The 44,982-nt window shown below is 71.6% G+C and carries 47 protein-coding genes; 23 read left to right on the top strand and 24 right to left on the bottom strand.

Features of this window, described 5'->3' with window-relative positions:
- Together ACWDS7_RS12890 and ACWDS7_RS12885 are read right to left on the bottom strand one after the other, a co-directional pair.
- Positions 1 to 1,288, bottom strand: a 1,288-nt coding sequence (locus ACWDS7_RS12890; protein WP_451929417.1) for an MFS transporter, incomplete at its 3' end; no start/stop codon positions are given.
- Positions 1,285 to 1,890 carry a helix-turn-helix domain-containing protein gene (locus ACWDS7_RS12885; protein WP_451929416.1) on the bottom strand — a complete coding sequence of 202 codons (606 nt, stop codon included), beginning with the start codon at positions 1,888 to 1,890 and terminating at the stop codon, positions 1,285 to 1,287. The genes ACWDS7_RS12890 and ACWDS7_RS12885, both read right to left, overlap by 4 nt.
- A gap of 399 nt (positions 1,891 to 2,289) precedes the next feature.
- On the opposite strand from ACWDS7_RS12885, the gene ACWDS7_RS12880 reads away from it, so the two are divergent.
- The gene (locus ACWDS7_RS12880) at positions 2,290 to 2,709 is read left to right on the top strand and encodes a hypothetical protein (protein ID WP_451929415.1); all 420 of its coding nucleotides are present in this window, start codon (positions 2,290 to 2,292) and stop codon (positions 2,707 to 2,709) included.
- Positions 2,710 to 2,799: 90 nt separating this feature from the next.
- On the opposite strand, the gene ACWDS7_RS12875 is transcribed toward ACWDS7_RS12880, so the two are convergent.
- Complete coding sequence (locus ACWDS7_RS12875) at positions 2,800 to 3,030, bottom strand: hypothetical protein (RefSeq protein ID WP_451929414.1); 231 nt, start codon at positions 3,028 to 3,030, stop codon at positions 2,800 to 2,802.
- A 169-nt stretch (positions 3,031 to 3,199) separates the two neighbouring features.
- Here ACWDS7_RS12875 and ACWDS7_RS12870 point away from each other — a divergent pair, with 169 nt between their 5' ends.
- On the top strand, positions 3,200 to 3,769 hold the full coding sequence (locus tag ACWDS7_RS12870) for a TetR/AcrR family transcriptional regulator (RefSeq protein WP_306874196.1): 570 nt from the start codon (positions 3,200 to 3,202) through the stop codon (positions 3,767 to 3,769).
- 35 nt (positions 3,770 to 3,804) lie between these two features.
- The gene (locus ACWDS7_RS12865; RefSeq protein WP_451929413.1) at positions 3,805 to 4,383 is read left to right on the top strand and encodes a DUF4865 family protein; all 579 of its coding nucleotides are present in this window, start codon (positions 3,805 to 3,807) and stop codon (positions 4,381 to 4,383) included.
- 18 nt (positions 4,384 to 4,401) lie between these two features.
- Here ACWDS7_RS12865 and ACWDS7_RS12860 read toward each other — a convergent pair whose 3' ends face one another.
- Positions 4,402 to 5,052, bottom strand: a complete 651-nt coding sequence (locus ACWDS7_RS12860; protein ID WP_451929412.1) for a LysE family translocator — start codon at positions 5,050 to 5,052, stop codon at positions 4,402 to 4,404.
- A gap of 346 nt (positions 5,053 to 5,398) precedes the next feature.
- Here ACWDS7_RS12860 and ACWDS7_RS12855 point away from each other — a divergent pair, with 346 nt between their 5' ends.
- Entirely contained in the window at positions 5,399 to 5,863 is a 465-nt protein-coding gene (locus tag ACWDS7_RS12855; protein ID WP_306874205.1) for an Lrp/AsnC family transcriptional regulator, read from the top strand.
- Positions 5,864 to 5,929: 66 nt separating this feature from the next.
- On the opposite strand, the gene erm is transcribed toward ACWDS7_RS12855, so the two are convergent.
- The 4 genes from erm to ACWDS7_RS12835 all read right to left on the bottom strand — a co-directional run bounded on the left by erm (position 5,930) and on the right by ACWDS7_RS12835 (position 9,743).
- Positions 5,930 to 6,769 (bottom strand): ErmE/ErmH/ErmO/ErmR family 23S rRNA (adenine(2058)-N(6))-methyltransferase, encoded by an 840-nt coding sequence (gene erm, locus ACWDS7_RS12850; protein ID WP_451929411.1) that lies wholly within the window; start codon positions 6,767 to 6,769, stop codon positions 5,930 to 5,932.
- 350 nt (positions 6,770 to 7,119) lie between these two features.
- Entirely contained in the window at positions 7,120 to 8,214 is a 1,095-nt protein-coding gene (locus ACWDS7_RS12845; protein ID WP_451929410.1) for a winged helix DNA-binding domain-containing protein, read from the bottom strand.
- Positions 8,215 to 8,347: 133 nt separating this feature from the next.
- The gene (locus ACWDS7_RS12840) at positions 8,348 to 9,145 is read right to left on the bottom strand and encodes a GNAT family N-acetyltransferase (protein ID WP_451929409.1); all 798 of its coding nucleotides are present in this window, start codon (positions 9,143 to 9,145) and stop codon (positions 8,348 to 8,350) included.
- Between the two features lie 52 nt (positions 9,146 to 9,197).
- The gene (locus ACWDS7_RS12835; protein ID WP_451929408.1) at positions 9,198 to 9,743 is read right to left on the bottom strand and encodes an MOSC domain-containing protein; all 546 of its coding nucleotides are present in this window, start codon (positions 9,741 to 9,743) and stop codon (positions 9,198 to 9,200) included.
- Between the two features lie 118 nt (positions 9,744 to 9,861).
- Here ACWDS7_RS12835 and ACWDS7_RS12830 point away from each other — a divergent pair, with 118 nt between their 5' ends.
- Entirely contained in the window at positions 9,862 to 10,623 is a 762-nt protein-coding gene (locus ACWDS7_RS12830; RefSeq protein WP_451929407.1) for a TetR/AcrR family transcriptional regulator, read from the top strand.
- Here the strand turns inward: ACWDS7_RS12830 and ACWDS7_RS12825 are convergent.
- A complete protein-coding gene (locus ACWDS7_RS12825) occupies positions 10,601 to 11,137 on the bottom strand; it encodes a GNAT family N-acetyltransferase (protein ID WP_451929406.1) in 537 nt (178 codons plus the stop codon). The genes ACWDS7_RS12830 and ACWDS7_RS12825 overlap by 23 nt on opposite strands.
- A 493-nt stretch (positions 11,138 to 11,630) precedes the next feature.
- Here ACWDS7_RS12825 and ACWDS7_RS12820 point away from each other — a divergent pair, with 493 nt between their 5' ends.
- Both ACWDS7_RS12820 and ACWDS7_RS12815 read left to right on the top strand, forming a co-directional pair.
- Positions 11,631 to 12,281, top strand: a complete 651-nt coding sequence (locus ACWDS7_RS12820) for a lysophospholipid acyltransferase family protein (protein ID WP_306874225.1) — start codon at positions 11,631 to 11,633, stop codon at positions 12,279 to 12,281.
- 71 nt (positions 12,282 to 12,352) lie between these two features.
- Positions 12,353 to 13,984 (top strand): penicillin-binding transpeptidase domain-containing protein, encoded by a 1,632-nt coding sequence (locus ACWDS7_RS12815; protein ID WP_451929405.1) that lies wholly within the window; start codon positions 12,353 to 12,355, stop codon positions 13,982 to 13,984.
- A gap of 46 nt (positions 13,985 to 14,030) precedes the next feature.
- Here ACWDS7_RS12815 and ACWDS7_RS12810 read toward each other — a convergent pair whose 3' ends face one another.
- Positions 14,031 to 14,312: a DUF3040 domain-containing protein gene (locus tag ACWDS7_RS12810; RefSeq protein ID WP_306874230.1), complete on the bottom strand. Its 282-nt coding sequence runs from the start codon at positions 14,310 to 14,312 to the stop codon at positions 14,031 to 14,033.
- Between the two features lie 207 nt (positions 14,313 to 14,519).
- Positions 14,520 to 15,917: a sensor histidine kinase gene (locus ACWDS7_RS12805; RefSeq protein ID WP_451929404.1), complete on the bottom strand. Its 1,398-nt coding sequence runs from the start codon at positions 15,915 to 15,917 to the stop codon at positions 14,520 to 14,522.
- A gap of 426 nt (positions 15,918 to 16,343) precedes the next feature.
- Between ACWDS7_RS12805 and ACWDS7_RS12800 the strand changes: the two genes are divergently transcribed.
- Positions 16,344 to 19,559, top strand: coding sequence for a S41 family peptidase (locus ACWDS7_RS12800; RefSeq protein WP_451929403.1), 3,216 nt, complete (start codon positions 16,344 to 16,346; stop codon positions 19,557 to 19,559).
- Here ACWDS7_RS12800 and ACWDS7_RS12795 read toward each other — a convergent pair.
- Entirely contained in the window at positions 19,531 to 20,484 is a 954-nt protein-coding gene (locus tag ACWDS7_RS12795) for a helix-turn-helix transcriptional regulator (RefSeq protein WP_451929402.1), read from the bottom strand. The two genes, ACWDS7_RS12800 and ACWDS7_RS12795, sit on opposite strands and share 29 nt — an antisense overlap.
- An 80-nt stretch (positions 20,485 to 20,564) precedes the next feature.
- Between ACWDS7_RS12795 and ACWDS7_RS12790 the strand changes: the two genes are divergently transcribed.
- Entirely contained in the window at positions 20,565 to 21,311 is a 747-nt protein-coding gene (locus tag ACWDS7_RS12790; protein WP_451929401.1) for an alpha/beta fold hydrolase, read from the top strand.
- A gap of 7 nt (positions 21,312 to 21,318) precedes the next feature.
- Entirely contained in the window at positions 21,319 to 21,585 is a 267-nt protein-coding gene (locus tag ACWDS7_RS12785) for an AbfB domain-containing protein (RefSeq protein ID WP_451929400.1), read from the top strand.
- Between the two features lie 556 nt (positions 21,586 to 22,141).
- Here ACWDS7_RS12785 and ACWDS7_RS12780 read toward each other — a convergent pair.
- Positions 22,142 to 23,599, bottom strand: a complete 1,458-nt coding sequence (locus ACWDS7_RS12780; protein WP_451929399.1) for an FAD-dependent monooxygenase — start codon at positions 23,597 to 23,599, stop codon at positions 22,142 to 22,144.
- A 64-nt stretch (positions 23,600 to 23,663) separates the two neighbouring features.
- Here ACWDS7_RS12780 and ACWDS7_RS12775 point away from each other — a divergent pair, with 64 nt between their 5' ends.
- Positions 23,664 to 24,335, top strand: coding sequence for a TetR/AcrR family transcriptional regulator (locus ACWDS7_RS12775; protein WP_451929398.1), 672 nt, complete (start codon positions 23,664 to 23,666; stop codon positions 24,333 to 24,335).
- On the opposite strand, the gene ACWDS7_RS12770 is transcribed toward ACWDS7_RS12775, so the two are convergent.
- Complete coding sequence (locus ACWDS7_RS12770) at positions 24,313 to 24,573, bottom strand: hypothetical protein (protein WP_451929397.1); 261 nt, start codon at positions 24,571 to 24,573, stop codon at positions 24,313 to 24,315. The genes ACWDS7_RS12775 and ACWDS7_RS12770 overlap by 23 nt on opposite strands.
- A 143-nt stretch (positions 24,574 to 24,716) precedes the next feature.
- Complete coding sequence (locus ACWDS7_RS12765; RefSeq protein WP_451929396.1) at positions 24,717 to 25,778, bottom strand: hypothetical protein; 1,062 nt, start codon at positions 25,776 to 25,778, stop codon at positions 24,717 to 24,719.
- Here ACWDS7_RS12765 and ACWDS7_RS12760 point away from each other — a divergent pair.
- Positions 25,755 to 26,252: a hypothetical protein gene (locus ACWDS7_RS12760; RefSeq protein ID WP_451929395.1), complete on the top strand. Its 498-nt coding sequence runs from the start codon at positions 25,755 to 25,757 to the stop codon at positions 26,250 to 26,252. The two genes, ACWDS7_RS12765 and ACWDS7_RS12760, sit on opposite strands and share 24 nt — an antisense overlap.
- A 341-nt stretch (positions 26,253 to 26,593) precedes the next feature.
- Here ACWDS7_RS12760 and ACWDS7_RS12755 read toward each other — a convergent pair whose 3' ends face one another.
- On the bottom strand, positions 26,594 to 27,046 hold the full coding sequence (locus tag ACWDS7_RS12755; RefSeq protein WP_451929394.1) for a MarR family winged helix-turn-helix transcriptional regulator: 453 nt from the start codon (positions 27,044 to 27,046) through the stop codon (positions 26,594 to 26,596).
- Between the two features lie 63 nt (positions 27,047 to 27,109).
- On the opposite strand from ACWDS7_RS12755, the gene ACWDS7_RS12750 reads away from it, so the two are divergent.
- Positions 27,110 to 28,231, top strand: coding sequence for an FAD-dependent monooxygenase (locus ACWDS7_RS12750; RefSeq protein WP_451929393.1), 1,122 nt, complete (start codon positions 27,110 to 27,112; stop codon positions 28,229 to 28,231).
- A 555-nt stretch (positions 28,232 to 28,786) separates the two neighbouring features.
- On the opposite strand, the gene ACWDS7_RS12745 is transcribed toward ACWDS7_RS12750, so the two are convergent.
- Together ACWDS7_RS12745 and ACWDS7_RS12740 are read right to left on the bottom strand one after the other, a co-directional pair.
- Positions 28,787 to 29,146 carry a transposase gene (locus ACWDS7_RS12745; protein WP_451929392.1) on the bottom strand — a complete coding sequence of 120 codons (360 nt, stop codon included), beginning with the start codon at positions 29,144 to 29,146 and terminating at the stop codon, positions 28,787 to 28,789.
- Between the two features lie 214 nt (positions 29,147 to 29,360).
- Positions 29,361 to 30,257: a LysR family transcriptional regulator gene (locus ACWDS7_RS12740; RefSeq protein WP_451929391.1), complete on the bottom strand. Its 897-nt coding sequence runs from the start codon at positions 30,255 to 30,257 to the stop codon at positions 29,361 to 29,363.
- Positions 30,258 to 30,293: 36 nt separating this feature from the next.
- Between ACWDS7_RS12740 and ACWDS7_RS12735 the strand changes: the two genes are divergently transcribed.
- The 3 genes from ACWDS7_RS12735 to ACWDS7_RS12725 all read left to right on the top strand — a co-directional run bounded on the left by ACWDS7_RS12735 (position 30,294) and on the right by ACWDS7_RS12725 (position 31,845).
- Positions 30,294 to 31,031: an SDR family oxidoreductase gene (locus ACWDS7_RS12735; RefSeq protein ID WP_451929390.1), complete on the top strand. Its 738-nt coding sequence runs from the start codon at positions 30,294 to 30,296 to the stop codon at positions 31,029 to 31,031.
- A gap of 73 nt (positions 31,032 to 31,104) precedes the next feature.
- Positions 31,105 to 31,368 carry an alcohol dehydrogenase catalytic domain-containing protein gene (locus tag ACWDS7_RS12730; protein WP_451929389.1) on the top strand — a complete coding sequence of 88 codons (264 nt, stop codon included), beginning with the start codon at positions 31,105 to 31,107 and terminating at the stop codon, positions 31,366 to 31,368.
- 213 nt (positions 31,369 to 31,581) lie between these two features.
- Positions 31,582 to 31,845: a hypothetical protein gene (locus tag ACWDS7_RS12725; protein ID WP_451929388.1), complete on the top strand. Its 264-nt coding sequence runs from the start codon at positions 31,582 to 31,584 to the stop codon at positions 31,843 to 31,845.
- Between the two features lie 409 nt (positions 31,846 to 32,254).
- Here the strand turns inward: ACWDS7_RS12725 and ACWDS7_RS12720 are convergent, their stop codons facing one another.
- From ACWDS7_RS12720 to ACWDS7_RS12705, 4 genes are read right to left on the bottom strand one after another with little or no spacing between them, the layout of a single operon-like run.
- Positions 32,255 to 33,511: an FAD-dependent monooxygenase gene (locus tag ACWDS7_RS12720; RefSeq protein WP_451929387.1), complete on the bottom strand. Its 1,257-nt coding sequence runs from the start codon at positions 33,509 to 33,511 to the stop codon at positions 32,255 to 32,257.
- Between the two features lie 16 nt (positions 33,512 to 33,527).
- Positions 33,528 to 34,175, bottom strand: coding sequence for a maleylpyruvate isomerase family mycothiol-dependent enzyme (locus ACWDS7_RS12715; protein ID WP_451929386.1), 648 nt, complete (start codon positions 34,173 to 34,175; stop codon positions 33,528 to 33,530).
- Positions 34,175 to 35,008: a fumarylacetoacetate hydrolase family protein gene (locus ACWDS7_RS12710; protein ID WP_451929385.1), complete on the bottom strand. Its 834-nt coding sequence runs from the start codon at positions 35,006 to 35,008 to the stop codon at positions 34,175 to 34,177. Before ACWDS7_RS12710 ends, ACWDS7_RS12715 begins: the two co-directional genes overlap by 1 nt.
- Positions 35,005 to 36,159, bottom strand: coding sequence for a cupin domain-containing protein (locus tag ACWDS7_RS12705; protein WP_451929384.1), 1,155 nt, complete (start codon positions 36,157 to 36,159; stop codon positions 35,005 to 35,007). Before ACWDS7_RS12705 ends, ACWDS7_RS12710 begins: the two co-directional genes overlap by 4 nt.
- A 79-nt stretch (positions 36,160 to 36,238) precedes the next feature.
- Here ACWDS7_RS12705 and ACWDS7_RS12700 point away from each other — a divergent pair, with 79 nt between their 5' ends.
- Complete coding sequence (locus ACWDS7_RS12700) at positions 36,239 to 37,003, top strand: IclR family transcriptional regulator (protein WP_451929383.1); 765 nt, start codon at positions 36,239 to 36,241, stop codon at positions 37,001 to 37,003.
- A gap of 9 nt (positions 37,004 to 37,012) precedes the next feature.
- Here the strand turns inward: ACWDS7_RS12700 and ACWDS7_RS12695 are convergent, their stop codons facing one another.
- Entirely contained in the window at positions 37,013 to 37,774 is a 762-nt protein-coding gene (locus ACWDS7_RS12695; RefSeq protein ID WP_451929382.1) for an IclR family transcriptional regulator, read from the bottom strand.
- Between the two features lie 68 nt (positions 37,775 to 37,842).
- Here ACWDS7_RS12695 and ACWDS7_RS12690 point away from each other — a divergent pair, with 68 nt between their 5' ends.
- Genes ACWDS7_RS12690 through dmpG form a run of 3 tightly spaced genes read left to right on the top strand, consistent with a single transcriptional unit; the run spans position 37,843 to position 40,633 of the window.
- On the top strand, positions 37,843 to 38,667 hold the full coding sequence (locus ACWDS7_RS12690) for a 2-keto-4-pentenoate hydratase (RefSeq protein WP_451929381.1): 825 nt from the start codon (positions 37,843 to 37,845) through the stop codon (positions 38,665 to 38,667).
- Positions 38,664 to 39,608 (top strand): acetaldehyde dehydrogenase (acetylating), encoded by a 945-nt coding sequence (locus ACWDS7_RS12685; RefSeq protein ID WP_451929380.1) that lies wholly within the window; start codon positions 38,664 to 38,666, stop codon positions 39,606 to 39,608. The genes ACWDS7_RS12690 and ACWDS7_RS12685 overlap by 4 nt, the downstream gene beginning before the upstream one ends.
- On the top strand, positions 39,608 to 40,633 hold the full coding sequence (gene dmpG / locus ACWDS7_RS12680; RefSeq protein ID WP_451929379.1) for a 4-hydroxy-2-oxovalerate aldolase: 1,026 nt from the start codon (positions 39,608 to 39,610) through the stop codon (positions 40,631 to 40,633). The genes ACWDS7_RS12685 and dmpG overlap by 1 nt, the downstream gene beginning before the upstream one ends.
- 15 nt (positions 40,634 to 40,648) lie before the next feature.
- On the opposite strand, the gene ACWDS7_RS12675 is transcribed toward dmpG, so the two are convergent.
- A complete protein-coding gene (locus ACWDS7_RS12675) occupies positions 40,649 to 41,299 on the bottom strand; it encodes a TetR/AcrR family transcriptional regulator (RefSeq protein WP_451929378.1) in 651 nt (216 codons plus the stop codon).
- 186 nt (positions 41,300 to 41,485) lie between these two features.
- On the opposite strand from ACWDS7_RS12675, the gene ACWDS7_RS12670 reads away from it, so the two are divergent.
- Genes ACWDS7_RS12670 through ACWDS7_RS12660 form a run of 3 tightly spaced genes read left to right on the top strand, consistent with a single transcriptional unit; the run spans position 41,486 to position 44,840 of the window.
- The gene (locus ACWDS7_RS12670; protein ID WP_451929377.1) at positions 41,486 to 43,030 is read left to right on the top strand and encodes a bifunctional 3-(3-hydroxy-phenyl)propionate/3-hydroxycinnamic acid hydroxylase; all 1,545 of its coding nucleotides are present in this window, start codon (positions 41,486 to 41,488) and stop codon (positions 43,028 to 43,030) included.
- 32 nt (positions 43,031 to 43,062) lie between these two features.
- A complete protein-coding gene (locus ACWDS7_RS12665; RefSeq protein ID WP_451929376.1) occupies positions 43,063 to 43,995 on the top strand; it encodes a VOC family protein in 933 nt (310 codons plus the stop codon).
- Positions 43,995 to 44,840 (top strand): alpha/beta fold hydrolase, encoded by an 846-nt coding sequence (locus tag ACWDS7_RS12660; protein ID WP_451929375.1) that lies wholly within the window; start codon positions 43,995 to 43,997, stop codon positions 44,838 to 44,840. The genes ACWDS7_RS12665 and ACWDS7_RS12660 overlap by 1 nt, the downstream gene beginning before the upstream one ends.
- The last annotated feature ends 142 nt before the right edge of the window (positions 44,841 to 44,982 follow it).

The following is a 44,982-nucleotide window of genomic DNA, read 5'->3' as shown; positions in this document are numbered from 1 at the left end:
GGGGCCCCTCCCCCGGCGCCGGGGGCGCGGCGGCCTGCCGGGGCGAGGCCGGCAGGTCGCGGTGGCGGCGGATCGGCGAGAACCACAGGATCAGCCCGGCCAGCGGGACCCCCGCCGTCATCACCCACATCGCCGGGCGGTCCCCCAGGACGGTGCCGAGCGTGCCGCCGAGCAGCGCGCCGAGCGGGATGGTCCCGTAGTTGAGGAACGCGGTGCTCGCGGTGAGCCGGCCGAGCAGTCCGGGCGGGCAGTAGCTCTGCTGGAAGCTCGCCTTGATGACGTTGCCGGCCACCACGCCGGCGGAGACGCAGAAGCCGCCGACGACGTACAGCAGCAGACCGGCCCCGTCGAAGGTGAGCGGGATGAGCAGGGCGAAGACGGCCAACCCCTGCTCGAACAGCAGCGTCGCACGGGCGGTGCCGATCCTCACGGCGGCCCGGCGGGCGGCGAAGGCCCCGGCGACGCCGCCGGCGCCGGCGGCCGCGATCAACCCGCCGACGGTCCCGGGGGCCAGGCCGACGTCCCGGACCAGGAAGACCACCTGGATCGACTGGTAGCCCATCAGGGCGAGGTTGGAGGTGGCCCCGAAGAGCGTCAGCGTCCGGAACCAGGGATCCCCGGCGACCAGGCGCAGCCCCTCGCCGATCTCCCTGGCCAGCGCTCTGGGCCGCCGTTCCGTCCTGGCCGGGCGCGGCTCGCGGTGCCGGATGCCGGCCAGGCAGAGCAGGGACACCAGGAACGTCGCGGCGTTGGCGGTCAGCCCGTTCACCGCCCCGGCCAGCTGCGCGACCAGGCCGCCCGCCCCGAGCCCGGCGATCTGCGCGGCCGAGGCGCTCCCGTGCAGCTTGGCATTGCCTTCGGACTGGTCGCCGGGCTCCAGGATGGAGGGGAGATAGGCGCTGTAGGCGGTCTGGAAGAACACCGCCGCCGTGCCCGCCAGCAGGGCGACGGCCACAAGCAGCCCGATGCTCAGGACGCCGGACCACGCCGCGACCGGGACGCAGGCGAACAGCAGGAAGGAGACGGCCGCGGCGGTCAGCATGATCGGTCTGCGGCGCAGCCGGTCCACCCAGACCCCGGCCGGCAGGGCGACGAGGAGCCAGGGCAGCCAGGCGGCGGCGGTCAGCATGCCGACCTCGAAGGTGCCGGCGTGCAGGACGGAGACGGCGACCAGCGGCATCGCCACCCCCGTCACGGAGGCGCCGAACTTGCCCGCGACCTCGCCGCACCACAGCAGCCGGAAGTCGCGGTGGCGGCGCAGCAGGCCGCCACGCGTGTCCTGGCTCACGCGCCGCCACGCTCCCTGCGGGGAAAGGACTGGAGCTGCACGATGACGGGGAGCGCGTCCGGATCGGGCTCGGCGTCCGGGTCCGGGAGGCACCGCTCGACGACGGCGGTCAGCTCCTCGTTCAGCGCGGCGAGCTGAGCCGGCGTCATCCGCAGTTCACTCCAGGCGGAGACGGTCCGGGCGTCGCGCCACCGGTCGTCCCAGTCCTCGGTGAGGGAGTCGACGACCCGGCTGAAGTGCTGGCTCACCAGTTCGTGCAGGTAGACAGAGAGCGCGCCCCGGGTGTCGGGGTCGTCGCGGAACTCGGCGGTGTTGAGCACCGTCCGGTCCCTCGCCACCCGCCACCAGCGCTCGCGCCTGGTGCCGCGTCCGGCCTCCTCCTCGATGAAGCCGTGCTCGGCGAGGTGGCGCAGGTGCCAGCTGACGGTCCCGGTCTTCTCCCCCAGCCGCTCGGACAGGACCGCGGAGGTCGCGGGACCGTCGAGCCTCAGCAGCTCCAGTAGCTGCATGCGCAGTGGGTGCGCCAGCCCGCGCAGGCTGCGGGCGTCGATTGTCCGGACGGGCCGGGAGGCTCCGGCCGCGGGGCCAGGGTCGTCGATCATGCCCGCCACCATAACTTGCAGAGGGTCCTCTGCATAGTGGTGTTGGCAGAGTGTCCTCTGCAAGTTGGGGTCCGGTCCGCGCCTCCGGCGAGGTCGGGCGGGAGCGGCGGGGCCCGGCGCACGGGTACGGCCGGCCGGGCGGCGGCCAGGGGTGGATCAGCCAGGAACGGGCCAGCCGGACAGGCGGGCGGGCGTGCTCTCCCGCAGACCCCGTCCTGAAGGCCCCTCCCTCCGAGGCCCTCCGAGACTCCTCCCCACCGGCACCACAGCCGCCCCTTCTCCCGGGCCCGGAAGGCCATGGAAGGCCCCGCGAGGTTCAAGAAACGATCAATAAGCGGATGACCTGTGAGAACTGGGGAAAGAGCATGCTTTCTGCCCCGTCGACCACTGCGAGGACTCATGCGGATCCTGACCCGTCCCCATCAGTTCCCGGTCCGGCTCGCCGCCGGCGCCTTCATCCTGAACTCGGGGCTGACCCTGGCGGACTCCTACAAGGACAGCGCGGCCCACATCCACGGGATGGCGGCGACGGCCTACCCCTTCCTGAAGGGCATGGACCCCGAGCAGTTCACCCGGTGGCTCGCCAAGGGGCAGATCGCCGTCGGCACGGCGCTGCTGGTCCCGCTGGTGCCGTCGCTGCTGGCGGGCGCCGCGCTCACCGCCTTCGCCGGCGGCCTGGTCGGCCTCTACCTGCGGACGCCGGGCCTGCGGCAGGAGGGCAGCCTGCGTCCCACCCAAGAAGGGCTCAGCGTCGCCAAGGACGTCTGGCTCCTGGGGATCGGCACCGGCCTGGTCGTCGAGGAGCTCACCCGCGACTGAGCCGGCCCCGCGACCGAGCCGGCCGGGCGCATCCGGCCCACCCCCGCACGGCCCGGCCCTTCACGCACGAGGGTCCCACCGGCCGCGGGCTCACCTCGCCAGCAGCGTGTACAGCCCGAGGCCGACCCCCGCGACGACGATCAGGAAGCACACCCCGGCGAGGAGAAGGGGGAGCGGCCGCCGGTCGCCAGGCCCGCCTCTTCCGAGGCCGGCCGACAGCTCCGCGAGGCCGAGCGCGTAGATCGCGACCAGGCCCACGCCACCGCCGACCCCGGTCACCATGACCTTCCAGACCGCGGCCAGTTCGACGTACCTGTTCATGACATCGGCCCTCCACCAGCACTCCCAAGGGTCTCCCTGATCACCTCCGGCGCCGGGTAACCCCTGCGCGCCGTAAAAGTTTCCGGCGCTCCCGCCTCTCCGGCGGCGCGGGGACCCGGTCGCCGCCGGGGCGCTTGAGACTGTACCTACTAGTATGTACAGTCATGGCATGAGCACTCCGGAACGTCTGATCGAGAGCACCCGAGAACTGCTCTGGGAACGGGGCTACGTCGGCACCAGCCCCAAGGCGATCCAGCAGCGGGCGGGTGCCGGCCAAGGCAGCATGTACCACCACTTCTCCGGCAAGCCCGACCTCGCGCTGGCGGCCGTACGGCGCACCGCCGAGGAGATGCGCGCCACGGCCGAGGCACAGCTGTCCGGCCCCGGGACCGCGGTCGAGCGGATCTCGGCCTATCTGCGGCGGGAGCGGGACGTGCTGCGCGGCTGCCCGATCGGGCGACTGACGCAGGATCCCGAGGTCGTCGCCAGCCCGAGCCTGCGGCAGCCGCTGGAGGAGACCTTCGCGTGGCTGCGCGGCCGGCTGGCGGGGATCCTCGCCGAGGACCGGCCCCGGGACGGACTCGCCGCCGGCCTCGATCCGGACGACACCGCGGCCACGATCGTCGCCGTGCTGCAGGGCGGCTACGTCCTGGCCAGGGCCGCCGGCTCGGCCGAGCCGTTCGACCGGGCCGTCAACGGTGTGCTCGGCCTGCTCACCGCCCGCACCACGGCCGCCTGACGGCCCCGCAGGAGAGGTCCTCTCCCATGTACGCCATGCAGTACGAGATCACGCTGCCCGCCGACTACGACATGGACGTCATCCGCCGCCGGGTGGCGACGAGAGGCTCGGCCCTCGACGCCTTCCCCGGGCTCGGGCTCAAGGCGTTCGTCATCCGCGAACGCGGCAGCGGCGGCTCGTCGGTCAACCAGTACGCCCCGTTCTACCTGTGGGCCGGGATCGGCGGGATGAACCGCTTCCTGTGGGGCGGCGCCGGATTCGGGGGGATCGTCGACGACTTCGGCCGCCCCGAAGTCCGGCACTGGACGGGTGTCGCCCTGGAACGGGGTCCCGCGCACAGGGCCGTCCCCCGCGCGGCCACCCGCCGCACCGAGCCGATCCCGGCCGGCGCCGACCCGGCCCCGGCGGTGGAGCGGGCGCTGGGCGAGCTCCGGCGGCAGGCCCGCGCCGAGGGCGTGCACACCGGCGCCCTGGCGGTCGACCCCCGGAGCTGGGAGCTGGTCCACTTCACCCTCTGGGAGCACGCCGCCCCGGAGACGGCCGACACCCGCTACGAGGTGCTCCACCTGTCGGCCCCGCACCTCGCCGACATCGGGACGGGCCGGCAGTGGTAGGCCGCCGCCGGCCGCACGTCAGCCGGACTCGGCCGCCAGGCGGACGCCGAAGCCGATGAACACCACTCCGGTCAGCTGCTCCATGCGACGGCGGACGGCCGGCCGGGTGAGGCCGCGCCGCATGAGGCTCGCGGCGAGGACCACGGACGCGAACCACACCATGCCCAGCAGGTTGTGCAGGGTGACCAGGAGCAGGGTCGCGGGCAGCACGGGGACGTCCGCGGGGATGAACTGCGGCAGCAGGGTCATGTAGATGACCCCCACCTTGGGGTTGAGCAGGTTGGTCACGAACCCGGTCCGCATGAGCGCCAGAGCCCGGGCGGGAGCACCGGGGAGCCCGTCCGCGAGGCCGTCCGGGCCGGCGGATCCGTCCGGGCCGGTGGGACGGCGGGCGTTCCAGAGCGCGCGCACCCCGAGCCAGACCAGGTAGGCGACGCCGGCGATCCGCACGGCGGTGTAGGCGATGTCGGAGGCGGCCAGCAGCGCGGTCAGGCCGAGCGCGGTGGCCACCCCCCAGGTGTAGCAGCCGAGGGTGACCCCCAGCCCGGCGAGGAAGGCGGCTCTGCGGCCCGAGGAGATCGTGGTGCGGAGCACGATCACGGTGTCCGGCCCGGGAGAGACGGTGAGGATCAACGCGACGAGCATGAAGGCGAGAGCGGAGGCGATCACCCCAGAAGTGTAGATTCCCGCCGAAAGACGGTATCCGCCGCCTGTGCCGCCGCGCAGCTACGCCTCCGTACAGCTGTGCCACCGTGCAGCGGCAGCCGTTCGGTCAGCGCGGTGACCCGGTCGCGGGGCCGAGAACGGCCACCGCGACGTGGTCGACGTCGTCGGCGGCGGCTGTCACCGCCAGCGCCGGCTCAACCCTCGCGGATCACCAGGACCAGCGTGGCCGTCAGCTCCAGCTTCGTGCTCCTTCAAACGGACGGCTCAGCAAGGGACAAAGTAGCCATGTAGCCGTCAAATCTTGCTATCAGGCGCACGTTTGACTGGGACGAGTGCCATTATCCCGGCCATGGACGAACTTGATACGGAGATCATCCGACTTCTGCAGACAGATGCGCGGCAGTCGAACCGGGAACTGGCCCGTAAGCTCGGGGTCGCCCCCTCCACCTGCCTGGAACGGGTCCGCACGCTCACCCGGCGCGGCGTGATCCGGGGCTACCACGCCGACATCGACCACGCCGCGCTCAACCGCGGCGTGCAGGCCATGGTCTCGGTCCAGGTGCGCCCGCTGAGCCGGGCCGTCATCGAGACCTTCAAGGACTCGGTCGGCGCCCTGCCCGAGGTGCTGAGCGTCTTCGTCCTGGCCGGCGGCGACGACTTCCTGCTGCACGTCGCCGTGCAGGACCTGGACCACCTGCACGCCTTCCTGCTGGACCAGCTCAGCCAGCGCCGTGAGATCTCCGGCTTCCGCACCTCGGTGATCTTTCAGCGGGTCCACAACACCGTGCTCACCCGCCTGCCCGATCCGGCGTGAGCCGTGTCCGGGGCCGGCCCTCGCGGACCGGCCCCGGACACTGCCGCACCGTCGGTGCGGCCACCGTCACCCCACGGGGTGGAGGTGGCCGAACAGGGTCAGCCACTGCTCGGGGTGGACGAACGCCACCACCGTGTCGGGCCGCACTCCCGCGGCCTCGAACGCGGCGTCCACCCGGCGGGCCGGATGGCGCAGCCTCAGCGAGGCGTGCAGCGAGCCGCCCACCCCGGCGAAGCCGTACTCGACGAACGCCCGGTAGGCGGCCGACGCCTCCCCGGGCAGCAGGGCCTCGGGCCGCCGCTCGACGCCCAGGATCGCCGAGTCGACCTGCGGCACCGGGCGGAAGCTCTCCCTGCCGATGCGTCCCAGCAGCCGCCAGGAGTACTCCGGCCAGGTCAGCACGGTCAGCAGGCTCCACCGGCCGAAGTCTCCGGTGCGCTTGCGCGCGTACTCCAACTGGGTGACGAGCGTCGCCGAGGTCAGCGCGGGCGCGGCCAGGCACCAGGACACGATCTTGGAAGTGATCGCGTAGGGGATGTTCCCGACGACCGCGAACGGCTCCCGGGGGGCGCGGGCCCTCAGGAAGTCTCCTCTGACCACCTTGACCGCGTCCTCGCCGCGGACGCTTCCGGCGAGCCTGCCCGCCAGCCGCGGGTCGATCTCATAGGCGACGATCTTCTTACAGGTCGCGGTCAGCGCGCGGGTGAGGACGCCCTCTCCCGCACCCGGCTCCAGGACCAGCCCGTGCGGCCCGGCGGCCTGGACCACCCGGTGCACGGCGTGCGGATCGATCAGGAAGTTCTGCGAGAGGACACGCCTGGCCCGGTCACGGTCGGTACGGCCACCGACGTTCCTGACCTGCTTCTGGGTGTGTGAATGGTCTCCGTGCGCGAAGGATTTCGCCACAGCTGTTGCCCTTTCGGGTCCGAGGTGAACAGGTCTCGGAGGCCCTGGGCGCACGCATCGGGGACACGCGGAGAAAAGAGAAAGGGGAAGGAGCGCGTCCTAGCGGGCCAGAGCCTGGCCACAGCGGGGACGCGTCACGAGGCCACCCATGAAGGGGGCGAAGCACATGCACATGGCACAGACGATACGGATCGTCTCACCGTCCGCGCAACGTGTTTTCGCGGCCCGGCCACCGGCCGGGCCGCGTTCCCGCGGTGGGACCCCCCCGCCCCGCGCCGGGCGCGCGGGCGGCTTTCAGGAGGCACGCCCGGCGGCGGAGGCCTGACCACGGCCCCGGCGGCCCGGCGCCGTCAGCCGAACCGGACGTCCCGGACCGCCGCGGACCCGGCGACGAAGTCCAGCATGCGCATCCCCTCCCGCTCCAGCGCGGCCCGCTCCTCCGCCGTCACCGGCTGGAACAGCTCCACCTCCAGCACCGCCTCGCCCCGCTTGCGGGCCACCTTCCACCTGCCCCGCACGAACCCGTCCACCAGCACGGTCGCCTTGATGATGCCGTTGACCGTGAAGACCTTCGCGCGATGCTCGTCGGCCATGATCCGGGTCCGGGTCCGCTCGCTGAACGACAGCAGCATGTTGTCGAACTCCGACAGGTAGCGCACCGGTGCGGGGGTGTCGGGACCGGGCCTGGACGCCTCGGGCAGGTCCACCAGCTCCGCGCCCTCCTCGGTCACGAAGGTCCGCAGCTCCATGCCCTTGACGACCTCGGCCAGCCGGGTCATGCCCGACCACTGCTGGATGTCCATCACCGCCGCGGGGCCGTAGGCGGCCAGATAGCGGCGGATCATCTCCTCAAGGGAGGCCCGCCCGTCCAGGGGGCGGCCCAGCCACGCCTCCGCGCTGGTGTGGGCGGGCTGCCCGCCCACGCCCCAGATGCCCCGGGGCGGCACCTGCACCAGCGCCACCGTGTTGCGCACGGCGTTGGCCAGGTCGGCCGGCGCGCGCTCCGGCCACCGCTCCCGCAACCGCTCCCCGAGCTCGCCGAAGGTGAGCGGCCCCTCCTCCACCAGGGCCCGGCCGGCGGCGGCGAGCTCGTCCAGGTCGAGCCCGGCCAGCCCCTTGCCGCGCGAGCCCAGCAGCGCCCGCACCAGCATCGGCCTCAGCAGCGGGCGCAGGGCCAGGCAGTCGTCCGCGGCGACCAGGTGGATGGTGGAGCGCATCAGGGCCAGCCGCACCACCTTGCGCTCGTGCAGCAGCCGAGACAGGTCCTCGTGGCCGAAGGCCGCCAGGCGGCTCCACAGCCCGATGTAGGGCGGGTCCGGCGCCTGGGCCTGCATGCCGTACAGGTGCCGGACCGCCTCGAAGGCCGGCAGCTCCGCCCGGCTCAGCAGCAGCTGGCGGTCCAGGGTGGCTCGGTTGAGCGCGCGCCTGTTGAGCACCTCGGGCATGCGTCTCCTCTTCTCAAGATCTTCCTCGGAGATCCATTCTAACAGAATGGAACAGTCCGTTCCAGAAAGTCTCGGCAGTGCGGAGCGTGCGCGACCTCCGCGGACCGCCCGCCGGACGCGTCGTCCCACCCGGTCAGGCGGTCGGCGGCACCCACACGTAGGGCGTCGTCGTGGCGACCGCCGCCAGGCCCAGCCTGGCCAGGATCGGCCGGCTGTCCTCGGAGGCGTCCACCTGCACCAGGCGGAACCCCCGGGCCACCGCCAGCCCCGCCCGGTGGGCCACCATCGCCCGGTAGACGCCCCGCCCCCGCCACTCCTTCAGCGTCGAGCCGCCCCACAGCGAGACGAAGTCCGTGCCCTCGTGGAAGCGCATCCACGCCGCGCAGACCACCCGCTCCCCCGCCTCGGCCAGCACCACCGCGCACCGGTCACCGGGCCCGGCCATGTCCCGCTCCAGGAGGTCGGGCAGCCAGCCCCGGTCGGCCTCCCAGACCGCCTCCTCCATCTCCCGGATCCGCTCCAGGTCGGCCCGGTCGGCCGCCTCCCGCAGCCGCACCCCCTCGGGCGGCACGGGGACCGTGGCCAGCCCGGCCGCCTCGCCCACCATGACGGTCTCGCGCTCCTCCGGCTCGAACCCCGCCGCGGCCAGCCGGACGGGCAGGTCCGCCGGCAGGTCGTAGCCGTGGTATTTCCACTCCACCGGCCGGCCGATCTCGGTGAAGAAGTCGCGCTGGGCCGCGATGAACGCGTCCAGCTCCGCGCCCTCCAGCCCGCCCAGGTCCCGGTAGGTCAGGGAGCCCTGCCCGTGCCCGTCGGAGACGATCCGCAGCACCGGCCCGACCCTCTCGACCGTACGGCCGGGCACCGGCCTGTCCCGCAGCTGTGCGTCATAGGCGTGGAGATAGGCCTGAGCCCGCGATGAGATGTCCATTGCGACCACCCAATCACAGCGCCGGCCGCCGGGGGGACCCGCGGCCGCCGGACTAGACCCGGTCCAGCGGCCGGTGCGGCGGCGCCGGCAGCTCCACCTCGATCGCGTCACCGGGCCGCACCTCGCCGCCGGCCACCACTACGCCCATCACCCCGGCCCTGCGGACCAGCTCGCCGGCCGGGCCCCGGCCCACGACCTGCTTCAGCAGGCCCGGCTGGAAGACGTCGATCTGCACGCACGGGTTGCGCAGCCCGGTGATCTCGACCACCGCCTCCTCCCCCAGCCGCAGCAGCGCCCCCACCGGGAGCCCGAGCAGGTCGACGCCCCGGGTGGTGACGTTCTCCCCCAGCTCGCCCGCCGCCACGGAGAATCCCGCGCCCGCCAGCTCGTCGTGGAGCTCGGCCTGGATCAGGTGGACCTGGCGCAGGTTGGGCTGGGTCGGGTCCTGGGCCACCCGGGAGCGGTGCTTGACCGTCACCCCGAGATGCGCGTCGCCTTCGACACCGAGCCCGGCCAGCAATCGGATACCCGGCTCGCGGGTCTTGGTGAAGGTGTGCGTGGCGCTACGGCTCACTGCTGTCACTCGTCCGTCATTCATGACACGATCCTGCCCTGTCCTGTATGCCGTGTCATAGCCGCGATCCGCGCCTTCATCGTCGTTCCCACCGGAATCGCCCTGCCCGCCCCGGGCCGCCGCGACCGATAGGCTCACCACGATGGAACACAGCGGCAAGGGGGATCCGGCACGCAGCCTGGCGCTGCTCTGGCGGACCAGCGAGCGGAGCAGCCGCAAGGGCAAGCCCGACCTGAGCGTGGACCGGATCGTGCGGGCCGGGATCGAGATCGCCGACGGCGAGGGGCTGGCCGCGCTGTCGATGCGGCGCGTCGCCGAGCGGCTCGGGGTCGGCACCATGTCCCTCTACACCTACGTGCCGGGCAAGGCCGAGCTGCTCGACGTCATGCTCGACACCGTGTACGGCGAGACGGCCCGCCCCCAGGACGTCGCCGGGGGCTGGCGGGCCAGGCTCACGCTCGTCGCCCGGGAGAACTGGGAGCTGTGCCGCCGCCACCCGTGGATGCTGCAGGTCGACATCGGGCGTCCGCCGCTGGGCCCCAACCTCATGGCGAAATACGACTACGAGCTGAGCGCGATCGCCGGCACCGGCCTGACCGAGATCGAGATGGACTCCGTGCTCAGCCTGGTCCTGGGCCACGTGCACAGCACCGTGCGCGGCGCGGTGTCGGCCGCGCGGGTCGAGCAGGACACCGGCGTCACCGACGAGCAGTGGTGGCAGGCCCACCGGCCGGTCTTCGAGAAGATCTTCAACCCGGCCAGCTACCCGACGGCGGTCAGGGTCGGCGGGGCGGTGGGCCAGATCTACCAGGCCGCCTACGTCCCGTCCGAGCAGCTCTTCGAGTTCGGCCTGGAGCGGGTGCTCGACGGCGTCGAGATGCTCATCGCCAGGCGTCGCGGCTGATCCGGTAGAGCACGTGCGGCCGGAGCGGGCTGCCGGCCGCGACCCGGGGGTGGTCGAAGTCGTCGGCCGGGTCCCGGGTCATGCCGAGGCGCTCCATCACCGCCCGGGAGCGCAGGTTGACCACGGCCGTCATGGAGACGATCTCCTCCTGCCCCGCCGGGCCGAAGCCGTGGTCGAGCGCCGCCCGGGCCGCCTCGCCGGCGTAGCCGTGCCCCCAGGCGGAGCGGGCGAGCCGCCAGCCGACCTCCAGCGCCGGGGTGAAGGGCGCCTCGAACCTCTGCCACGCCAGCCCGGTGAACCCGATGAACTCCCCCGTGGCACGCACCTCCAGCGCCCAGAGCCCGTAGCCGTGCTCGTCGAACGCCGACTCGATCCGCTCCACCATCGCGTCGGACCGCTCACGGCTCAGCGGCTCGGGGAAGTGCTCCATCACCTCGGGATCGGCGTTCATCGCCGCGAACGGCTCCAGATCGGCCTCCCGCCACCTGCGCATGATCAGACGTTCGGTCTCCACCGCGCCTCTCCTCGGGTCCTCGGGTCGTCGGCTCCCGCGGCGGCCGCGTGGGGACCGCGCCACGGGCGCATACGGAAACGGGCGGCCGGCCGCACCGGAGGGCCGTGACCTGCGGGGCGGCCGAACCGCCCGGCCACATCCGACACGCCGGGGCCCAGGGGTGGAATAACTACCGGCGGACGTCAGTTAGAGTAATCGTGCCGATGTGGTTTGTGTCCCCCGGGCCGCAAATTACCGCCTTCACGGAATACCGTTCGGCTGGAGCCGTGTTGTGCCTCTCGCCGAGGAGGCGACCGCCACATCGGCACTAGACGTCCGCCCCACGGGTGCTCCGGCACCCGTGGGGCGTTCTGTTTCTCCGGCTCCGCCCAGAAAAGGGGCGTGACTTTGGAGGAGGGCTACAAAGCTGGGGGCTCCGCTTGTGCGGCTGCGCACACCTGCCGCCCATCGAGCCACCACCTAGTGTGGTGAACCCGTCTCATGAGGAGAGCCCGTGCTCTATCGCCTGACCAAGATCGTCAGCACTCCTTTCCTGCAACTGCTGTGGCCCACCGAGGTCACCGGGGCAGAGCACGTGCCCTCTTCGGGCCCGGCCATCCTGGCCTCCAACCACCTGTCGGTCCTCGACTCGACCTTCCTGCCTCTGGTGCTGCCGCGCCAGGTCCGCTTCGTCGCCAAGGCCGAATACTTCACCGGCAACCCCGTCACCGCGGCGTGGATGCGGGCCACCGGCCAGCTCAGCATCGACCGGCAGAGCCCCACCGCGGCCCAGGACATGCTGGACACGGCCGCGCGGGTGCTCAAGGACGGCGAGCTGTTCGGGATCTACCCGGAGGGCACCCGCTCCCCCGACGGCCGCCTCTACCGGGGCAAGGTCGGGGTCTCCTGGCTGGCCCTGGCCACCGGGGCGCCGGTGATACCGGTGGCGATGACCGGCACCGACAAGGTGCTCCCGATCGGTGCCTCGGTGCCCAAGCTGGGCCGGGTCGGGGTGCGGATCGGCAAGCCGATGACGTTCACCGGCTCGGAGACCAGCGCGCGCGACCGGCGCCGGGTCACCGACGAGATCATGGCGGCGATCCGGGACCTGTCCGGGCAGGAGTACGTGCCGAGCTACACCCCCGCCCGCGGCCAGGCCAAATGATCATTTTCCGGAGTGCGCCGCGGGGGCCGCGCTAGGCTGCGCCCTTGGACTAAAAGACTGGGGGTAGTCAGGTGCCACGTGGTAGGACGATCGCGATCACATCGGTGACGGCCGTACTGGTGGCGGGGGCCGCCGGGGGCGGGGCCTGGTGGTTCCTGCACACCCGGGGGACCCCCCTGGAGACCGCCCAACGTTTCACCCAGGCGTGGCAGCGCGCCGACCTGGCCGCCATGCGCGCCGAACTCGGCGTGGCCGACCCCGCCTTCGGCCGGCCGTACGAGGACATGCGCAAGAGCCTGGCGGTCGAGGCCACCACGGTGCGGCTCGACTCGGTGCGCGAGACCGGCGACGACACCGGCCAGGCCACCTACACCGCCACGCTGAAGCTGAAGAACATCGGCGAGTGGAGTTACTCCGGCGTCCTCGACCTGGCCGTCGTCGACCGCAACTGGCGGGTCAAGTGGTCCCCGAAGGCCGTCCACCCCGACCTGACCGACGGCGGCACGTTCGCGCTGAAGACCAAATGGCCCGCGCGGGCGGGGATCGTCGCCGCCGGCGGCGAGCGCATCGACGGCGGCGACGCGGGCGGCTCGGTGCAGCAGCTCGTCGGCTATCTCGACAAGGCCACCGCCAAGGACGTCAAGGCGCTCGGCTCCTCCTACAAGGTGGGTGACGCGATCGGCCGGGGCGGGTTGCAGGAGACCTTCCAGCAGCGCCTGGCTGGCAGCCCCACCACCGAGATCCAGCTCGTCGGCGCCGACAAGAAGACCGTCAAGTCCCTGGGCAAGATCGAGGGAGAGAGCGGCGAGGCCGTGGAGACCAGCCTGGACCTGCGGGTCCAGCGGGCCGCCGCCGACGCGGTGCGCGACCTGAAGCAGACCGCCTCGCTGGTCGCGATCAAGCCGTCCTCCGGCGAGATCCTCGCCGTGGTGAACAACCAGGGTGGTTTCAACCGCGCCCTGGACGGCGCCTACCCTCCCGGCTCGACCTTCAAGGCCATCACCGCCGTCGGCCTGCTGGCCGAGGGGATGACCCCCGGCGAGCGGACCACCTGCCCCAAGGACGTCAACGTCGGCGGCCTGCCGATCCGCAACTCCCACCACGCCGGATACGGCTCGGTGACCTTCTCCGACTCCTTCGCCTACTCCTGCAACACCACCTTCGCCCCGCTGGCCCGGCAGCGGCTGAGCGCCGACAAGCTGCTGAGCACCGCGGAGCTGTTCGGCTTCAACAAGCCGCTCGGCATCGGCGTCCCGGCGGCGAAGGGCAGCATCCCCAAGGCCCGCAACGACGCCGAGCTCGCCGCGCAGTCCTTCGGCCAGGACCGGATCACCGCCAGCCCGCTGCTGATGGCCTCGGTTGCCGCCGCGCTGGCCGACGGCACCTGGCGCCCGCCGACGCTGGTCCCCTCCATGGAGCAGAAGGCCGAGCCGCAGGAGCTCCCGGAGGGCGTCACGTCCCCGATGCACCAGATGATGTCCGCGGTGGTCACCAAGGGCACCGCCAAGGACGCGGGCCTGCCGTCCGGCACCCGCGGCAAGACCGGCACCGCCGAGTACGGCGCGCAGGACGCGCTGAAGACCCACGCCTGGTTCATGGGCTTCCGGGGCGACCTGGCCTTCGCGGTCATCGTGGAGGAGGGCTCGGGCGGTGGCGCGGTCGCCGCCCCGGTGGCCGCGGACTTCCTGCGCGCTCTGGGCTGAGGCCCCACGGCGGCCCGCCCTGCCGTCGCACCGCCGGGCGGGAGCGCTACAGCGGGAGCGCGGCGGCCTCGTGCCGCAGGACCAGGACGAGCAGGGTGGTGATCAAGGTCGCGATCAGCACCCAGCTGACCATGATGATGACCGTCGAACGGCGGGGGGCCCGGCCGGACCCCCTGTCCTTCTTCGCGTCACGCCTGCGGCGGCCGTGCTCCTTGCGCTGGACACGCTCGTTGAACGACTCGAGCCGTGCCGCCAGCCGCGGGTCCTCGTCGATGAGGTGCCGCTCGATCTGCAGCAGTAGTCGCTCCTCGTCCTGCGACCAGGCCATGCCGTACCTCCCCGGAACGCAAGGCGTGTGCGGGTTTCCTGCCCAATCGTGAAGATCGTTATCCATTCCGAGCCCTGCGATTTACCGCTTCTTTCCGCGCCCGCCACCTGCCCCGGCGTGGCCGTCCCCGCGGGGCGTCCGGCCAGGCACAGCGGAGCGTCCGGCCAGGCACGGCGGAGCGTCCGGCCGCGCCCGGCGGGGCGTCCGCTAGGCGGTCGCCTCCGGTGCGCCCAGGCCGCCGCCTCGGGTCCCGGCCAGCGCGAGCCGTAACACGAACCGGGCCCCTCGCGGGCTGTCGGCGACGTACAGGCGCCCGCCGTAGGCCGACGCGATCCCCTTGGAGATCGCCAGCCCCAGACCGCTCCCTCCGGCGTCCCTGTTGCGGGAGGCGTCCAGACGGGTGAACCTGTCGAACACCCGCTCCCGGTCGGCCGGCGCGATCCCGTCGCCGTCGTCGATCACCTCCAGGACCGCCTCCCCCTCCTCCGCGCAGACCCTCACGACGATCTCCCGGTCCGCGTGCCGCTCGGCGTTGGCCAGCAGATTGGTCAGCAACCTCGCCATCTTGAGGCGGTCGGCGCGCACGACCACCCCGTCCGCCCGCTCGATCCTGATCGGCACGTGTCCGCGACGGCAGGCGACCTCCTCCTCGACGAACCGGCCGAGGTCGAGCGGCTCCACCCGGTCCGAGAGCGCCCCGGCGTCGAGTCTGGCGAGCTCCAGCAGGTCGCCGACGACCTCCTGCAGGCGCTCGACATCGTTCAGCGCCGCACGCGCGGTCTTCTCCCAGGGTTCCTCGCCGGGAGCGCCCAGGGCCACCTCCAGCCGGGTGCGCAGCCCGGTGATGGGGCTGCGCAGGTCGTGGGAGGCGTCGGAGACGAACCGCCGCTGGTTCTCCACGGCGTGCTGGAGGCGGTCGAGCGTGGAGTTCATCGTCTTGGCCAGCGCCGCCACCTCGTCGCCGGTGTCCGGCACCGGGACCCTCCGGCCCAGGCCCGTCGCGGTGATCTCGGCGGTCTCGGCCCTGATCGCCTCGACCGGGCGCAGGGCCCGGCCCACGGTCCGCCAGGTGCCCACGATGCCGCACAGGAGGACGAACAGCAGCAGCAGTGCCAGGGCCGACGGCAGGATCCATCCCGTGAAGTAGGGCACCGGCGCCGCCGCGTAGATCAGCACCTCTCCGTAGTAGGCGGTCCTGATGAGCACTCCGACGAGCTTGCCGCAGGGGGTGAGGTAGGGGCCGCACAGCTCGCCGTCCACCCGGCTGTCGCCGGCGACGGGGACGAGGTGGGAGATCCGCGGGGCGCCCGCCAACTCGGCGCCGGCCGCGATGACCCGGCCGTCACCCGGCCTGACCACCTGGATCAGGGACACCCCGCCCGGCCCGGTGGGGATCGGATCCGGCGCCGGGTTCCTGTAGAGGTGCACGCCGGTCATGCGCGCGGCCTGCGCCGCCTCCGCGGTGGCCCGGTCTCCCGCGTCGTCGCGCATGTGGGCCACCAGCACCGCGAAGGTCAGCCCGAGGATCACCGCCGTGATCGCCATGTTGACGCTCACGGCCCGGCCGCGCACCGAGCGCAGCAGCCGCCGCCACCTAGCCACCATCGGCCGCCCGGGCCGTCACAGAGCCCCCGGCCACCGCCCCGCACGGCGCCCAGGCGGCTTCGACGATGCGTATCCGCATGTCACAAGCATTCCAGCCAGGCTTTGAGTGCACCCCATCCCCCCGGGCATCCCCGCTCCCGCCTGCCCGGCGGTGCGGCTCACCCGTCGCGGAGGACGGGTGGTTAATCCCCTAAAGGGTACTAACCACCCTGATACGAATAAACAGGCTTATTGTCTGACTTAGCAATTGGGGGGACCGTGGCAGACGCCAAGAAGAAATCCGCCAAAGCCTCGGGCAAGCAGAAGAAGGCCGCGATCAAGGCGGTGCGCACGGCCAAGCAGGCCAAACGGAAGGATAAACGCTCCGAAAACCCATAAACCGGTCAAGGTGCTCGGAACGGACCGGGTGCCCGCAACCGTGAAATCATGATCGGGCGACCGGAGCACACCCCCCCGGTCACCCGATCATGGAGTGACATGATGTCCGCCTACCTGCGATTCCCGACGATCCTCGGCGAGACGGTCGTCTTCGCCGCCGAGGACGATCTGTGGATGGTGCCCGCCACCGGCGGGCGGGCCTTCCGGCTGACCGCCGGGGTGGCCGAGGCAGGTTACCCCCGCTTCTCCCCGCACGGCGACCAGCTCGCCTTCGCCGGACGCGAGGAGGGCCCGGAAGAGGTCTACGTGATGCCCGCCGACGGCGGGGCGGCCCGGCGGGTCACCTACCACGGGGCCCGCTCCACCGTCACCGGCTGGGACCCCGACGGCGCCATCCTGTACGCCAGCGACGAGGCCCAGCCCTTCGAGGGCCAGAAGTGGCTGCACCGCGTCCAGCCGGACGGGATCCCCGAGCGCCTGCCGTACGGCCCGGCCAACTCCATCTCCTACGGCCCGCAGATCGTGCTCGGCCGCAACACCGCCGACCCCGCCCGCTGGAAGCGCTACCGGGGCGGCACCGTGGGCGACCTGTGGATCGGCGCCGAGCGGTTCCGGCGGCTCATCGCCCTGCCGGGCAACCTGGCCTCGCCCTGCTGGGCCGGGGACCGGGTCTACTTCATCTCCGACCACGAGGGCGTCGGCAACGTCTACTCCTGCACCGCCGACGGCGGCGACCTGCGCAGGCACTCCGACCACGCCGACTACTACGCCCGCAACCTCTCCGGCGACGGCCACCGGCTGGTCTACCACGCCGGGGCCGAGCTCTACCTGGTCGAGGACGGGGAGTCCCACCACATCGGGGTCTGCCTGCGCAGCTCCCGCACCCAGCGCAACCGCCGCTTCGCCCCGGCCGAGGACTTCCTCGACAGCGCGACGCTCAGCCCGGACGGCAGCGGCCTGGCCATCACCACCCGGGGCAAGGCGTTCTCCTTCGCCGCCTGGGAGGGCCCGGTCCGCCAGCACGGCGCGCCCTACGGTGTCCGCTACCGCCTGCTGACCTGGCTGAACGACGGCGAGCGGCTCATCGCGGCGGCCAGCGACGACGGCGACCGCGAGGTGCTGACCGTGCTCACCGCCGACGGCGGCGCCGAGCCGGTCGGGCTCGGCCATCTCGACACCGGGCGCGTCACCGCGCTGGAGGTCTCCCCCAAGGAGGACCGGGTCGCGATCGCCAACCACCGCAACGAACTGCTCATGATCGACCTCACCGGGGGCACGGCGGCCGGCGCCGGGAGCACGGTGATCGACTCCAGCAGGTTCGGCGCGATCGAGGACCTCGCCTGGTCGCCCGACGGCCGCTGGCTCGCCTACGCCTGCCGGGAGACCGCGCAGACCATGGCCGTCAAGCTGTGCCGGGCCGAGACCGGCGAGACCTTCACCGCCACCCGCCCGGTGCTGTGGGACACCTGCCCCGCCTTCGACCCGGGTGGCGACTACCTATACTTCATCGGCCAGCGGGTCTTCAACCCGGTCTACGACGAGCTCCAGTTCGACCTGGGCTTTCCCCTCGGCTCCCGCCCCTACGCCATCGGGCTCCGCGCCGACGTCGGCTCCCCCTTCGTCCCCGAGCCCCGGCCGCTCAAGGACGACGACGAGGACGACGACGACGAAGAAGAGATCGAGGTGGTCATCGACCTGGAGGGCATACAGGACCGCGTCGTCGTCTTCCCCGTCCCCGAGGGGCGCTACGACCGCATCGCCGGGATCAAGGGCAAGGCCGTCTACCTGACCTTCCCCGTCGAGGGCAGCCTCGGCGACGACTACGCCGACTCCTCCGACGGCACGCTGCAGGTCTACGACTTCGCCGACCAGAAGCAGGAGACCCTGGTCGGGGACGTCTCGGAGTTCCAGCTCGGCCGCGACGGCGCCACCCTGCTCTACCAGTCGGGCAAGCGGCTACGGGTGATCAAGGCGAGCGAGGCGCCCGAGGACGACGACACGCCGGGCCGGGCCGGCGGATGGGTCGACCTGTCACGGGTCAAGGTATCCATCCGCCCGGAGGCCGAGTGGCGGCAGATGTTCCGCGAGGCCTGGCGGCTGCAGCGGGAGAACTTCTGGACCCAGGACATGGCCGGGATCGACTGGGAGGGCGTCTACCAGCGCTATCTCCCTCTGGTGGACCGGGTCACCACCCGGGGGGAGTTCTCCGACCTGCTGTGGGAGCTGCTCGGCGAGCTCGGCACCTCCCACGCCTACGAGAGCGGCGGCGCCTACCGGTCCCGGCCGCACTACCGGCAGGGCAAGCTCGGCGTCGACTGGTCCTTCGAGGACGGCCACTACCGGATCGCCCGGATCGTCAGCGGGGACCGCTGGGACCCCGGCGCCACCTCGCCGCTCAACCGCCTCGGGGTGGACGTACGGCCCGGCGACACCGTGCTGGCCATCAACGGCCAGCCGGTCGGGCCCCTGGCCGGCCCTGACGAGCGGCTGGTCAACCAGGCCGACGAGGAGGTCCAGCTCACCGTCGGGCGCGGGGAGGACAGGCTGACCTTCAACGTCAAGGCCATCGGCGACGAGCAGCCGGGCCGCTACCGCGACTGGGTGGAGGCCAACCGGGCCCACTGCCACGAGCGCAGCGGCGGCCGGATCGGCTACCTGCACATCCCCGACATGGGCCCGGAGGGCTACTCCGAGTTCCACCGCGGCTTCCTCACCGAGTACGACCGCGAGGGCCTGATCGTGGACGTCCGCTTCAACGGCGGCGGCCATGTGTCGGCCCTGCTGCTGGAGAAGCTCGCCCGCCGCCGCCTCGGCTACAACTTCCCCCGCTGGGGCATGCCCGAGCCCTATCCCGACGAGTCGCCGCGGGGGCCGATGGTCGCGATCACCAACGAGTGGGCCGGCTCCGACGGCGACATCTTCAGCCACACCTTCAAACTGCTGGGCCTGGGCCCGCTGATCGGCAAGCGCACCTGGGGCGGGGTGGTCGGCATCTGGCCCCGGCACCAGCTCGCCGACGGCACGGTGACCACCCAGCCGGAGTTCTCCTTCGCCTTCGACGACGTGGGCTGGCGGGTGGAGAACTACGGCACCGACCCTGACATCGAGGTGGACATCACCCCCCAGGACTATGCCCGGGGTGTGGACACCCAGCTCGACAGGGCGATCGAGGTGGCCCTTGGGCGCCTGCTCCTCCACCCCCCGCACACGCCCGATCCGGCCGACCGGCCGCGGCTCACGGTCCCGCGCCTGCCGCCTCGCTGAGCCGGCCGGCCAGCGCCCTGATCTCCCCGCGCAGCCCGTCCGGCGTGATCACGGTGAACGGCCAGCCGAGCCCGGCCAGCATCTGCGCCATCCCGTCCAGCCGCTCGGCCCTGGTCTCCAGCAGGATCCCGTCGGCGGTCTCGGTCAGCGTCGCCGTCGAGGCGGGGATCCTCCCCCGCGCCTCCTCCATGGTGGTGGCCAGCAGCACCTTCACCTCGTACCGGTAGGGCACCGCCGACAGCGATCCGACCACGTGCGCGACGGGGTCGAAGCCGTCCGGGGCGTCGAAGGAGCGCCCGGTCCCCGCGGCGCTCGCCACCCGGTCCACCCGGAAGGTCCTCACCTCCCCGCTGCCGTGGTCGAACCCGGCGACATACCAGCGGCCGGAGTGGAAGACGATGCCGTAGGGGTCCAGGTCGCGCTCGGAGGGCTCGCCCCGCCAGGACCGGTAGGCCAGCCGTACCGTCTGCCCGCGCCGGACGGCGTCGGCGAGCGCGAGCAGCGGCCCGGCCTTCGGGGCGCTCGCGGGCGCCGGCTCCCGGGTGTGCTCCAGCGTCGCCGACACCGCGGCGACCCGCTCGCGCAGCGCCTGCGGCAGCACCCGCTGGATCTTGGCCAGCGCGCTCTCGGTCGCCGTCTCCCCCACCGCGAGGCCGGTCCGCCGTCCGGCCAGCAGGCCCAGCACCACGGCGGTGGCCTCGTCGTCGGTGAGCATCAGCGGCGGCAGCTTGTAGCCCGGCAGGAGCCGGTAGCCCCCGTGGCGCCCGCGCTCGGCCTCCACCGGGACCCCGAGTTCGGACAGCCGCACCGCGTAGCGGCGCACCGTGCGCTCGTCCACCTCCAGCCGGGCGGCGAGCTCGGGTCCGGTCAGACCCGGCCGGGCCTGCAGGAGTTCCAGTAGCGCGAGCACGCGGGTGACGGTCATCGGAGATTCCTCAGAAATCAGGACTGGTTCTGTCCGGATTCGATCCTATGTTGAAATCAGTCGAAAGAAGAGAGAACGCGATGAGCACATATGTTCTGGTCCCCGGTTTCTGGCTCGGCGCATGGGCGTGGGAGAAGGTCGTCCCGGCGCTGCGCGAGGCCGGCCACGACGTCCGCCCGGTCACCCTCACCGGGCTCGGCGACCGGGCGCACCTGGCCGGCCCTGAGGTCGACCTGGAGACGCACATCCAGGACATCGTCGGCACCATCGTCTCCGCGGACCTGCGCGAGGTGATCCTCGTCGGCCACAGCGGCGCCAGCGCCGCGGTCACGGGCGCGGCCGACCGGATCCCCGAGCGCGTCGCCCGGCTCGTCTACCTCGACTGCGGCCCCGTGCCCGACGGCATGACGTTCATGGACCTCAACGAGCCCGACTGGAAGGCGTTCATCGAGACGCGGGTCGCCGAGCAGGGGGGCGGGACGAGCTACCCGCTGATCTCCTGGGAGGAGCAGGAACAGGCCGGGGCGAGCCTGGAGGGGCTGGGCGAGGCCGAACGCGAGTGGTTCGCCTCCCGCGCGGCGGCTCAGCCGTACGGCACCATGACCCAGCCGCTGACGCTGAAGGGCGGCGTGGACGGGCTGCCCAAGACGCTCCTCGCCTGCTCGTTGCCGCTGGAGCAGGTCCACGCGATGATCGCGGCCGGCCATCCGCTCTTCGCGGCGCTCGCCGGGCCGGAGTGGAGCTTCGACGCGGTGCCCACCGGCCACTGGCCGATGTTCTCCAAGCCCACGGAGACCGCGGCCGCGCTCGCCGCGCTGGGGCACTGAGATCGCGGTGGGGGCGGACGGTCCGCCCCCACCGCCCACCGGGCCGAGCGCCTCCCGCTACTCCTTCGGATCCCGCGACCAGCCCGGCCCGTTCCTGCGCCACCAGGACTTCCGCGTCCGGCCGGCCCCCCGCCAGACCACCGCGGCGTTGTGGCGGACCTCGACCGGTCCGCCCTGTGGCCCGGAGACCTCCAGGGCTTTGACCGGCCGCCACTCCTCGGGCCGGGTACGCGACAGAGGTACTCCAAGGCGAGTTTGCCGTTGGGCGGGGTGATCTGCAGCGGCGTGAAGGCGGGCGGACAGCCCGGCCAGTCGCTGCTCGGCGAACCGGCCCCTCCAGCAGCGGACGGTGTCCAGGTGCAGTCCCGTCTCGGGGGTCGAGCAGCAACCGAACGGCCAGTGACGTTAGCGAGTCGTCGGACCTGGGTTACCGCCACTGGCCGTTCTGATGCGGGTGGCACCGGGCGGGCAGGCATTCTGTCCCACCGCCTGCGCACACCGGAATCCTGGAAGTGGTGACTCATGCCCCTCCGTTCATCGGTGACGTCGTTTTCGGCGACACGTGAGAACTGGCCTCCAGAGGACGAGCGGGGCAGGCGTCTTACATCGTCACGATGACCGTTGGCCGGGGCGTCACCGTTGTCGTTGTGGTCGATGAGCACCAGGTGGAAGGCGGCTTCTTTGTGCAGCCGCGCCAGCGGCGGCGGTGGTGCGCCAGGTGAGGCGGTTGCAGGAGGGGGTGTCGGTCCACGGCGCGTCGTTGGGCAGCCGGTAGCGCCGGGTGCGGTAGCGGCGATACAGCCGGCGGCCGCTGAGCCGGTGGAGCATCGTCACGGCGCTACCGTCGCCGCTCCGGTCCAGTCCAGCAGCGCCTGCTGCTCGGCCTCGATCGGCCCTGCCCAGGCGAGGTGCCCGTCCGGCCGGACGAGTAGCGCCTCGGCCTCCTCCAGGTCGGGCGTGGGCTGCCAGGCCGTGGCGGTGACCGTCTCCACGCGGTCGTCCCGGCCGGACGCGCCAGCCTGCTTCCCCGTATGGACGAGCAGGAACCGCCCGTCGTGCAGCAATTGGTACAGGCGCTCGACCCCGGGCCGCTCCGCGACGCTGATCGGCAGGTCCGGTACCCGCGCCCCGGCCGGGGAGCCGTCGCCGTAGTGGGTGCCGATCGCCGAGACCGACGCGGCCAGGTTGCGGTTGACCTCCCCGATGCGCAGGAGGCCGTCGAGCATGCCGCGCAGCGCCATGGCCGGCCGGTGGTACTGCGGCACCAGTGTCAGTTCCATCAGCAGCGTCTGCACCTCGGTGTTGGCGGTGACGGCCGCGCCGACCGGCCGACGCTCGGCGTCGTAGGAGTCCAACAGCCCTTCCGGGGCCCAGTCTTTGACCTGGGCGGCGAGCTTCCAGCCCAGGTTCATGGCGTCCTGCAGACCGGTGTTGAGGCCCTGTCCCGCCGCCGGGAAGTGGATGTGGGCCGCGTCGCCCGCCACCAGGAGCCGGCCCTGCCGGTACCGCCCGGCCAGGCGGGTCGCGTTGCCGAACCGCGACAACCAGTGCGGCTCGGCGACGTTGAAGTCCGTGCCGGCGATGTTCGTCAGAGCTTGCCGGAACTCCTCGTACGTCAGGGGCCGGTCAGACGGCACCCGCATGCGTTCGGGATCGATGACCACGAACCGGGTCAGCCCGCCCTCCAGCGGCACGGCCAGCACGCCGTGGGCCTCGGCCGAGTGCGCGGCGTCCGGACCGGTGACGGCGAAGTCGCCGAGCATACCGGACAGCGTCTCGTCGGTGCCGTCGAAGGGGATGCCCGCCGCCTGCCGGACGATACTGCGTCCGCCGTCACAGCCCACGACGTACGAGGCGCGTAGCGTCTCTCCCCGGGCTGTTTCGACGACGACGCCGTCCGGCTCCTGCCGCACGGCGGTGACCTGACAGCCGCGGACGATCTCGGCGCCCAGCTCGCGGGCGCGGGCGTCGAGTAGTTCCTCGGTACGGGCCTGCTCCAGGAACAGGGTGTAGCCGTGCCGGGTGTCCAGGGCGGTGAAGTCGAGGCGGGTGTTCAGGCCCGCGAAGTGCCACCCGGGCAGGGTGTGACCGCGGGCCAGGAAACGGTCGGCGATGCCGCGCAGGTCCATCACCTCGATGCTGCGCGGGTGCAGCGTGAGCGCCCGCGACTGGCTGGTGGGCGCGTCGTTCCGTTCGAGTACGCGGACCCCCACGCCCGCCAGGGCCAGCTCTGCGGCCAGCAGCAGCCCGGTGGGGCCGGCTCCCACCACGATCACGTCGGTGTGCACGATTTGTGCCCCTTCTATTAAATGAACATCGTTCATAAAATCGAGGTCACTAGTATCACTGGGCATGGGACCCACGTCAACCTCCCCGTCCGCCCAGCGCTCCCGAGGCCGCCCCCGCAAGATGGCCGTGCCGGAGGCGGTCGCCGCCGCCCTGCGCCTGGTGGACGAGGACGGGCTCGACTCGCTGACCATGCGCCGCCTGGCCGCGGCCCTCGACGTCCAGGTGGGCACGCTCTACCGGCACTTCGCCACCAAGCAGACGCTGCTCGCCGCCATGGCCGAGGAGATGCTCGCGGGCTGCGCCGGCCCGCTGCCCGACGGGCTCACCTGGCGCGAACAGATCACCGAACTGGCCGGGCGGCTGCGTATGGCGTTGCTGCGTCACCGCGACGGCGCACGTGTCTACGCGGGCACCCACTCCGTCGGCCCCAACACGCTGAGCTACACCGACACCCTCGTGGGCGTGCTGCGTGAGACATGCCTGACCCCTGAGGCGGCCACCCGTACGGCACTCACAATCGTCCACTTCATCGTCGGCCACACGCTGGAGGAACAGGCCGCCCAGGCTCTCGCCGAGTCCGAGTTGCCCGCCACGCTGACCCTGCTGCACGCGGCCCTCGACCCGGGTACCTACCCCAACCTGGCAGCCGCCGAGGCCACGCTGACCAGCACCGACTTCGTCGGCCACTTCGCCCACGGCCTGAACCTGATCATCAAAGGACTGGCCGGTGAGTGACGTCGCTCGATGAACCGGCCCTGCCCTGGATCAGCAGCGTGACCGCGCCGCCCCGCACCGGCAGCGGTGTCGGCAGGGACAGCAGCAGCACCGGCGCGGCGGCCAGCATCCCACCGCCGATGCCTAAGGTGAGGGTGACCGGGGTGAACCGTGCCCAGCGCACCAGCGTGAAGCATGCGCCGATGAGCAGCAGGCCGGGCAGGATCCGGACGCCGTAGGCCAGGAGGTCGGGCAGCACGAAGACGTCTCCGGTTCTTCGAAGTGGGGGGAGGCAGGGAAGGGCGGGACGATCGCCTCGCCCTTCCCTGCGAGCCGTGGGGGAATGACAGTGGCGGGCGACCACCGCGGCGGTGGTGGTGTGGCCGTGGGGGGCCGTGGTGGTCAGGGACGTCCGGAACCGGCCGGGTCCCTGCCGGTGGCCGAGAGCGGGATGACGGCGCGTACCTTGCCGCCTGTGCTGTGCTGGATCGGTTCGCCGGCGCGTTCGAGGCGCACATGGCCGAGGTGGTGGCGGGCCAGCAGGTCGCGCATGCGGGTCTCGATCCGGCGCCAGAGGGTTTCGGGGTCGGCGTCAGGTGCGGGATGCAGCCGGATGCGTAGCGTGGTCGGCGCGGTCTGGACGATCTGGAACAGCTCCAGGCCGGGCACCGTCTCCAGCAGGGTGGCCAGCGGCAGCGGGGCGAGGGTGACCGGCGCTTTTTCCTGCGCCGGTCCTGGGCCGGGGAAGGTGAGCAGGTCGGCGGCGCGGCCCTGGACGCGGACGGCCGGGCCGGGGTGGCCGCACGGGCACGGATCGGGCCGGAGCACGACGCTGTCGCCGAGGTCGTAGCGCAGGACCGGCTGCACGTGGTTGGCCAGGTTGGTCAGCAGCACGGTGTGCGAGGGCTCGCCCGGCGCCACCGGCCGGTACTGCTCGTCGACGGGTTCGAGGATGGCCCAGCCGGCGTTGAGGTGCATCCAGCTCTCAGAGCAGCTGCAGGACAGGAACGGGCACTCGTTGCAGGCGTAGCTGGTGCGCACCTTCGCCCCCAGCGCGGCCGCGATGCGCGCGTACTCGCCGACGGGCAGACCTTCGGCGGTGAGCATCACCAGGGCGGGGTTGATGTGCAGCCGTCCGGCTTCGGCCTCGCCGGCCAGCAGCGCGCCGATGCCGGCGTAGGGGGCCAGCACCGCCGGGCGGAAGGCGTTGAGCTCGGCCACCAGGTCCTGCAGTGGCTGGTGCACGCTGAAGGCGGCGACGCGGGAGCGGCCGCGCAGCCGGGCGGCGGCCACGGTGGAGGCGAAATGCCCACCCTCGGGTATCACCAGCGCCATCCGGGCGCCGCCGCGCGCGATCCGGACTACGTCCCGCAGGCCCAGCCAGCCGGCCAGCATCGCGGAGGTCACCGCTGTCGCGCGGGCATCTTGCAGGAAGATGCGGTGGATCGACTGACCGCCAAGCACCGGCGCCTGCCTGGCCCGCTGATCGAACATCAGCCTCGCCCCGGTGAGCCGCCCCCAGCGCAGCCGTTGTACCGGCCGGCCGACTACCTCGAACAGCACAGCCGCCGCGAACGTGTCCTGCTGTGCCCGCCCACGACCTTCTGGGAGGCGGCTCACACACCGGCCGACCTGACTTCCCTAGCCGCCCAGGCACTCGCGCGGGGACGCTACCGGCATGCCGCCCGTCTCGCTCAACGGGGCGTCGACGCCGGTGACCTCGGCGCCCTGCGGATACTGGTTCAAGTGGGGGAGCCGGCGAGGAACCGGGAGGAGGCTCGACGCCTGTACCGGCAGGCCGTCGACGCCGGTGACTTCGGCGCGCTGAACTTGCCGGCCCGGATGCGGGAAGAGGCGGGGGACCGGAAGGAGGCCGAGCGCCTTGTCTGTTTCGGCTTGACCGCAGAGGGGGAGATCGAAGCGCTTTGGAGCTCGTAGTCCCAGGTGTGGTGGTCCGGAAGCGGTGCAGCAGCCGCACGGCCTTTCCCGGCTCTGATCCTCGACGGTGTACGGGGTGCTCCGCCGGCCGGTGCGGCCGACGATGACCGTGCCTGCAGGCTCGCGCCGGGCACGGCCGCGGGTGGCCGGGCACGGCGGTCATTCCTCCTCCCCGCGCAGCCGCTTCGGGGCCTCACCGAGGGGTAGCTCGGCGGCCAGGGCGGCCGACAGCGCCGTGTCCTTCTCGATACAGCAATCGTCCGGCGGGGGCATGCGGAACGGCCGCGAAAGCGGAAATCTCACACTTACAGCGCCATAAACAGAGTGTTCACCGTAGCGCTTCAGCCGGACTGCTCGCGCAGTTCCCTGGTCGCCGAGCGGTAGGCCCGGGCGACGCCGGTGAGGATACCCAGCATCAACGGCACCTGCTCCGGCGTGTAATGCCCGCGGATCTCTCCCAGGTGCCGCTCGGAGGTGATGCGGGTGGCGTGGTACTCGGCCATGCCACCTTCTATCAGCTCCACGGTGACCATGCGCCGGTCGCGCTCGCCGCGCACCCGCCGCACATAGCCGGCCTTCTCCAGGCGGTCGGTGAGCCGGGTCGCGGAGGCGGACGGCAGCCCCAGCTCCTCGGAGATGACTCCCACGGGGAGCGGGCCGCGCATCTCCAGCAGGATGAGGGCGGCCACGTCCACATGGTGCACGCCGAGCCGGTCGGCGATCGCCTCGATGTGCAGCATGACCGCGATCAGGAACTCGCGGAAGACGTCCTCTTCTAGGTGCTTGTCGGTCACTCGACCCAATGTACTTCGCATCGATGTATCTTTAAAATGAAGTTACTTCGATTTGGAGAGAAAATGGATGTTCTTGTCATCGGTGCCGGCGTGGGCGGCCTGGCCGTCGCGCGGAGTCTGCTGGCCGCCGGGCACCAGGTGCGGATCTATGAGCAGGCGCCGACCATGCGGACGGGCGGCGCGGGACTGAGCATCTTCAGCAACGGCGCCGCCGTGCTGCATGATCTCGGTGTCAGCCTTGACGGCGTCGGCGGCCGGTTCGACCGGATCGACGCGCTGACGGCGGACGGCCGGCTACGGCTCAGCTCCGACATGGCCCATGCGGCCACGCTCTACGGTTTCCCGAACAAGTCGATCTCCCGCCGCCTTCTGCTGGAGCGGCTGTCCGAGGGGCTGCCCGGCGACCTGATCAGCTACGGCACGGGCTGCCGGAAAGTGACCCAGGACGGCGACCGGGTCACGGCGACCTTCGACGACGGCTCAATGATCACAGGGGACCTGCTCATCGGAGCCGACGGCCACCACTCGGTCGTCCGGCGCGAGCTGTGGGGCGACGTCCCCATCCGGACGGCCACCTTCGGCACCTGGCAGGCCCTGAGCCGGATCGACATCGACCTTGCCCGCGCCCACCTCCACCTCATGATCACCGGAAGGGAGGGGGCGTGCGGGATCATCCCCGCCGGGGACGGCAAGCTCCAGTGGTGGTTCGACGTACGCTGGTCCCCCGGCGAGCCGCGCCCTGCCGCGCCCCTAGCCGAACTGAGGCGCCGCTTCGGCCACTGGGCGTCCCCCGTCCCCGAACTGCTCGCCCAGGCGTCCGAGGACGATCTCGACTTCTTCGGCCACCACTGGCAGAAGGTGCGCCGGGAGTGGGGCAAGGGCCGCGTCACCCTGCTCGGCGACGCCGCCCACCTCATGCCACCCACCCTCGGCCAGGGCGCCAACCAGACCCTGGAGGACGTGTGGGTGCTCGGGCGCGAGCTCGCCAAGGGCGGCGACCCGGCGCAACGGCTACGCGCCTACGAGCGGGCCCGCTACCCGCACGTCAACCTGGTGTCCAGGCTGGCCAGGCACAGCCCCGCCAACTGGCGGATCCCCCCGCTCATCGGCCGGATGTTCTCCGAGACGTCCCAGAGCGGGATGCTCGCCCGCTTCAGCAACCGCCTCACCGCCCTCCCCCACTGAGAGCGGGCGCCAGAAGACGGCGGCTTGGCCGATCAGGACGCGTCGTAGTCCAGGCGCGAGGCGGCCGCGTAGGCACGGCGCTGTTCGGCCAGGCGACGAATCCAGAGGGCAGACCAAGTACGCCTGAGAGGGGCAGTGGCCGCTTCTCTCCACGAAAGAGCCGGTCAGTGGGTACGGCGAGGCAAGGCGAGGCGAGGCGGGTGGTGATGGCCGCGACGGCCTCGACGCCAGGTTTGGCGTGGCGCAGGGCGGTGCGCGAGTTCTTGTGCCGGGTCTTGCCCATGATGAGCTGGAGCGGGACCCCGGCGTCGCCGAGATGGGTGGCGCCGCGCTGCCCGCGCCTGTGCTGCATCCTGCAAGGGCTGGGACGAACACGGCGGCGATGAAATGACGGGCGGTCCTCATGGTGATCACTCCTAGGGCGGCGTGTGGTAAGGGACGATCGGCGTGGGTGACGGGTTGGCTGATGAGCTGGGTTCTGTCGGGGCTCCTGATCGCCTGTAGGGCCGAACGGCGTTCAGGGGAGCGCGAAGTCAAGATCGCCTAGGGCCTGTTTCAAAGGCGGGTGAGCCAGTCGTTGAGGGCGGCGATGTGGATGACAGCCTCATGGCGAACGGCGAGCTTGTCGTAGCGGGTGGCGACGGCGCGGTGGCGTTTGAACCGGTTGATGCCGCATTCCACGGCGTGCCGCTCTCGGTAGTCGCCCCGGTCAAAGGCCGGAGGACGGCCACCCCGGCTACCGCGCCGTAACCGGCCCTGAACGTGATCGACCGGTCCGGGAACCGTGGCACGGATCCCGCGTCCGCGCAGATGAGCGCGGACCGCCCGGGAAGCGTAAGCCTTGTCCGCCCGCACGAGACGGGGACGGGTGCGCGGCCGTCCCGGCCCCATCCAGGGCACCCGGATGGCGGCCATGACCGCCTCGTCACCGCCAGGGTGATCACGAGATCTCCGGTATTCGGGTTCTTCTTGGTCGTTGAACCCTTTACCGGAGATCTCTCTGTTTAGCGATCGCGACACACCATCACATACCGGACTTCGAGACAGTACACCGGATGTATCCCGAAACATTGGTGATGCTCGGTACAGTCGTGCGGCCTGCGAACAGCGGTGCTGCAGCGGGTATCGGCTATAGGCGTGTCGCGGTGCGGACGAGGTCGGCGACGGCTTTGGATCTGCTGTGTGGCGGCCAGGCGATGACGGTCGTGACGGCCGGTGCGTCCGGCACCGGCACGATGGCGTGGTCGTCGCTTAGCTGGTCTCGGAGCGACTCGGGTACGACGGCGCAGGCCAGTCCGAGCGCGATCAGTTGGAACAGTTGGGTATGGTCGCGCACCTGCGGGCCGGGGCCGTCCGGATAGCCGCCATCCCGTCCAGGCCAGCGCGGCAGGGGCAGGTCCGTCTGGGCGTTGACCTCGACTAACGACAGATACGCCCGGTTGGCGAGGGGATGACCCTTGGGCAGGACCACGACCTGCTGTTCGGTGTGCAGCTCCTCGGTGTCGAATCCGGCTGTCGTGTCGTAAGGCCGGTGGAGCAGAGCAACGTCGGTACGCCCGTTGCGCAGCAGACTTTCCGGCTCGCCCGGCCCGCACAGCATCACCTCGACTGCCACTGAGCCCGGTTCGGCGGCGTAGGCGTGCAGAAGCTTCGACAACAGTTCCCTGGACGCTCCGGCCTTGGTGGCCAGGACCACACCGGGCTGGTCAGCCGCGGCGCGGCGGGTGCGGCGCTCGGCGGCTTCGACCGCGTCGAGCGCGAGCCGGGCCTCCCGTAGCAGCACCGACCCGGCCTCGGTCAAGGCGATGGCGCGAGCGGTGCGGTGCAGCAGAACGACTCCGAGCCGCCGTTCCAGCTGCTGGATCGCCCGCGACAGTGGTGGTTGCGCCATCGCGAGCCGTTGTGCCGCCCGCCCGAAGTGCAACTCCTCCGCTACGGCGACGAAGTATCGCAACTCCCGCGTCTCCACCAGCTCATCGTATCCGGCGCTGACCACGACCAATACCCGTGCGGTATCGCCGCCCACCTGACCGGTCTTGGACGCCCCACCCGAGTCCGCAACATGATCGACGGCATGAGTGAACGGACGATCGCGCTGGTGACCGGCGCGAACAAGGGAATCGGATACGAGATCGCCGCAGGCCTGGGCGCCCTTGGCTGGCGAATCGGTGTGGGCGCGAGGGATCAACAACGCCGCGACACCGCGGTCGAGAAGCTGCGCGCGGCCGGGACCGATGCGTTCGGCGTGCCGCTCGACGTCACCGACGACGAAAGCGTCGCCGCCGCGGCCGAGCTGATCGCCGGCCGTGCCGGAGGGCTCGACGTCCTGGTCAACAATGCCGCGATCACCGGCGGTATGCCACAGACACCGACCACGGGCGAGCCCGCGACCGTGCGAGCCGTCGTGGAAACCAACGTGATCGGCGTCATCCGGGTCACCAACGCGATGCTGCCGATGCTGCGCAACTCGGCATCACCGCGGATCGTCAACATGTCCAGCAGCGTCGGCTCGCTCACCCTGCAAACCACACCGGGCATCGACATGGGCCAGGTTCCCGCCGCCTACTTGGCCTCGAAGACCTTCCTCAACGCCCTCACCATCCAATACGTCAAGGAACTGAGCGACACCAACATCCTGATCAACTCCGGCTGCCCCGGCTTCACCGCCACCGACCTCAACGGCTTCCAAGGCGTCCGCACACCACAACAGGGTGCGGCCATCGCGATTCACCTCGCAACCCTGCCCGACGACGGACCGACCGGCGGATTCTTCGACGACGCCGGAACGGTGCCCTGGTAACAGCCACACCAGCACGGACCATTCCCGTTCTCGACGTCAGCCGCGCATCGCGCGCCACAGGAGAAGCAAGACAATGACAAAGGCAGTCAGATACGACGAGTTCGGTGGAATCGAGGTGTTGCGGGTCGACGAGGTCGACCGGCCGGTGCCCGAGAGCGGGCAGGTCCTCGTGCGGGTCAAGGCCGCAGGCGTCAACCCCGGTGAGGCGGCCATAAGCACCGGCGCGATGGCCGACATCTTTCCCTCGACCTTTCCGTCCGGGCAGGGCAGCGACCTCGCCGGAGTTGTCGCCTGGTCGGCTGCCAAACGGCGGCGACAGTTGTCGGCGATCGTATAGAGCTTCTCGCCGGGCCAGCGGGTGCGTGGTGTCTTGAGGAAGGACGGGTACTCGCGCCGGCGTTTGCGGGCCCGGATCCGGTAATGGCCCGGATCCGGTAATACAGCCTGCCAGCGACCAGGTCCAGCGCGGCGATCATCTGCATGACGCCGTGGTAGCGGTTGCAGGTGGCCCGCGGCCGGGCCGGCGAGCCGGCCGGCCGCCACCGTGCTCATGTTCGTGATCGGCGCCGCGCAGGGCCAGGCGGCACAAGCGGCCTGGCAGGCGCACCTACGACGGAACGGCGCCGACGCCGACAAAGAGCTCCAAGGGATCACCGCTGAGATGCTCGCGGTCACCCAGAACCTCCCCCGGCTGCGGGCCCGCATCGACTCCGCCGCCATAACCCCGCCCGGGGACCCGTTCGAGTTCGGACTCCACACACTTCTGGCCGGGCTGGAATCGCGCATCCACTCCCCGACATCGTCGGCTCCGTGACGACGGTCATGGCACCTCAGTGCCGCCGCTGTTGCGCGAGGGCGCCCAGAAGATGAGTTCCGCGAGCGTCGCGCCGAGCGGGGCTCGGCCGCCGGGAACGCCTCCCGGACCCCGAGCCGGAACCCCAGGGCGTGCCGCAGGTCCGGCGCCGCCCAGGACAGGGGGCGGCGGAGTACGCCAGAAGGACCCGGAGTACGCCAGAAGGACACCGTGGGCCGGGGCGCGCCGTGCTGAGGTTTCGGCGGCGGGTTGCCGCACGGTCCGTGGGACCGGATTGCCGGCCGTACCACGGTCACTGCGTTGACCTGAGGCGATGCGGATCGGTAGACCGACAGAACATGAGATCCGTCCGGCCGACCCGGTTACCGACGGGTACCGCCAACGGCTGTCCCGTCGTTCCCGAGGCCGGTCACAGTGGCGCGGCATCGAGGGGGATCGGGCGGAACATCTCCGGCTCGTCCTCGGGGGTCAGCGCCGTGGGACCGAAGATCCAGTCGACGAACGAGTAGTCGTGGACGTCGCGGCCGCGCAGCAGGGCGTTGCGCTGCAGTCTCCGGACGCCCTCGAGGTGCCACAACGCGCCCCACGCCCGAGCGGTGGTGACGACCCGGCGGCAGTGCTCGGGCCGTACCGCCTGGTAGGCGGCGAGCGTCCGGTCCCAGTCCACGTCTGAGCCGTCCTCGGCGCGCTGAGCGGCGACGTGCTCACCGAGCACCCAGCCGTCCTCGATCGCCATGATCGCCCCCTGCGCCATGTACTGCAGGGGCGGGTGCGCGGCGTCGCCGAGCAGCGCGATCCGGCCGGTGACCCAGGTCATGATCGGGTCACGGTCGAACATCCGCCACCATCGGTCGCGCCACATCAGCGGCAAGCCCTGCTGGACCTGATCGCAGGTCCCCGCGAACGCCGCGTCCAGCTCGTCGGGGGTTCCCCAGTCGTCCTCGCCGGCCAGCGCCTTCGGCGACTCGAACACGGCGACCTGGTTGAACGTCTCTGCACCCCGCAGCGGGTACTGCACGAAGTGACAACGCGGGCCGACGTACACGACGACGTCCTTGTCGTGGATGTCGTTGCCGGCGACCTTCTCGAACGGCACGGCGCAGCGGTAGGCGACGTACCCGGAACTCACCGGCTCGTCCCGGACCAGCAGCTCGCGGGCGATCGAGTGCAGGCCGTCGGCGGCGATCACCACGTCCGCCTCGTCCACGCCGCCGTCGGCGAATCGGACGCGGGCGCCGCCGTCGACGTTCTCGTACCACGTGCAGCGGGCGTCGGTGAGCAGCTCGACGCCCGCCCGTTCACAGGCGCGGAGCAGGATGCCGTGCAGGTCGCTGCGGTGGATCACGAGGTAGGGGTAGCCGTAACGGCGTTCGACGTCTCGGAGGTCGAGCCGGGTCAGCTCGGCGGCGTCCACGGCGTCCTTCATGACCATGGTCTCGGGCAGCACGCCGAGGGCGGCCGCCTCCTCGAGCAGCCCGTAGCGGTCCAGGATGCGAGTGCAGTTCGGCGCGAGCTGGAGGCCGGCGCCGACCTCGCCGAACGCGGGAGCCTGCTCGTACACCCGGACCCGCAGGCCCTGGCGGATCAGGGCGAGCGCGGCGGAAAGGCCGCCGATGCCGCCCCCGACGACGATCACGTCGGCGCGGGTGGAGGGGGAGGTGCCCATAGGATCTTCTTTCTCGTCACAGCCACGGAGGCAGGGTCGGTGGGGGGCTGCCGTCGGCGGAGGTCACTCCGCCCGCAGGGCGTCCGGCCAGGTAGGCGGTCACGTCGGCCGGCGACCCCTTGACGTCGGGCACCGCGTCATGACCTCGCTTGGCGCGGATGTCCTCCCGCAGCTCCCGCAGGAAGTCGTCGGGAAGGTCGGCGAAGGTGAGCCCGGCCGCGAGGTCCACCGCGTGCACCATGGCCTCCCGGCTGCGCATCCATGGGGTCTCGCTCACCGGCACGGTGCGCCCCTGCGCGGTCACCACCTCGGCCCGCCACGCGTCCTCGGGCAGTGCCGCCATCGCGGCGGCCAGGGCCGCGGCGGACTCGGTGAACCACCGGGTCAGCTCGTCGGCACCGAGCAGGGAGCCCCGCTCGATCCCGGCGGCGCGCGCCTGCGGCGAGGCGTACATCGGGGTCTCCTCGCCGGTGCGCGCCCACCGGACCAGGTTGCCGATCGCCTCGGCGTTCGCCGCCAGGTGCGCCACGACGTGCTTGCGCGTCCAACCTGGCAGGGCCGACGCGGCGCCGTACTCCTGCTCGGAGAGACCGGCGATCGCCGACGCGCACAGCCGGGTCCCCGTGTCGACCCACGCGAGCGTGGTGGCGAGGTCGCGCGCCATCACTCGCCCTCGCGGACGACGCGGTTCTCGAGCCTGCCCAGCGCCTCGATCTCGGTCACGACAAGCTCGCCGCCCTTCAGGAAGACCGGCGGCCTGCGTGCGTGACCGACGCCGCCCGGCGTGCCGGTCGCGATCACGTCGCCCGGGTTGAGCCGGACCATCGTCGAGACGTAGCGGACCAGGTGAACCGGGTCGAAGAGCAGGTCGCCGGTGTTGTCGGACTGCACCACCCGGCCGTCGACCTCACATCGGATGTCGAGCGCCGGCCGTGGGCCGGTCTCGTCCGCGGTGACGAGGAACGGGCCGATCGGGGTGGTCGAGTCCCAGTTCTTGCCCTGCAGCCACTCACGGGTCCGGAATTGCCAGTCCCGGCAGGTGATGTCGTTGAGCACGGTGAACCCCGCGATCGCGGCGACCGCCTGCTCCTCGTCCGCCCGGCGCGTCTGCCGGCCGATGACCACGGCGAGCTCGGCCTCCCAGTCGAACTGCTCGGTCTCCGCCGGACGCCGGATCTCGTCCGTGGCGCCGATGAGGGTGTCGGCGAATTTGGAGAAGAGGGTCGGGTACTCGGGGAGGTCGCGGCCCATCTCCTTGATGTGGTTCTGGTAGTTCAGCCCGACGCAGACGACCTTGCCCGGCCGCGGGACGACCGGGGCGAGGTCGGCTCCGGCGAGCGGGTGCCGCGGGCCGTCGGCGGCCGCGGCGGCCTGGAGACCTCCGGGCGCGGCCAGCACCGCGCCGACGTCGGGCCCGCCCACCTCGACGAGCTGTCCGCCCTCGACGCGGACGGCGGCGGTGCGGTGGTCGTCCAGGCGGATGGTGGCGAGCTTCATCGGCCGCCCTCCTCGGTGTGGCTGCGGTACAGGTCGAGTTTGGTGAAGATCGGGGCGTCGCTGAACTGGAACAGGTCGAGCGCGCCCGAGTCGGAGTCGGAGGCCGACGCCTCCGAGCGGATCGACAGCGGCTGCCAGGACGGGACGGCGAACAGGTCGCCGCGGGTCACCCTCCAGGACCGGTCACCGACGGTGACCCGGCCGGACCCGTCGAAGACCTGGTAGACCGACGAGCCGGTCTCCCGGTACGGCGCGGTCTCCACGCCCGCCGTGATCCGGTGGAACTGCGCCCGGATCGTCGGGAGCACGTCGCCGGCGGTCGTCGGGTTGGTGTAGCGGACCAGGGCGTGGCCGGGTCCGACCGTGCCCGCGTGTCCCTCCCGCTCCAGCGCGAGCTGGTCGGCCAGCGCGGCGTCGGTGTCGGTCCAGCGGTAGCACAGCAACGGCGTGCCCTCATGACGGCCGAGCTGTGAGACCGGCGCCAGGCCGGGGTGTCCCCAGAGCCGTTCGGCTCGAGAGCGGTCGGGGGTGGCGTGCTCCTCCGCGGTGAGGGTGTCCCGGCCGAAGTCGAAGAACTGCGCCTCGACGCCGTACTGGAACGGGATGTCGAGCCCGTCGATCCAGGCCATCGGTGTGTCTGCCGCGTTGTGGTGGGCGTGCCAGTGCAGGCCGGGCTGGGGGAGGAAGTCTCCCCGGCGCATCGGCACCGGGTCGCGCTCGACCACGGTCCACACACCTTCGCCCTCGACGACGAAGCGGAACGCGTTCTGGCTGTGCCGGTGCTCGGGCGCGTCCTCGCCTGGCATCAGGTACTGGATCGCGGCCCACAGGGTCGGCGTCGCGTAGGGCTTGCCCCCCAGGCTCGGGTTGGCCAGAGCGATCGCCCGGCGCTCGCCGCCGCGGCCGACCGGGACCAGTTCCCCGGCGCGGCCGGCCAGGTCGAGCAGCGTGCTCCACTCCCAGCGGTGCGGCTGCGCGCTGGAACGCGGGTGCGGCGGCATCAGGTCGCCGATCTCGGTCCACAACGGGACGAGCAGCGCCTCTTCGAAGCCTCGGTAGAGGTCCTCCAGCTCGGGACTGAGGGAGGGCTGGTCCGGCCGGTCCACAGCGGCGATCTTGACCGGCGACCTGCCGGCGTTCACGTGGGGCATGGCCCCGACTATCCGTGGAGGCGACAGATCCGGAGAAGAGGATTCTGCAGGGCAGAATCCATGTGCCAGGATCGGTCCCATGGCGAAGCCCATGAAGACCCCGCCCGCCTATGCGCCCAACAGCGTCGACCATGCCCTCCGGCTCGCGCAGATCCTGCAGCTCGACGGGGTGATCACGGTCTCGGCCGCGGCCGAGCGTCTGGGCGTGGCCCGTTCCACGGCCCACCGGCTGCTGACCGCGCTGGTGTACCGCGATTTCGCGGTGCAGAACGAGGACCGCAGCTATCGGGTGGGCCCCGTCCTCGCCCTCGCCGAGCGTGCCCGGTCCGACGTCGGCGCGCTGCGCGCGGCGGCCCTCGGGGCGATGCGGACACTGGTGGACCGCATCGACGAGACGGTGAACCTCAGCATCCGCACCGGCCGGAGCGTCCGCTTCATCGCCTCGGTCGAGTGCGGTCAGGCTCTGCGGGTGGGCAGTCGCGAAGGGATGGTCTTCCCGGCCCACCAGGCCACGGGCGGCCTGGTGGCGCTGGCGGCGCTCTCGGACGAGGAGCTGGAGCTCCTTTACACCGCCGACGATCGCGGTGACCCGGACGAGGACCTGCCGGACCTGGCGCGGCTGCGCCGGGATCTGCAGTCCGTACGGCGCAGCGGGGTCGCGCTCAACCTTGAGCGCACCGAGCGGGGTGTGGTCGCGGTGGGATGTCCGGTGAAGGGCCGCACCGGCGCGACCGACGCGGCGCTGTCGATCTCGATGCCCAGCGTCCGCTACTCCCCCAAGCAGATCAAGCCGCTCATCGCCGCGCTCACGGCCACGGCCGACGCGATCACCCGCGCCCTCTGAGAGGCCGGCTCACCGGAGGAGGGCGCGCCGGCTGAGCGTGCTGCCGAGCGCGGCCGCCGCCGCGCGCACCGCGGTCACGTGCCCCTCGGGCCGGAACCTGCCCGTCGGACCGGCCACGCTGATCGCGGCGAGCGGCTCGTCGCCGCGCCCCAGCACCGGCGCGGCGACACACAGGAGCCCGACGGCCGACTCTTCCGCCTCGAACGCGACACCGGTCTCCGCGACGCGGCGCAACTGGCCGCGCAGGATGCTCGGCGCGACGACGGTGTGCGGCGTGCGCCGTTCGAGCGGCCCGGTCAGCACCTCGCGCCGCAGGTCGGCGCCGGCGTACGCGAGCAGCGCCTTGCCGATCGCGGTGCAGTGGAGCGGCATCCGGCCGCCCGTGCGCGAGGGCGCCCTGGCCTGGCGGTGGCCGCCGATCTTGGCGACGTAGACGACGTCGTGCCCCTCCCGCACCCCGAGGTGGACGGTCTCGTGGGTACGTTCGTAAAGGTCCTGGAGGAACGGCATCGCGATCTCGAGCAGGCTGCGTTCCAGTGAGGCGAGCATCCCGAGCTCGAACAGACCGCCACTGAGCCGGTAGCCGCCGTCGGCGCGGTCGAGCAGGCGGTTGGCGACCAGATCGCCGGACAGCCGGTGCACGGTCGCCTTGTGGAGGCCGGTACGCCGCACCAGCTCGGCGAGGCTGACGACCCGGTCGTCGGGCCGGAAGGCGCGCAGGATCGTCACCGCCTTGCCCAGCACGGTGTCGAGATCGACCGTCTCCGTCACTCGCACAGCGTATCGCTGAGCGAGACGATGTGCTGGTTGGCGCGCCATCCTGCCTGCACAGTGGGGGTATGAACGAACCCATCGGGCCGGCCACCGCGAGCCCGTCCGACATAGCCGCCGCGGTCGAGCGGCTGGCCGGCGCGGCCGCGTCCGGCGTGCCCTGCGCCCCCGTGCGGGACCTGATCGGCCGGAACGACCTGGCCGCCGCGTACGCCGTGCAGGCCGAGCTCGCCGGGTCCCGCCTCGCCGCCGGCGCCCGCATCTCCGGCCGCAAGATCGGTCTGACGTCGGAGGCGGTGCAACGGCAGCTCGGCGTCGACCAGCCGGACCTCGGCGTCCTCTTCGACGACATGGCCTACGCCGACGGGGACGCGATCCCGGTCGGGCGGGTCCTCCAGCCACGGGCGGAGGCGGAGATCGCGTTCGTGCTCCGTTCCGACCTGGCCGACGGCCCGCTCGACGCCCCGCAGGTCCGGGATGCGATCGAGTACGGCGTCGCCGCGCTCGAGATCTGCGGCAGCCGGATCGCCGGGTGGGACATCGCCTTCGGCGACACGGTCGCCGACAACGCCTCCTCGGGTGCCTACGTGCTCGGGACGGAGCGCCGCGTCCTCGACGAGTTCGAACCGGCGGACGTCGTGATGTCGATGAGCATCGGCGGTGAGGAGGTCTCCACCGGGACCGGCGCGGCCTGCCTGGGCGACCCGATCGAGGCGGTCGGGTGGCTGGCCCGCATGGCCCGCGACCTCGGCGGGCCGCTGCGCGCGGGACAGGTCGTCCTGTCCGGCGCGCTCGGTCCGATGCGGCCGGTCACCGCCGGCGACACCGTCACCGCCACCCTGTCCGGCCTCGGCACGGTGACCGTCCGCTTCACCGAAGGAGCAGCACCATGAGCAGGACGAAGGTCGCGATCATCGGGTCGGGCAACATCGGCACCGACTTGATGATCAAGGTGTTGCGCGGAGCACGTCACCTGGAGATGGCGGCCATGGTCGGCATCGATCCCGGATCGGACGGCTTGGCCCGCGCCGCCCGGCTCGGCGTCCGGACGACGCACCAGGGTGTCGACGGCCTGATCGCGCTGCCGGACTTCGGCGAGATCGGGATCGTCTTCGACGCCACCTCGGCCAAGGCGCACGAGGTGAACGCCGCGAAGCTGACCCCGTCCGGGAAGCGGCTGATCGACCTGACCCCGGCGGCGATCGGGCCCTACGTCGTCCCCGCCGTCAACCTCGACGAGCATCTCGACGCGCCCGACGTGAACATGGTCACCTGCGGCGGCCAGGCCACGATCCCGATCGTCGCCGCCGTCGGCCGGGTGGTGCCCGTCGAGTACGCCGAGATCGTCGCGTCCATCGCGTCGAAGTCGGCCGGACCGGGCACCCGGGCCAACATCGACGAGTTCACCGAGACCACCTCGGCCGCCGTCGAGCGGATCGGCGGGGCCCGCCGCGGCAAGGCGATCATCATCCTCAACCCCGCCGACCCGCCGCTGATCATGCGGGACACGGTCCTGTGCGTCGTCGCGGCACCGGACCCGGCCGCCCACGAGGAGATCCGCCGGTCGGTCGAGAAGATGGTCGCCGACGTCGCCGCCTACGTCCCCGGCTACCGGCTCAAGCAACAGGTGCAGATCACCGAGATCCCCGCCGACCAGCCGGTGGAGACACTCCTCCCCGGCGGCGCGGCGCGGCCCACCCACCAGGTGTCGGTCTTCCTGGAGGTCGAGGGGGCCGCGCACTATCTCCCGGCCTACGCCGGCAACCTCGACATCATGACCTCCGCCGCCCTGCGGGTCGCGGAACGCATCGCGGCACGGAAGGCGGACTTTTGATGGGCACCCCGATCTTCGTCCAGGACGTCACGCTGCGCGACGGCATGCACGCCGTACGCCACCGGATCGCCCTGGAGGACGTCAGACGCATCGTCACGGCGCTCGACCGGGCCGGTGTCGACGCGATCGAGGTCGCCCACGGCGACGGCCTCGCCGGAGGGTCGCTCAACTACGGTCCCGGGTCGCACACGGACTGGGAGTGGATCGAGGCGGCGGCGTCGGTGCTGGTGAACGCCCGCCTCACCACGCTGCTGCTGCCGGGGGTCGGCACCGTCCACGAGCTGAAGCGCGCCTACGACCTCGGGGTGCGCTCCGTCCGGGTCGCCACGCACTGCACCGAGGCCGACATCTCCGCCCAGCACATCGCCGCGGCGCGCGAGATCGGCATGGACGTGTCCGGGTTCCTGATGCTCTCCCACATGGCCCCGCCGGAGGAGTTGGCCCGGCAGGCCAAGCTCATGGAGTCCTACGGCGCCCACTGCGTCTACGTCACCGACTCCGGCGGCCGGCTCACGATGAACGACGTGGCCGCGCGGGTCCGCGCGTACCGCGACGTCCTCGACGCCGGGACCGAGATCGGCGTCCACGCCCACGAGAACCTGTCGCTGTCGGTCGCCAACTCCGTCGTCGCGGTCGAGAACGGCGTCCACCGGGTCGACGCGTCGCTGGCCGGTCACGGCGCGGGCGCCGGCAACTGCCCGCTGGAGGCGTTCATCGCGGTCGCGGACCTCTCGGACTTCGAGCACCGATGCGACCTGTTCCAGCTCCAGGACGCCGCGGACGACATCGTCCGCCCGCTGCAGGACCGTCCGGTGCGTGTCGACCGGGAGACCCTCACCCTGGGGTACGCCGGCGTCTACTCGTCGTTCCTCCGCCACGCGGAGACCGCCGCCGAGCGGTACGGCGTCGACGTCCGCGACATCCTCATGGAGTGCGGCCGCCGCCGGCTGGTCGGCGGCCAGGAGGACATGATCGTCGACATCGCCCTCACGCTCGTCGCCGAGCGCGAGCGGTGGCCCGCCTGACCGTCGGGGAAAACCTCAGCGACCGGCGATCAGCGTCTCGCCGAGCGCCACCATGGCGTCGGCGAGCTGCTCCATGAACTCCGGGATCGGCTTGCCGTCCTCGGACTGGAGTGAGACGAAGGCGCCGTCGAACCCGGCCATGCCGAAGTGGGCGAGGGCGTCCGCGACCGCGTCCGCGGCGGCCTCGCCCTCACCGATGAACGACGAGCGGATCATGTGTCGCATGTAGTCGCGACCCTCGCCGCGGACCTCGATCACGGTCAGCATCGCCTCCCGCGCCTCGGCGGCCTCATTGCTCATCACCAGCACCAGCAACAGACGGAGAAACTCCTCACGGTGCACGAAGACCTCGCCGGTCTTGCGCAGGTACCAGCCCAGACGCTCACGGGGGGTGCCGCCCACCGGCGGGTCACGGTGGGCCTCACGCATGGCCGCGAAGAAGCCCTGCGCCCCCTGGGCCATGACGGCGGACAGCAGCCCCGCCTTGGACTCGAAGTGGTGGTAGAAGGCGCTCTTCGGCAGGCCCGTCTCCTTCACCAGCGTCGAGATCGACGTGCCGGCGTAGCCGCGCACGGACATCACCCGGGCGGCCGCGTCGAGGATCTCCTGCCGGGACCGGCGGCCGCGGCTGTTTCCGGTGTGCGCCCCCTGCGCTGGCTTCTCCACCTGCCGAAGTTTAGGGACCTCGAGACGGCGGCCCGTCCATCGGTCCGGCCGTGGCGGTGTGAGAACTCGTTCCGGACAGCTCTTGACACGTCGCCGCAGGTCGTTGTTAGTCTCCTCGCAATTGGACCGAACGTTTGGTCCAAAAGTGCCGCATCGAGCATGTGCGGCCGAGAACGGAGTCAGCGCATGACCGACAGCTACGACGCGGACGTCGCGATCGTCGGGTACGGCCCGACCGGCGTGATCGCCGCACTCACCCTCGCCAGGTACGGCGTCTCCGCCGTCGCCCTGGAACGGGACAGGGACATCTACCCCCGGGCACGGGCCGTGACCGTCAACGACTGGACGATGCGGATCTTCCAGGACCTCGGCATCGACGAGCGGATCGAGAAGAAGATCGACCCCCAGCGGGCCCTGCGCTGGGTCACCTACGGCGGCCAGGAGATCATGCGGATCGAGCACCCGCCCTCGACGCTGGGCCGCAAGGCGCGCTTCTACAACATCTACCAGCCGACGATGGAGGCCGAGCTGCGCGCGGCCGCGCAGGAGCACGGTGACCGCGTCACCGTCCACTACGGCGCCGAGGTCACGGGGATCGACCAGGACGCCGACGGCGTCACCGTCACCTCGACCGACACCGCGACCGGTCGGACGCGCGCCGTCCGCGCCCGGTACGCGATCGGCGCCGACGGCGGCGCCAGCACGATCCGGGGCGAGGTGGGGTGCCGCCTGCTGGGCGACACCAACGACGTCACGTGGGTGGTCATCGACTGCCGCGTCAAGCGCTGGTGGCCCGACCGGGACTTCCTGACCTTCTGGTCCGACAAGGAGCGGCCGGTCGTCGACATCGCGCTCTCCGCCGGCAACCACCGATGGGAGATCCCGCTCAAGCCGGACGAGTCCCCTGCGGACTACCCGACCAGCGCCGAGGTCTGGCCGCTGCTGAAGGCGCTCGGCGTCACCGAGGAGGACGTCGAGATCCACCGGCACGCCTTCTACAAGCACCACGTCCGGATGTGCGACGGCTGGCGCAAGGGCCGGGTGTTCCTGGCCGGGGACGCGGCCCACCTGATGCCGCCGTGGGCCGGCGCCGGGATGCAGTCCGGGATGCGCGACGCCCACAACCTGGGCTGGAAGCTCGCCCGTGTGATCAAGGGTGAGCTGCCCGAGAGCTGGCTGGACACCTACGAGGCGGAACGGCGCCCGAACACCGCCTTCTACACCGGGCTCGCGGTCCAGCTCGGGCGGGTCATCAAGCAGGAACTGTCCGAGGCGGAGCAGGCCGCGATGAACGCGGTCCCCCAGGACACGGTCACCCCGTTCGAGCCGCCGCTCACCGCCCCGCCGGTGCTGGAGGGCGGGTGGATCAGGGGGCCGCTGGACGACGCCAGCGTCGTCGGCCGGATGGTGCCGCAGCCGATCACGGGCGACGCCGCCGGCCGGATGGCGCGCCTGGACGACCTGCTCGGCGACGGCTTCGTGCTGCTCGGCGACGACGTCGACCCCGCGACCCTGCTGACGGCGGAGGAGAAGGACGGCTGGGACGCGCTCGGCGCGCGCTACCTCGCCGTACGGCCGAAGACGGCGTACACGCAGGGCCCGGACGAGCTGGTCGACCTCGACGAGGTCCTGCTGCCCTGGCTGCGCAGGTACGGCGCCCGCGCCGTGGCGATCCGTCCCGACAAGTTCGTCGCCGCGGCCGACGTCAGCGGCCTCGCCGTACCCGCCTGAATCGGTCACCTGAGAAGGAGAAGAGGAAAGAGATGTCCGGAGTCAAGGAGCTCGGTTACGTCGTCTACGAGGTCGGCGACCTCGCCGACTGGGAGCACTTCGCCGTCGAGCTGCTGGGGATGCAGTTCGGGGAGAAGATCGACGGCGGGTTCACCCTGCGCACCGACGAGAAGGCCCACCGCTGGATCGTCACCAGGGGGCCCGCCGACGACCTGGTGGCCACCGGCTACGAGGTCTCGGACGCCGCCGCGCTCGACGCACTGGTCGAGAAGGTCCGTGCGGCCGGGGTCGAGGTCACCCAGGGCGACGACGCCCTCGCCGCCGCCCGCAAGGTGGAGCGGATCTTCGTCACCACGGACCCCATGGGCAACCGGGTCGAGCTGGTCACCGGCCTGGCCGACGCCGCCACGCCGTTCGAGTCCGCGAAGCTGCTCGGCGGGTTCGTGACGGGCGCCGGCGGCGCGGGCCACCAGGTCCTCCTGGCGCACGGTGTTTCGCGGGAGACCTACCTGCGCTTCTACGTCGACCTGCTCGGCTTCAAGATCAGCGACGTCATCGTCGAGGAGCTGGCCCCGGGTGTGGTCGCCGACCTGATCTTCCTGCACTGCAACGGCCGTCACCACACCGTGGCCTTCGGTGACCTGCCCTCGCCGAAGAAGACCCATCACTTCATGGTCGAGGTGACCGACATCCGCGACGTCGGTGTGGCCTACGACCGGTGCATGGACGCCAGGCAACCGTTCGAGATGACGCTCGGGATGCATCCGAACGACCACATGTTCAGCTTCTACGTCTTCACCCCCTCGGGCTTCAGCGTCGAGTACGGCTGGGGCGGGCTGATCATCGACGACGAGACGTGGGAGGTGAGGACGCTCGACAAGCTGCACAGCTGGGGCCACCGCCCCCCGGGCGTCGTCGCCGGACTGCTGGCCGCCGCGCCCGCGCCGAACGGGGAGGACAACTGATGGCCCTCGACGCCAAGGACATCGCACGCACCGTCCAGACCCCGGACTGGAAGCTGCGCTACTACGAGGCGGGCACCGGCCACCCGGTGGTGCTGCTGCACGGCAGCGGACCGGGCGCGACGGGATGGAGCAACTTCGCCGGCAACATCGAGGCGCTGGCCGAACACTTCCACGTCTACGCCGTCGACATGCCCGGCTGGGGCGGGTCGGACCCCGCGACCGTCGACCGGCTCGACCACGTGGAGGCGGCGATCCAGTTCCTGGACGCCCTCGGCATCGAGAGGGCCGCGTTCGTCGGCAACTCGATGGGCGGGCAGACCTCGCTGCGGCTGGCCACGGAGCACCCGGGCCGGATCTCGCACCTGATCACCATGGGGCCGCCGGTCGGCCGGATCCCCACGCTCTTCGGCGCCGGTGACGGCCCGTCCGAGGGCCTGAAGGTGCTGATCGAGGCCTACCGGGACGCCAGCCCGGAGAACATGCGCCGGCTCGTCGAGATCATGGTCTACGACAAGGCGCGGTTCGCCACTCCCGAACTGTGTCAGGCGCGTTCGGACGCGGCGCTCGCCCGTCCTGACCACCTGCGCAACTACGTGGACGGCCTGCCGAAGGGCGCCCCGCTGCCGAAGTGGGTCAAGCCGGAGTCGCTGCCGGCGATCCAGGTGCCGACCCTGCTCATCCACGGTCGCGACGACCGCGTCGTCTCGTTCGAGACCTCGCTGTACCTGCTGGCCAACATCCCGGACAGCCGGCTGGTGCTGCTCAACCGCTGCGGGCATTGGGCGATGATCGAACACGCCGACGAGTTCAACCGGCTGGTCGCCGACTTCATCGCGAACAACTGACCCGGCGGGTTCAGGTCCGTCGGCCGCGGAGCACGGCGGTGAGGGCGTCGAGGGCCGCGGCAAGGGCATCATGTCGGCCGCCAACGGCGAGGGGCTGAACCACAGCCACTACGCCGTGTGCGCGCTCCTGGGTGACAAGGGT

The organism is Streptosporangium sp. NPDC003464 (assembly GCF_053588315.1).
This window is presented reverse-complemented; position numbering and strand designations above follow the sequence as displayed.

Excerpts from the sequence above, each read along its gene's own strand:
- ACWDS7_RS12880 (WP_451929415.1), top strand. The coding sequence starts at position 2,290 with ATGCGGATCCTGACCCGTCCCCATCAGTTCCCGGTCCGGCTCGCCGCC.
- ACWDS7_RS12720 (WP_451929387.1), bottom strand. The coding sequence starts at position 33,511 with ATGGGCACCTCCCCCTCCACCCGCGCCGACGTGATCGTCGTCGGGGGC.
- ACWDS7_RS12840 (WP_451929409.1), bottom strand. The coding sequence starts at position 9,145 with ATGGACATCTCATCGCGGGCTCAGGCCTATCTCCACGCCTATGACGCA.
- ACWDS7_RS12875 (WP_451929414.1), bottom strand. The coding sequence starts at position 3,030 with ATGAACAGGTACGTCGAACTGGCCGCGGTCTGGAAGGTCATGGTGACC.
- ACWDS7_RS12730 (WP_451929389.1), top strand. The coding sequence starts at position 31,105 with ATGACAAAGGCAGTCAGATACGACGAGTTCGGTGGAATCGAGGTGTTG.
- ACWDS7_RS12665 (WP_451929376.1), top strand. The coding sequence starts at position 43,063 with ATGTCCGGAGTCAAGGAGCTCGGTTACGTCGTCTACGAGGTCGGCGAC.
- ACWDS7_RS12855 (WP_306874205.1), top strand. The coding sequence starts at position 5,399 with ATGGACGAACTTGATACGGAGATCATCCGACTTCTGCAGACAGATGCG.
- ACWDS7_RS12835 (WP_451929408.1), bottom strand. The coding sequence starts at position 9,743 with ATGAATGACGGACGAGTGACAGCAGTGAGCCGTAGCGCCACGCACACC.
- ACWDS7_RS12660 (WP_451929375.1), top strand. The coding sequence starts at position 43,995 with ATGGCCCTCGACGCCAAGGACATCGCACGCACCGTCCAGACCCCGGAC.
- ACWDS7_RS12810 (WP_306874230.1), bottom strand. The coding sequence starts at position 14,312 with ATGGCCTGGTCGCAGGACGAGGAGCGACTACTGCTGCAGATCGAGCGG.
- ACWDS7_RS12685 (WP_451929380.1), top strand. The coding sequence starts at position 38,664 with ATGAGCAGGACGAAGGTCGCGATCATCGGGTCGGGCAACATCGGCACC.
- ACWDS7_RS12710 (WP_451929385.1), bottom strand. The coding sequence starts at position 35,008 with ATGAAGCTCGCCACCATCCGCCTGGACGACCACCGCACCGCCGCCGTC.
- ACWDS7_RS12885 (WP_451929416.1), bottom strand. The coding sequence starts at position 1,890 with ATGATCGACGACCCTGGCCCCGCGGCCGGAGCCTCCCGGCCCGTCCGG.
- dmpG (WP_451929379.1), top strand. The coding sequence starts at position 39,608 with ATGGGCACCCCGATCTTCGTCCAGGACGTCACGCTGCGCGACGGCATG.
- ACWDS7_RS12795 (WP_451929402.1), bottom strand. The coding sequence starts at position 20,484 with ATGACCGTCACCCGCGTGCTCGCGCTACTGGAACTCCTGCAGGCCCGG.
- ACWDS7_RS12775 (WP_451929398.1), top strand. The coding sequence starts at position 23,664 with ATGGGACCCACGTCAACCTCCCCGTCCGCCCAGCGCTCCCGAGGCCGC.
- ACWDS7_RS12805 (WP_451929404.1), bottom strand. The coding sequence starts at position 15,917 with ATGGTGGCTAGGTGGCGGCGGCTGCTGCGCTCGGTGCGCGGCCGGGCC.
- ACWDS7_RS12715 (WP_451929386.1), bottom strand. The coding sequence starts at position 34,175 with ATGGCGCGCGACCTCGCCACCACGCTCGCGTGGGTCGACACGGGGACC.
- ACWDS7_RS12790 (WP_451929401.1), top strand. The coding sequence starts at position 20,565 with ATGAGCACATATGTTCTGGTCCCCGGTTTCTGGCTCGGCGCATGGGCG.
- ACWDS7_RS12865 (WP_451929413.1), top strand. The coding sequence starts at position 3,805 with ATGCAGTACGAGATCACGCTGCCCGCCGACTACGACATGGACGTCATC.
- ACWDS7_RS12670 (WP_451929377.1), top strand. The coding sequence starts at position 41,486 with ATGACCGACAGCTACGACGCGGACGTCGCGATCGTCGGGTACGGCCCG.
- ACWDS7_RS12830 (WP_451929407.1), top strand. The coding sequence starts at position 9,862 with ATGGAACACAGCGGCAAGGGGGATCCGGCACGCAGCCTGGCGCTGCTC.
- ACWDS7_RS12700 (WP_451929383.1), top strand. The coding sequence starts at position 36,239 with ATGGCGAAGCCCATGAAGACCCCGCCCGCCTATGCGCCCAACAGCGTC.
- ACWDS7_RS12750 (WP_451929393.1), top strand. The coding sequence starts at position 27,110 with ATGGATGTTCTTGTCATCGGTGCCGGCGTGGGCGGCCTGGCCGTCGCG.
- ACWDS7_RS12705 (WP_451929384.1), bottom strand. The coding sequence starts at position 36,159 with ATGCCCCACGTGAACGCCGGCAGGTCGCCGGTCAAGATCGCCGCTGTG.
- ACWDS7_RS12800 (WP_451929403.1), top strand. The coding sequence starts at position 16,344 with ATGATCGGGCGACCGGAGCACACCCCCCCGGTCACCCGATCATGGAGT.
- ACWDS7_RS12690 (WP_451929381.1), top strand. The coding sequence starts at position 37,843 with ATGAACGAACCCATCGGGCCGGCCACCGCGAGCCCGTCCGACATAGCC.
- ACWDS7_RS12745 (WP_451929392.1), bottom strand. The coding sequence starts at position 29,146 with ATGGCCGCCATCCGGGTGCCCTGGATGGGGCCGGGACGGCCGCGCACC.
- ACWDS7_RS12845 (WP_451929410.1), bottom strand. The coding sequence starts at position 8,214 with ATGCCCGAGGTGCTCAACAGGCGCGCGCTCAACCGAGCCACCCTGGAC.
- ACWDS7_RS12870 (WP_306874196.1), top strand. The coding sequence starts at position 3,200 with ATGAGCACTCCGGAACGTCTGATCGAGAGCACCCGAGAACTGCTCTGG.
- ACWDS7_RS12725 (WP_451929388.1), top strand. The coding sequence starts at position 31,582 with ATGTTCGTGATCGGCGCCGCGCAGGGCCAGGCGGCACAAGCGGCCTGG.
- ACWDS7_RS12735 (WP_451929390.1), top strand. The coding sequence starts at position 30,294 with ATGATCGACGGCATGAGTGAACGGACGATCGCGCTGGTGACCGGCGCG.